Raw genomic sequence first — 57,671 nt, 5'->3', positions numbered from 1 at the left:
GGCGGGAACGCTGACCGCGGCGATGGCGCTGGCGCGTGACGGTGAAAGCGGGTTGGCGCTGGGCACCTGGGGTGCCGTGCAGGCGACCGCTGCCGGTGGCGGAATCGCGCTCGGCGGCGGCATCCGCGATGCCGTGACGTCGCTCGCGTCGAGCGGCGCGCTCGGCCGCGCGCTGACAGGTCCGTCGATTGGGTACAGCGTCGTCTACCACATCGAAATTGCCTTTCTGTTCGCCACACTGGTTGCGATCGGCCCGCTCGTGCGCTCCGCACGCGCGAACTTTCCGCAGCCATCCACGAAGTTCGGCCTGGCAGAATTTCCAGGCTAGTCAACGATAGGGAGGTCGCCCATGCAGCCCGACTCATACCTGGACCTGGCACAGGTCACCCTTTACGTCTTCTGGATCTTCTTCGCCGGCCTGATCTTCTATCTTCGCCGCGAAGACAAGCGCGAAGGTTATCCGCTCGAATCGACGGGGATCAACGGCGGAGTCGCGCACGGCTTCCCTCGCATGCCGGATTCCAAGACGTATCTCCTGCGGGACGGACACACCGCGACGCTTCCGAACCACAAAAACGATCGCCCCGACGTCGCGCTGGCGCCGATCGCGGTGTGGCCGGGCGCCCCGGCGGAGCCGACCGGCAACCCGATGCTCGATGGAGTCGGGCCGGGGTCCTACGCCAATCGCGAGGACGTTCCCGAACTTACGATGGAGAATATCCCCTGCATCGTTCCGTTGCGGCTTGCGGAAGGCACCTATCTCGAGTCCCGCGATCCCGATCCGCGCGGCATGCGGGTGAACGGCGCGGACAGTGAAATGGGCGGCATCGTCACCGATGTCTGGGTCGATCGGGCCGAGGCGCTGATCCGCTACCTTGAAGTCGAGGTCACGACGCCGGGTGGGGCGAGGCGCGTGCTGTTGCCGATGCCCTTCGCCAAGATCGACGGCTACCGCAGCCGGGTCTGGGTCGACTCCATCCTCGGCAGCCAGTTTGCCGACGTGCCGGCCACGAAGAGCCTCGATCAGGTGACCAAGCTCGAGGAAGATCGCATCGTTGGATATTTCGGCGCAGGCACTCTCTACGCCACGCCGGCACGACAGGAGCCGCTGCTGTGAAACAGGATCATCAGCAGTTCGAGAGTGCGAAGTCCGCCGAGCTGCCGGCACCGCTGCCGGTCGGCGAGCGCGTGATTTGGCAGGGCAAGCCCGGCTTCAAGGGGCTGGCGCTGCGGTCGTTCCACATCCGCGAGGTTGCGATCTATTTCGGCGTCCTGCTGGCCTGGCGACTGTGGTCGAACTGGTCGAACGGCATGCCAGCACGCGACGCCGCGATTTCTGCGCTGTGGCTGATCGCTCCTGCGATCAGCGCCATCACCGTGCTGGCGGGACTCGCATGGTTGTTCCGCCGGGCGGCCTGCTACACCATCACCAGCAAGCGCGTCCTGTTCCAGTTCGGTGTCGCGCTGCCGATGACCATGAACGTTCCGCTGAGCAAGATCACCAACGCCGCGCTGAAGATCCATCGCGACGGCTCGGGCGACATTCCGCTCGGTGTGTCCGACAGCACGCGCGTCTCGTACCTGCTGCTGTGGCCGCACATCCGCCCGTGGCGGCTGCGCGAGCCCGAGCCGATGCTGTGCGCGTTGCCGGACGCCGCGATCGTCGCGGCCAAGCTCTCCGAGGCATTGGGCGGCCAGCCCGCCCCGGCGGCCGTCGCGCTGTCGGCAACCGCCAATCGCAACCTGCTCTCGGGCGCAACGGCCAATTCGCCGTCGACCGCGGCCGCCTGAACGGAGAACGCTCATGAGCGAGGCCATCCAGGAGCCCGTCGTTCCCAAAGGCGGAATCATCGCGGCTGCGGCCCTCGTGCTGTTTTCGCTCGCGACGGTGACGACGGCGCGTCTGACGGGCATTGGCGGCGTCCACATGTCACTGCCGGCGGTTGTCGAGAGCCGCGACTTCCAGTTCGAGGACGGCAACAACGGCGCGGTGTTGGTGTACGATGCCGGTAGCCGGCAATTGGTGGATACGCTGGCGCCGGGCAGCAACGGCTTCATTCGCGTCGTGCTGCGCGGTCTCGCGCGGGAACGCAAGCTCGGCGACATCGGCAAGCAACCGCCATTTCGCGTAACCCGTTTCGTCAACGGCCAGATCACGCTGACGGACACCTCGACCAACAAGCAGATCGATCTTGATGCCTTCGGATCGGCCAATACGGCAGCATTTGCCCGGCTGATGAGCCTGAAGGGGAGCTCGTCATGACAATGTTCTGGAGCAATTCACGCAAGACATTCGACGTGCCCTGCACGGTCGAAATCGAGCAGACCTCGGAGACATTGCACGCGCATGTCGTGCTCGACGGCGACATCGCGATCCAGCCCGGCGACGAGGTCATGGTTCATGACGCGCCGACCGGGGTCGCTTTTGGCGAGCGCTTGGTCGTACGCCGGACGGCGACTGTGGTCCGCGCCGGCCCGCTCGACCGGCTGTGGGCGCGGATCGAGGGGTATCTGGAATTGACCGAGCTTTACGAAGTCAGCTTCTCGGATGGGAGGGCATCATGATCAACATGGAAGGCGGCACCCACGGCAATCTGCAAACCCGCCCCGGCATCAAGGGCAGCAGCGAAAGTCTCGACAAGGCGCGCGAGGACACCATCCTCAGCCCGCGCTTCTACACCACCGACTACGAGGCTATGGATCGCCTCGATGTCAGCCTGGTGCGGTCCGAATGGAACGCGGTCATCAAGGAACTGCGTGCCGATCACAACAAGGCGCATTTCGTGAAGACCGACGAATTCAAGAACGACCTTGAATCGCTGCCGCCGGAGCTCCGCAAGGAGTTCAAGGATTTCCTGGTTTCGTCGCTGACCGCGGAGTTTTCGGGTTGCGTGCTCTACGCGGAGATCAAGAAGCGGATCAAGAACAAGGACATCCAGGAACTGTTCAGCTTCATGAGCCGCGATGAAGCCCGCCACGCCGGCTTCATCAACGAAATCCTGAAGGATCACGGCATCGGGGTGGATCTGAGCTTCCTGACCAAGGTGAAGAAGTACACCTATTTCCGTCCCAAGTTCATCTTCTACGCGACCTATTTGTCCGAGAAGATCGGCTACGCCCGCTACATAACGATATACCGGCAGATGGAGCGTCATCCCGAACGGCAGTTCCATCCGATCTTCCGCTGGTTCGAACTGTGGTGCAATGACGAGTTTCGCCACGGCGAGGCCTTTGCGCTGTTGATGCGCGCCGATCCTTCGCTGCTGCGCGGCTTCAACAAGCTCTGGATCCGGTTCTTCCTGCTCGCTGTGTTCGCCACCATGTACGTGCGCGATCACATGCGACCGGCCTTCCACGAGGCGCTCGGCATGCACCCCTCTGAATACGATATGCGGGTGTTCCGCATCACTTCCGAGATTTCAAGGCAGGTGTTTCCGGTCACGATTGATATCGAAAACCCGCGCTTCCTCGCCGGTCTCGAGCGCCTACGGCTGATTTCGGAAGCGATTGCGGATACGCGCGAGCAGGGCGGCTTTCTGTCGAGGTTGAAGCGCTCAGGCCTTGCGGCCCAGGCTGCGCTGACCTTCGCAAGGCTGTTCCTGCTGCCGGTGAAACCGAATGCGCTGCCGCGTGAAATCTGCCTGCAACCGGCATGGTGAGGAGAAGACGTTGATGGCTGCATACACGGTCCCCCCGATCTACGCTGCCTTCGTATGGTGGTTCAGCACCGGGGCCGTGCTTTTGCTGGTGGCGCGCTCGGGACGGTTCGAGCTGTCGCGAGCCTTCCTGGCAGTTGGGCTGTTCGCCGGCTCGCTCGGCGGCCTTGCGATGACCGCCGACGATACCAGCGTTGGCGGCGCCTATACGGCCTTCACCTGCACGATCCTGCTATGGGGTGCTCAGGAGATCGCCTTTCTGGCGGGATGGCTGACCGGGCCGCGGCCGGAGCCCTGCCCAGTGAGCGCGGTTGGCCGGGCGCGCCTCGGTTTCGCGTTGCAGGCTATCCTCTATCACGAGTTCGCGCTGCTCTCGTGCGGCGTGGCCATCGTCGCCCTGACATGGAACGGCGCCAATCAGGTCGGTCTCTGGACGTTCGCCTCGCTCTGGTTGCTCAGGCAAACCGCCAAGATCAATCTCTTCCTCGGTGTTCCAGTCACCAACGACGAGTTGATGCCGGATGCGGTGAAATTCCTGAAGACGTTCTTCGCGAAGAAGCCGGTCAGCGTCTTCTTTCCGCTCTCCGTCACGGTCGCGACGGCGGTTCTGGTCATCATGATCCAGCGGATCGTCGAAGTCGCGGTTACGCCCTTCGACATCGTCGGCCTCACGCTGGTATCGACGCTCTTTGCGCTCGGCCTTGTCGAGCATTGGTTCATGCTGCTTCCGCTTCCCGCGATCACGTTGTGGGGGTGGGGCATGCGCTCGGGTTTCCCGCCGGAGGACACCACCATGGAACAGGAACGAGACGCCAAGACCGCCGCTGCGCCACCCAATCTCGTCGTGCTCGCCGATGTGCGTCCCGATGCGGCGCCTTCCAGGCTGTCGCAGGCAGCCTGCGCGCGACAGCGTCTCGAAGACCAGTTTCGCCAGAGTTTTCGCGAACAACAGGCAAGGGATGGCCTGATCACGGCTCTTAACATCCGTACCGAGCCGGCGGCAACGACCGAGGGGAGAACGTCATGAACTACGAAGCCTATTTTCGCCGGCAACTCGAAGGTCTTCATCGTGAAGGCCGCTATCGCGTTTTTGCCGATCTCGAACGCAAGGCAGGCGCCTTTCCCCGCGCAAAACATCATCACCCGGGCGGCGCTGGCGAAGTCACCGTCTGGTGCTCGAACGACTATCTCGGCATGGGCCAGCACCCTGCGGTGCTGAAAGCGATGCATGAGGCGCTCGACAGTTGTGGCGCCGGGGCCGGCGGCACCCGCAACATCGCAGGGACCAATCACTATCATGTGCTGCTGGAGAAGGAGCTGGCCGACCTGCACGGAAAGGAATCCGCGCTCCTGTTCACGTCGGGCTATGTCTCCAACATGGCGTCGCTGAGCACACTGGCGTCGCGGATGCCTGGCTGCACGATCCTGTCGGACGAGCTCAATCACGCCTCGATGATCGAGGGCATCCGGCACAGCCGCAGCGACACGCGTATCTTTGCCCACAATGACCCGCGCGATCTCGAGCGCAAGCTCGGTGATCTCGACCCGCACGCACCCAAGCTGGTGGCCTTCGAGTCGGTCTACTCGATGGATGGCGACATCGCGCCGATCGCCGAACTCTGCGACGTCGCGGACGCCCACAATGCAATGACCTATCTCGACGAGGTTCACGGCGTCGGCCTTTACGGACCAAAGGGGGGCGGCATCGCCGACCGCGAGGGCGTGAGCCACCGCCTGACGGTGATCGAAGGCACACTGGCAAAGGCGTTCGGCGTCATTGGCGGCTATGTCGCGGCATCGGCGACGATCTGCGATTTCATTCGCAGCTTCGCTTCCGGCTTCATCTTCACCACGTCGCTGCCGCCCGCGGTCGCCGCCGGCGCTCTCACCAGTATTCGCCATCTGAAATCGAGCGCGGCGGAACGCGAGCGGCATCAGGATCGCGTCGCGCGGCTGCGCCGGCGCCTCGACGAGGCAGGAGTCGCACATCTGGACAATCCCAGCCACATCGTGCCGGTCATGGTCTGCGACCCCGTCTTGTGCAAGCAGATCAGCGACGTGCTGATCGACCGCTATGGCATCTACGTGCAGCCGATCAACTACCCGACCGTGCCGCGCGGCACCGAGCGGCTGCGCATCACACCGTCGCCGCATCACACCGATGCCGATATCGAGCATTTGGTGCATGCTTTGGCAGAGATTTGGGCAGAGGTTGGGCTCGCCAAGGCAGCTTGATCCGCTGCTCCTGGGGACTGATCCGGGCGCTTGGGAATTGGTCGATGGCCCGATAGGCAAGGTTTTGGCGAGCGCCGGCCCATCATGCGCAAGTTGATGAAGTTTCTTCACACGCTGGGGGCGATCGGCCTTGTCGGCGCAGTCGCGTGCTTTCTTGTCATGGCCGGCTATGCGCCCGCACCAGACGCGATCGCGCAATACGCGCCGCTCAGCAACGCGACAGGCGCGGTGGCGACCTGGATCTTCATGCCGTCGCTCGGGCTCACTCTGGTGACCGGGCTGTTGGCCATCGCGGTGAACAGGGCGTTTCACAACGCCGGATGGGCATGGGTCAAACTTGCGACGGGCGTCCTCGTTTTCGAATGGGGATTTGTCTCCGTGGTCGGGCCGCTCCAGCAGGAGGCCGAGCAGAGCGCGCGAGCATTGGCCGGAGACATCGATCCCGCCACGCTCGCCGGTGAATTGGGGACGCATCGCGCTGCGCTTTGGGTGTTTTTGGCCATTGCGATGGCCAATATCATTCTCGGGGTGTGGCGGCCACGGCTCACGCGGTTGCCGCACTAGATTTGTTGCGTGAACCAAGGAGGATCCCTGCGATGGCAACTCATATCGTTGCTGGATCCATTCAGGTGACAGGCGTCAGCATTTCGACCCCGCCCTCGCCGAGGCGCGACCCCGCTTCGAGACCCGATCACGAGGTCGTCTAGTTCGCGAGGCGGAGCCGCGGTGGACGCGGACGCGTCGGTGCAATGCAACGGGGAAGGCGAGGTGATCCGCGCCACATGGCGCCTGATCGGCGCTTTCGAATGCCTCGGGCAAGCCCGCGCTGCGTTCATTCGTTTACCGCGCAGATGCCAGCTGCTGTCTCTCAACCGAAAGGTTGAGAGACAGCGGATCTGTGATCTCGTCGACCGAAGGGTGGGAATGTCGACAAGCGAGCGCTCGCCTAAGTCTCCCATGGGGCGGATAAGGTTCAACAAACCAGCGCAAAACCGCGCCTACCCGCCAAAAAATCTAACATCACACAATCAACGCGCGAGCACGCTCGATCTTCTCCGCGGCGTATGTTCGCCCGTTCCAATTTCACTCGTCGCGAAGTTCCTGATTGTTGCTGTTTATTTCTTAAGTTAAGCTTTCATTAACTTGCACAAGTGTGGTGATCGGCAAGGGGGAGAAATGCCGGCGAAAATTCGCCAGCATTTCGGGTTGAGCTTCTCACGAAGCGGGCCGCCGATTTTCTGGCCCACGCGGGGCGATTTTTTATTTCTGACCGCTCCCTCAATTGCACTCCCGAGCACAACCACGCGCCATGTATTTTGGCTCTCGGTTGGGGCACCATGTTTTTTGAGAAACGTTATCGGTCGAAATTTGCGCCCGGCAAATCGCATCAAAATCTGATCTCGCGAGTACGATGCGTACTCGTCGGAGCATCGGCGCCCAAGAAGCCCAGCAAGCAGCGCAAGAACGAGCTGATGGCGAGCGCATCGCGCCGCTTCTTGTTCGAGACGATCGAGCCGCGTGTAATGCTCTCGGCGGATCTCGCGCCGACGGCAGCAGTGCACACGCCTGAGACGCCTGACAGCAGCCTGCTGTCGTTGCCGCCGGTCGCGCCTCTTTATGCACCTGCAGCCGATGTGAGGGTGTTGCCGGATGTACCTGCCGCGCAGGTCTTCAATCCTCAGGCCACTCCGACGGGAAGCGACATCGTTGCAGCAAGCTTCACTCTGCGCGTCGAGGGGACCGGCGATGCCGTCGGAAGCTATCAATTCCGGCTTCCGAGCAGCGAGACCGCGACCAATTCGACGGATTATCCCGGCCAGGTCGCGCCTGCGGCCAGCCACGTCCCTGAAGGCCCCGGCTTCGGCATGGTGGCCAGTCCGACGTCCGGCGAAGTGCCTCCTCCTACATCCGGCTCCAGCCAGCCTGATGCTGTCGCTCAATTCGAGACGGGCCACGCCCCCGAAGGACCGGGCTTCGCGATCGCCGATTCGAAGCCGATCGTGTTCATCGATTCTGCGCTGCCTGACTACGACCAGATCATCGAGGCTGTCTCGAACGGTCCAGATGCGGCCAACACCGATATCGTGGTGCTCGACTCCACGAAGTCCGAGATCGCACAGATCACCGACACGCTTGCCGGACGTACCGGTGTTACGGCGATCCACATCTTTTCCCATGGATTCGAAGCCAGCGTCGGCCTGGGTGCAACACAGCTCGATCTCGCCGGTCTGAACGAGCACGCGGACGAACTCTCGAGTTGGCGTCTGGCGCTGCAGCCTGGTGCGGACCTTCTGCTGTACGGATGCGATATCGGCGCCGGTGACGACGGTTCGGCCTTTATCAGCCGCTTCTCCGAACTCACCGGCGCCAACGTTGCGGCCTCGACCGACGATACAGGGGGAACGCAGCAGGGCGGCAATTGGACCCTGGAGACCAGCACCGGACCCATCGAAGCGACGCTGCCCGCGTCGGACGCGGCACTCGCCTCCTATGATCATCTGCTGGCTACGGTGCAGTGGACAGGCAGCGGTGACGGCACGTCTTGGAGCGATGCGCGCAATTGGAGCGGCGGCGTCGTCCCCGGCACCGCGGATTCCGTGAGCATCGCAGCGGCGGCCGGAGATCCCGCGATCACCATCGGTTCGGCCCCAGGCGTCGTGAAGATTGCGAGCCTCAGCACGGCTCGCCCGATCACCATCTCGAGCGGTGCGACGCTGCAAGCCGGGACAATCGATATGTCCCGCAACGTCACATTGGCGGGCGGTACGATCCAGGGCGGGACGATGACTGCGACCAACGGCGCGGTGATCGCCGTGAGTGCCGACAACGCAGTCGGAAACCTGGTCGGCGTCACCGTGAACGGCGATGTCATGGTCACCGGCACAAATGCCGTGCTGCGTGTCAGCAACGGACTGACCCTCAATGGCACGATGCACGTCGCCGGCGCGAGCACGCAGGTCCGGTCGCTCGGAGACCAGACCTTTGCCGGCAACGGCACGGTTTCGTTCGAGGGAACCACCGGCTCGATCCGCCGTCTCACCATCGAAGGTACGTCGACGCTGACCTTGGGGTCAGCCTTCAAGGTGGTCGGCGGCTACAGCTCGATCGGCGACTACTGGGAAAACGGTGGTACCAAGAATCTTGTCAACAACGGCCTGATATCGTCGTCCACTGCCGGCCAGACGTTGACGCTGCTGTCCTACATCAACTTCTCGAACGCCGGCACGGTCGAGGCAGTTTCCGGCGGTGTCCTGACGATCACGCCCGCCTCGTGGACCAATACCGGGACCGTTCATCTCGACGCTAGCGCGGCGAGCACCGTCAATCTGGGCGGTACGTTCAATGCGACCGGCGGAATCGGCACGTTCAACCGGAGCGGCGGCGTCGTCAATCTCGTCGGGACTCTCAACAACGCCGGCGCCGCGCTTACGCTGAACGCCGCTACGGGGGCCTGGAATTTCCTGGGTGTGATCAGCGGCGGCAGCGTCAGCTTTGCCGACGGTGCTGCGCTGCTGCTGGCTTCCGACAGTGCGACGGGCACATTCACCAGTGGCGTGTCCCTCAACGGAGACATGACCATTTCCGGAAACAGCGCCCGGCTTCGCGTATCGGGCGGTCTGACATTGAACGGGACGATCCACGTCATCGGCTCGTTTGCGATGGTGCGCGCACTCAATACCCAGACCTTCGGCGGCAACGGAACGATCTCGTTCGAGGGCACGTCGGGTTCCGCCCGCCGGCTGACGGTCGAAGGCGCTTCGACCCTTACCCTGGCCAACACGTTCAAGATAATCGGGGGCTATGCCACCCTTGGCGAGCAATGGGAGACCGGAGGCGCCAACGCGCTCGTCAACAACGGTCTGATCTCCGCGAGTATCGCCGGTCAGACCCTCACTGTTGCCCTGACCACCACCTTCACCAATACCGGCACAATGGAGGCTGTTGGGGGCGGTGTCCTGTCGCTCGCCAATGCCTGGACCAATAGCGGGACGCTGCACCTTGACGGTAATTCCGCCAGCACCGTCAACCTGGGCGGTACGTTCAGCACCGCCAGCCTCGGAACCTTTAGCCGCGCCGGCGGCGTGATCAATCTGATGGGGACGCTGAACAACGCCGGCGCGACGCTGACATTGAACGCGACGACCGGATCGTGGAATTTCCTCGGTACGGTCAATGGCGGAACCGTCGTTTTCGCGGACGGCGCGGCCTTGCTGCTCTCGCTCGACAATGTGGCCGGCACCTTCACCGGCGGCGTCACCCTCAACGGAGACATGACCGTTTCCGGAAACAGCGCCCGGCTTCGCGTGTCAGGTGGTCTGACATTGAACGGGACGGTCCACGTCACCGGCTCGTTTGCGATGGTGCGCGCACTCAATACCCAGACCTTCGGCGGCAACGGTACGATCTCGTTCGAAGGCACGTCGGGGTCCACACGCCGGCTGACGGTCGAGGGCGCCTCGACCCTCACTCTGGCCAACACGTTCAAGGTGGTCGGCGGCTACGCCACGTTCGGCGAGCAATGGGAGACCAGCGGCGCCAACGCGCTCGTCAACAACGGTCTCATCTCCGCAAACATTGCCGGTCAAACCCTCACTGTCGCCCTGAACACCGCCTTCACCAATGCCGGCACGATGGAAGCTGTCGGAGGCGGTGTCCTGTCGCTCGCCAATACCTGGACCAATAGCGGTACACTGCATCTCGACAGCAATTCCGCCAGCACCGTCAACCTGGGCGGTACGTTCAGCACCGCCAGCCTCGGAACCTTTAGCCGCGCCGGCGGCGTGATCAATCTGACGGGAACGCTCAACAATACCGGGTCGACGCTAACGCTCAATGCGACGACGGGCTCGTGGAATTTCTTCGGCGCGGTCAACGGCGGCACCGTCGCTTTCGCGGATGGCGCCGCTCTGCTGCTGTCGCTCGACAATATCGGCGGCACCTTCACTGGCGGCGTCATCCTCAATAGCGACATGACGGTCTCCGGAAGCAGTGCCCGACTCCGCGTGTCCGGCGGCCTGACGCTGAACAGCACCATCCACGTCACTGGGTCGTTCGCGATGGTTCGGGCGCTCGACACCCAGACCTTCGGCGGCAACGGCACCATTTCGTTCGAAGGCACCACCGGCTCGACCCGTCGCCTGACCATCGAGGGCACGACGACGTTGACCCTTGCCAGCACGTTCAAGGTAGTCGGCGGCTATGCCACTGTCGGCGAGCAGTGGGAGAGCGGCGGCACCAACAACCTCGTCAACAGAGGCCTGATCGATGCCAACGCGGCCTCGCAGAGCCTGACCGTCGGGCCTAACGGCATTTTCACCAATGCAGGCATATTCCGGTCCACGAACGGCGGCACTGCCGTTGCCAACAACATCGCGATCACAAGCGCGGGCATCGCATCTGCGACCGATTCGACCCTGACCCTGGGCGGCAACTGGAGCAACAGCGGCGCCATCAACGTCGCCAATTCGACCCTCAACCTCGGTGGCGCTTTTACGACGGCCGGCCTCGGAACCGTCAATCGGACCGGCGGCGTGGTCAACCTCACCGGCACGCTGAACAATACCGGCGCGACCCTGACGCTGAACGCGACAACGGGCTCGTGGAATTTCTTTGGTACCGTGAACGGGGGCACGGTCGCTTTCGCTGATGGCGCCGCGCTCCTGCTGTCGCTGGACAATATCGGCGGCACCTTCGCCGGTGGCGTCACCCTGAACGGCGACATCACCGTCTCGGGAAACAGCGCGCGGCTTCGCGTGTCCGGCGGCCTCACCCTGAACGGGACGATCCACGTCAACGGGTCGTTTGCGATGGTCCGGGCAATGGACACCCAGACCTTCGGCGGCAACGGCACCATCTCGTTCGAAGGCACCACCGGTTCGACCCGGCGCCTCACCATCGAGGGCACGACGACGCTGACCCTGGCCAGCACCTTCAAGGTGGTCGGCGGCTATGCCACGATCGGCGAGCAGTGGGAGAGCGGCGGCACCAATAACCTCGTCAACAGAGGTCTGATCAATGCCAATGTCGCCTCGCAGGGCCTGACCGTCGGCGTCAACAACGTCTTCACCAATGCCGGCATGTTCCAAGCAACCAATGGCGGCACCGCCACCGGCAACAACATCGTCATCGCGGCGAACGGCACGGCCTCCGCGACGGACTCGACCCTGACCTTCGGCGGCACCTGGAGCAACAGCGGGGCCGTCAACCTCGTCAATTCGACGCTGAACCTCGGCGGCACGTTCGCAACAGCGGCGATCGGAATCATCAACCGTACCGGCGGGACGGTCAACCTGACCGGCACGCTGAATAACACTGGCGCGACCCTGGCGCTGACCGCCACGACCGGCTCCTGGAATTTCCTGGGGACGATCAATGCCGGCACGGTCGCTTTCTCCGATGGCGCCGCTTTGTTGCTGTCGCTCGACAATGTCGGGGGCACCTTCACCGGTGGCGTCACACTCAATGGTGACATTACGGTTTCGGGCAACAGCTCGCGCCTTCGTGTCTCCGGCGGTCTGACGCTGAACGGTACGATTCATCTCATCGGGTCGTTTACGATGGTTCGGGCGCTCGACACCCAGACCTTCGGCGGCAACGGCACGATCTCGTTCGAAGGCACCACCGGCTCTACGCGCCGCCTGACCATCGAAGGAAACACCACGCTGACGCTGGCGAACACCTTCAAGGTCGTTGGCGGCTATGCCACGATCGGCGAGCAGTGGGAGAGCGGCGGCACCAGCAGGCTCACCAATAGCGGAACCATCACGTCCAACGTAGCGGGGCAGGGGATCAGCATCCTCCCTGCCGTGGTCACCAATTTCGCCAATGGCACGCTGACGGGCGGCACGTGGCAGGTGTTGAACGGCGCAACCTTGCGGCTGATGCTGCCGCAGTCCATCGCCATCAATGCTGCGACGATCCTCATCGACGGCGCCAGTTCGAATTTCTACCGCGATAACGGCTCATCCGGCGCGCTGGCCGGCCTGACCACGAATGCGGCCGGCGCCAGCCTGAAGATCGCCAGGGGCTACAGCTTCACCACGATCGGGGATTTCGCCAACGCCGGCTCGCTGACGATCGGCAGCGGAAGCGTGTTCGGCCTGAGCGGCCAGTTCACCCAATCGGGCGGCAGCGTCGATCTGCAGGGGGGTGTGCTCGGGGATACGCGGCCGTTGGGCTACGCGCTGCATTTCGACGGCAACGATTTCGTCGAGATGGGCGACAGTCCGACCTTGCACTCATCCGGCGACCTGACCGTCAGCGGCTGGTTCAAGGCGGACGGCTTCCCGCGAACCTGGCAGAACATCTTCTTCAAAGGCGATGGTCCGGACACGACCGGCGACCATTCCAATCGTGAATTCGCGCTCTGGCTTAATTCCTCTGGCTATCTCGATTTCGCATCGACGCCGCAAAGCCGCGTCGGAGTCGGGCAACTCGAAGTCACGACGGTGGCCGGCCTCATCAAGGCCGGGCAATGGTACCATTTCGACGCCGTGATCAGCACGTCCGGCAATTTCATGCGGCTCTACGTCAATGGTGTGCTCGCCGGCGAGAGGACCTACGATCCCAGCGGGATACGCGACACCACCGGCCCCTTCCGGATCGGGCAGGCGCCCGGATGGGACAATTCGTTTCAAGGCAGCATCGACGATGTCAGCGTCTGGAACGTCGCGCGCCCGGCCGAGGCACTTCGGACCGACATGTATCGCCGCCTCACCGGCAGCGAAAGTGGCCTCAATGCGCTCTGGAATTTCGAGAGCGTGGGACCGACCGTCAGCGATGTCACGGGACACGGCAACACCGGATATCTCGGAAGCGTCATCACGAGCCAGCCGGCCTGGACGTCCGATCAGGCGCTGTCCTTCGACGGCGTCAGCGACAACGTGCAGATCGCAGATGCGTCTGCGCTGCGTCCGACCAATGCCTTGACCATGGAGGTCTGGGCGACGTTGGGATCTAATTTCGGCTCCGGCTCCCGCGTGCTCATGGGCAAGGCGGTCGGTTCCGGAGTCAATGATTCCTACGCCATCTGGTATTCGGGCGGTCAGCTTCATGCCGGTGCCGGCAACGCATCCAGCGGATCGCAGGTCGATTATAACTGGAGCCCGGCGGCCAACAGCTGGCACCACATCGCCTTCAGCTATGATGCCACCGGATTGAAGCTCTACGTGGATGGCACGCAGGTCGCTTCCAACGCCTCGGTCGCAGCGCTCGACTATGACAGCCATCCGCTGGTCATCGGCGGCGATTATGATTTCAATCAGCTGACCGGCCTGTGGGCAGGCAAGGTCCGCGATGCCCGGCTCTGGAACGTCGCGCGCAGTGTCGCCGAGATCCAGGCCGACATGAATACCACGCTCGTGGGCAACGAGACCGGCCTGGCGGGCAATTGGCGACTGGACGACGGAACGGGTATCGTGGCCCGCGACGCGACGTCCAACCACAACGACGCGCTGTTGGGAGGATCGGCAGGCTTCCAGCCGATTCAGGTCTCGACCCACGCGGCGCCGCCGATGACGACGTCGCCGATCTTCAACGGCGTGGATAACAACATCCAGATCGCCGACAATGCGACGCTGCATCCGACCAGCGCATTGACGATTGAAGCCTGGATCAATGCGGGCGACAATTTTACGTCCAACGTCCGCCACGTTCTGGGCAAGACAGTCGGAAGCGGCGTCCAGGATTCCTACGTCGTCTGGTACGAGAGCGGAGCTTTGCGGGCCGCTGTCGGGAACGCGTCAACTGGCGTTTCGATCGCCTACAATTGGACGCCGGCGCAGAACACCTGGTATCGCGTCGCCTTCACCTACGATCAGGCCGGCCTCAAGCTCTATCTTGACGGATCGCTGGTGGTCTCCAGCACGGCGACCGCCACGATCGGCTATGACAACCACGCCCTGACCATCGGCGACGACTTCAATTTCGAGCGTCTCGGCAATCCCTGGTCGGGCCGGCTCGCGGAAGTGAGTCTCTGGAATGTCGCGCTGACGCAGGCGCAGATCCTGGCGACGGCGCAGCCGCTGAGCGGCGCCGAGGCAGGATTGATCGGCTATTGGAAACTCAACGAAGGCAGCGGGACCGTGGCGCGGGATTCGTCCAGCGCCGGCAACAATGGCACGATCGCCGGTGCTGCGCCGGCCTGGGTCACCGCGCGCAAGCCTTCGGTGAGCATTCAGGGCGGCACGTTCACCGGAAGCGGCGTCGTCGCCGCGGATCTCATCAATGCCGCTCAAATCAACGTTGCCGGAACTGCTGCGGCTGGATCCCTGGTCGTCACGGGCAACTATTCGCAGACCGCCACGGGCGCCCTCAACATCGAAGTCGGCGGCATTTCGGCGGGATCGCAATTCGATCAGCTCGTCGTCGACGGCACCGCGACGCTCGCCGGCACCTTGAATGTCAGCCTCATCAACAGCTTCCAGCCGACTTCGGGCCAAAGCTTCGAAATCGAGACGTTCGGTTCACATCTCAACACGTTCGGAACGATCAACGGCCTGCCGGCGGGACTGACCGCCAATTACAGTGCGACCGATCTTACCCTGATCAGCCAGGTCATCGGCATCACGGTGGTTCCGACATCCGGACTGGAGACCACGGAAGCCGGAGGTACGACCAGCTTCTCGGTCGTTCTCGACGGCCGGCCGAGCGCCGACGTCTTCATCGACCTCGATACCGACAACGCAGCGGAGGGCACGCCTTCGATCAGGACGCTGCACTTCACGCCGCAGAATTGGAACACGCCGCAAATCGTGACGGTGACCGGCGTCAACGACAACGTTCAGGACGGAGACATCGTCTACCACATCGTCCTCAAGAAGGCCGTGTCGACCGACGCCAGTTACAACGGCTTCGATCCCAGCGACGTAACGGTCGTCAATCGCGACAACGATCACGCCGGCTTCACGGTGACCCCCACCACCGGCATCGAGACGACCGAGACTGGCGGACAGGCGTCTTATGCGGTCGTGCTGAACAGCCAGCCGACCGCCAATGTCATCGTCAGCCTGTCGTCGAGCGCGCCGTCGGAAGGCTCGGTCACGCCGCTCACGCTGACCTTCACGGCGCAAAACTGGAACGTGGCGCAGACCGTCACCATTAAGGGCGTGGACGATCAACTCATCGACGGCGATGTCACCTACAAGATCCAGGGTACCGCGAGCAGCACGGATTCGAATTACAACCAGCTCAAGCTGCCTGACGTCACCGTCGTCAATCGCGACAACGATACGCGCGATCTCCAGATCGGCAATCTGACCCTGACGCCGGCGACGAGCCTGCAATCCGGCGGAACGGTTCTCGCGCAATGGACCGTCACCAATGTCGGCAATCTCGCGACGTCAGGCGCTTTCAACGATCTGATCGTGGTGAAGAACATCACGACGGGGCAGACGCTTTACAGCACGACGGTGCCTTACGACCCGAGCGCCGCCGGCAACGGTGCAATCGCGGGTGGCGCCTCGCGCCAGCGCCAGTTCAGCTTCAAGCTGCCGGATGGCGCGGCGGGCGTCGGCCAGATCCAGATCACCGCCACCGTGAATTACCAGCGCTCCGTCGTCGAATCCGATTCCGCCGGCACCAACAATACGGCAAGCGTGACGCTGGCCTCGACGATCGCGCCCTATCCGGATCTGCAAGTGAACGGGTTGACGCTGAGCGGCGTGTCGCTGCAGCCACCCGCCGGCGTCTCGAACCTGTTCAATCACAATCTGATCGTGAACGGGAATGCGGAAACCGGAACTGCGGGCAGTCCATTCACTGGATGGACAATTACTGGCTCGCCGGATCTGCTGCCCTATGGTGCAAATGCGCCTGCCGTCACCGATCCTGGGCCCGCCGACCGAGGCTCGAATCTGTTCGCCGGTGGGCAGAACAATGCGCTGTCGAAGCTGTCCCAGACCGTCGACCTGTCCTCGGCCGGCACGACCATCGATGCCGGAGCCGCTCACTTCGCCTTGGGCGGATATCTCGGCGGCTGGAGCAGCCAGGCAGACGCCGCGTCCCTGACGGCGCAATTCGTGGGTGCCGACGGCACGGTGCTGGGCAGCGCGACGATCGGGCCCGTCACGGCGGCCGAACGCGCCAACGCGACCGGCCTGCTGGCGCGCACGACCACGGATCTCGTTCCGGTCGGCTCCCGCAAGGTGATCATCACCCTGACGATGACGCGGGACGGCGGCAGCTACAACGATGGCTATGCCGACGATCTGGCATTCTCGCTTTACACCGGCAACGCCGGCGCCAGCGTTCAGTCGGGCGATTTGGTCATCGTCAAATGGAACGACGTCAACGTCGGCAACGGTGCTACGTCCGGCACCTGGCAAGACCGCGTGGTTGTCCGCAACACCTCGAACGGCCAGATCCTGATCAGCCAGATCGTTCCCTACGATCCGAGCGCCCCGGGCAACGGCAACATCGAAGCAGGCGGACAGCGCGCGCGCCAGATGGCGTTCCTGTTGCCGGACGGCGCGGCCGGTGTCGGCAACATCGAGGTGACCGTTACCGCCGACGGCGGCAGCAACAGCGTCTTCGAGTACAATAGCGGCGGTACGGCTGAGACCAACAACAGCGCCGTTGCCACGGTCGCGTCGTCGATCGCCACCTATCCGGATCTCACCGTGGGCAATCTCGGCATCGACCCCACCAGCGGCGTCACGTCGGGCAGCTCGGTAACGATCAAGTGGAATGACCTCAACACCAGCACGCGCGCAACACCCGTCGGGTGGACGGACAAGGTCGTCATCGAAAACGCGACGACCGGAGAAATTTTGGCAACCCTGCTGGTGCCGTACGACCCTGCCGTAGCGGGCAATGGCAATATCGAGGCAGGCGGGTCGCGGGCCCGGCAGGTCGGCTACCAATTGCCGGACGGATTGCGGGGCGTCGGCCAGATCAAGGTCACGGTGACGGCCGACAGCGGCAACGTGGTCGTCGAGAATAGTACGGACGGCTCTGCCGAGAGCAACAATTCGGGCACGCTGACCTTTGCCGCGGCCAGCGCGCCTTATGCCGACCTCCAGGTCGCCAATATCAGCGTGGATCCGGCCGGCTTGACGTCGGGTGCGACGTTCACGGTTCGGTGGGACGACAGCAATACCGGCACGAAGGCGACCGGGTCCGGCTGGACCGACGTGATCGTCATCAGGAATCTGACGACCGGCGAGACGTTGGCCACCGTCAACATTCCTTACGATCCGGCCCAGGCCGGTAATGGCGCCATCGCCGGCGGGTCGTCGCGCACGCGGCAGTATACCGGCAAGCTGCCGGATGGCGTCCGCGGCGTCGGGCAAATCCAGTTTACGGTCACTGCCGACAGCAACAACGCCGTGCCCGAGTTCAACGCAACCGGCACAGCGGAAACGAACAACACGGCCAGCAAGACCGTGACGTCGACGGTCGCCCCCTATGCCGACCTCACGGCGGCCAATCTTTCGATCGAAGCTCCGGCCGGCTTGCAGTCCGGCGCAAGTGTCGTGCTGCACTGGGACGATCGCAACATCGGCAGTGCTGCCACCAGCGGTTCCTGGTACGACTATGTCACGATCAAGAACCTGTCCACCGGCGAAACGCTGGACACCATCCCGGTCGTCTATACGGAATCGGCCAGTGGGAACGGCGCGATCGCGGCAGGCGGCGTCCGCGCACGCCAGCTCAGCTACGCGCTTCCCACCGGTGCTCGCGGGACCGGCCAGATCCAGTTCACGGTCACGACCGACAATTTCAACCAGGTGTTCGAATTCAACAATTCGGGCAGCGGCGGCAGCAACACGGCCGAGAGCAACAACACCGCGAGCGTGACCGTCACGTCGCTGGCCGCTCCCGCACCGGATCTCGGAATCGCCAATCTTGCCTTGACGCCGCCCATTGGTCTGCGGTCGGGCGACGGTGCGACTCTGAACTGGTTCGTACAGAACACCGGCAACGCCGCCGTCACCGGCTCGTTCTATTCCCACGTGACGGTCCGCAACGTCACGACGAACCAGGTGGTCGTGTTGGGCGATGTCCTCTATGACCCGGCGGCGGCGGGCAACGGGTCGATCGCGGCGGGCGGCTCGCGGGCTCAGCAGTTCGCCTTTGCCTTGCCTCAGGGCTCTCCTGGCGCCGGGCAGCTCGAAATCACGGTCACGACCGACTTCTACAGCCAGGTGGGCGAGTCCAACACGTCCGGTACGAACGGCGCCAGTACCGCCGAAAGCAACAACTCCGCGAAGATCACCGCCATTGCGGCGCTCGCGCCCTACGCCGATCTCGTAACGTCCGCTGTCACCGCGCCCAGCCTGACCATCGGCGATCCCGCCACGGTCACGATCGGCTGGACCGTTACCAATGCAGGCCAAGCCGCAACCACGGTCGGCAACTGGAGTGACAATATCATCGTTTCTTCCGACACCGACCCCTCACATGGGACGGTGATCGGCCGGCTCGACCATATCGGCGCGCTGGCTGCAGGCGCGACCTATCAGTCGAGCCTGACCATCACGCTGCCGCCGCGATACCAAACCCATTCGCATCTGTTCGTGCGCACCGATGCGAACGATGCCGTTTTTGAGAACGGCGTCGAGGCCAATAACGCGGCGGAAGCATCGAATATGTTCGATGTGGTCACCGCGCCTTTTGCCGACCTTGCCGTCTCCAATCTTGTCGTCGCCCCGACGGCGGACAGCAGCCGTCCGTTGACGGTGTCCTGGACGGTCTTCAACCAGTCGCCGCACGCGATCGGCACCACCGACCGCACCGCATGGTCCGACAGCGTCGCGCTGGCGACGGATTCTCTGGGCAAGAACATCGTCGCAAATATCGGCAGCTTCGATCACGTTGGCGCGCTCGAGGTCGGCGGCAGCTACACCCGAACCGGCACCGCGATGATCCCGGACGGCCTGCACGGCACGTTCTACGTCGTGGTGAAGACCGGTGGCCCCTCGGAATTCATCTACACCGATAACAATGCGGTCGTGTCGGGTCCTGTCACCATCAACCTGACGCCGGCGCCTGACCTCGTGCCGGGCACCGTGGTCGCAACGACGCCGGGCTCGACGGCCCAGGTTAGCCAAGCCACGGCCGGCGACAAGATCGACATCACCTGGACCGTGCAGAATGCCGGCAGAGGCCGCGCCGACGGGACCTGGTACGACAGCATCTATCTCCAAGAGGTCGGAGGCCAGCACCGCACCCTGGGCCTCGGCGCATTCGACTTCACCGGCCCGCTCGGCGCGGGGCTCTCCTACACGCGTTCCGAGGTCGTCCAGCTGCCGGGCAACGTGGCCGGCGTCTTTCAGCTGATGATCAAAACCAATGCCGGCCTGTTCCCGATCTACGAGCCGGCGGCGGGCAACAATACGCTGGCGGATCCCAACCCGCTCACGCTGGTCGTCGCGCCCAATCCGGACCTTCAGGTTTTCTCGATCGACAATCTGCCGTCGACGGCGAACGCAGGCGGCACCGTCGCGATCGACTTCACGGTCATCAATCAGGGCATCGTCGAAGCCAAGGGACATTGGAAGGACAACGTCTACATCTCGCTGGTCGATCATCTCGACGGCAGCGCCATCCTGATCGGCTCGTTCGACAATCTCTCCGCGCTGGCGCCGGGCGAGAAGTACAAGATCTCGACCGGCAACATGCTGGTGCCGAAGCGGCTCGGCGGTCCTGCCTACATCATCGTGGATACCAACGCGAATGACGGCGTTGGCGAATTCCCGGCCGGCAACAACAACACCTTCGTCAAGCCGATCTCGATCAACGCGGAGCCGCCGGCGGACCTCGTCACCAGCAACGTGAAGGCGCCGAACCAGTCGTTCGACGGCCAGACGATCACGGTGTCGTATCACGTCGACAATCTTGGACTCGAAGCCACCGATCAGGATCACTGGACGGACGAGATCTGGCTGACGCGCGACAAGACAAGGCCGAACACGACCAAAGGCGACGTACTGCTTGCGACCATCGCGCACAACGGCGTGATCGGAAACGACCCCACGGTGATCACATTGCCGACCGGTTACGACGTGACCGCGACGGTGACGCTGCCCAAGCATATTTCCGGCGAATTCTACATCACGGCCTGGTCGGACGCGTTCGACGTGGTGCACAAGAGCACCCAGGACATCAACGTCAATCCGGACGATCCGAACCGCTCCAACAACGACAATTACAAGGCGCGCCCGATCACGGTGCTGCTGACGCCGCCGCCTGACCTCGTCGTGACGGCGGTCGCGCCGCAGGCGACGGGTGTGGGCGGTGAAGACTACACGGTGAGCTGGACGGTCCAGAACCAGGGCACCAATGCGACCGAAAGCGGCGTTTTGTTCGATCAGGTCTATCTGTCTGACGTGCCCGACTTCGTGCCGCCGAACACCGGCAAGGACGTTGGAAATCAGTGGTTCCTCGGCGCCGTCGAGCATGACGGCACGGTCAATTCGAACGGAAGCTATACCAACCAGGCGACCTTCAAGCTCGCACCCGAGATTTCGGGCAAATACGTCATCGTTGTCGCCAACACCGGCGGTTACACCGCGAGCGGCAATTACGTCGGACCGACCTGGGAAGGCCAATACGGCGGCAACAACATCAACGTGGGCAACACCAGGGTCGCGCCGCGGCCGGTTGCGGACCTCCGCGTCACTTCGGTCACAGCACCGCCCACCAATTACTCCGGTGAATCCACGACGGTCACCTGGACAGTGCAAAATTTCGGCGCGGACGCTTGGTCCGGCACCCGCTACTGGACCGACGACGTCTACTTCTCTCGCTATGCGACGTTCGATCCCGGCCAGGTCGTCTTCATCGGACACTATCAGCACAGCAATGCGCAGCCATTGGCAAACGGCGCGAGCTACACGCAGACGGCGACATTCCTCCTGCCCAAGGGCATCGGCGGCACGGCGGCGGATCCGCAGCCTTACTACGTTTATGTGATCGCGAACGCCGATGGTAACACGACGGCGCGCACGCGCGACAACACCGGCGCGCGCGACACGTTTGCGACGCGCGGCTACGAGGACATCAGCAACAATCGCACCCCCGGCGTCGTACCTGTCATTTACCGCGAACCGGATCTTCAGGTCACCAACCTCGTCGTGCCCAGCACGACACCTCACTCGAGCGAGATCATCCCGATCACCTTCACGGTGACCAATCTGGGCAACCGCGACACCAGGGAAGGACGCTGGACCGACCGCGTCTTCCTGTCGCTCGATCCATCGCTCGATGCTCATGACATCGAGATTGGCTCGTTCTCGCGCGGCACAATTCTGGCAACCGGTGCGAGCTACACCACGACGGTCAACGCACAGCTGCCGGACGGCATCGGCGGCAATTATTATGTTTTGGTCTACACCGACAGCACCGCGTCCGGCGTGCTGGACGTGCCGGGCCTCATGTACAACGACGGGATGGGCAGCGTCCCCGAATTCCAGGGTGAAGGCAACAACATCACCGCAGCCTTCATGCCGGTGTCGATGGTGCCGCCGCCCGATCTGCAGGTCACGTCGCTTCTTATGCAGGGTCCCGATCCGCTTCAGATCGACCATGTTCTGACGGGACAGTCGTTCACCGTGACCTACCAGGTGACGAACACCGGTGCCGGACCGACGCCGGATCGCCAGGGCAAATGGGACGATTACGTCTACCTCTCGCGTGACCAGTTCCTCAGCGATGCCGATATCTATCTCGGCGCCGCGACCCACGCCGGCGGACTGGCCGCGGGCGCGAGCTATCAGAACACCTTGACATACAAGGCGCCGAAAAACCTCACCGGCCCCTGGTACGTCTTCGTCCTGACCGATCCGCCGACGGCGAATTCGCCGGTCACTGGCGTCGTGTTCGAGGCCGACAAGGAAAGCAACAACGCGAAACCGACTGCGACGCCGCTGCTGATCGATCAGCCGCCGCCGTCCGACCTGGTGGTCGATGCCGTCACGATCCCAAACGGCGCGATGTCCGGCGATCCCGTTCACCTCACCTGGACCGTGAAGAATGTCGGCGTCAATGCCGCAAGCGGCGCGTGGCGCGACGTCGCTTATCTCTCGAGCGACAACACCTGGGACATCAACGACAAACCGATAGGCTTCTTCGATTTCACCGGCTCCGTGCTGCCTGGCGCATCATACACCGGGACGCTGGATGCGCGATTGCCGCCGGCGACGCCTGGAACCTACCGCATCATCGTGCGGACCGACATCTTCGACGATATCGTCGAGGCGCCGACGCAGAACAATACGACGCCCTCGGCAAGCACCTTGCAGGTGACGGTGCCCGAGCTGCATCTCGGCGTCGCGCTCGACACCACGCTCAGCACCGGCCAGGACAGGCTGTTCCAGGTTACGGTGGCCCAGGGACAGAGCTTGCAGGTCGACCTCACCTCCGCAAACTCGACCGCTGCCAACACGCTGTTCCTGCGTTACGGCGCGCTGCCGACCGGGGCGACCTACGACGCAGCCTATCAGGGCGCGGTCCAAGCCAACCAGATCGCCGTCATTCCGTCGACCACGGCCGGCACCTATTACGTGCTCGTGCACGGCCAGTCGGAGCCGGGCCCGAATTCGCGCGTGACTTTGCTCGCCCATGTGCTGCCGTTCGGCATCACCGACGTCGTGCAGGACCAGGGTGGCGACAGTCGCTATGTCACCACGGTGATTACCGGCGCCCAGTTCGATACGCAGGCGGTGGTCAAGCTGGTGCGGCCGGGCTTCGCCGAGTACGAGCCGGTCAGCTACAAGGTCATGGATCCCACGCGGATCATCGCGGTGTTCGATCTGCGCAATGCGCCGCACGGTCTCTACGACGTCGAGGTGATCAATCCGAACGGTCTGGTCGCCATCGCGCCCTACCGCTATCTCGTCGAGGAGGCGCTACCGGCCGACGTGAGCATCGCGCTCGGCGGACCGCGCGTCATCTGGGCCGGCCAGAGCGGCCTCTACGGCTTCACACTGACCAGCCAGACCAATGTCGATATTCCCTATGTCCAATTCCAGTACGGCGTCCCCGGTACGCCGCTGAATGAGGGGGTACCGTATCTCGGTGTCACCACCAACGTCACGGGAACGCCGAATGTTGCCGATGTGCCGTGGGCGAGCATCGTGCCCATGTCGGACACGAACGGCCAGTCGCTGACCACCGGCTACGCGTACGACCTTGCCACGCGTGCCAACACGACTTTCAGCTTCCTGGTGCAGACTTATCCAAACGGCCTGCCGCCGGGCAATCAGAGCGAGCAGCCCGGTGTCACCGCGTTCGCGTTCAACATCATGGGCTCCGCGACGGCGCTGACGCCCGGTGAATATGTGGCGCAGCAACGGCAGTTGGCCGAAACTCTGCGCACGAACATCCTGAAGGACCCGACGGCATCGTCGGCCCTGCAAAACCTCGCCGCGGATGCGACCTCCTGGACCGACCTCTATCTCACCGCTCTGACCCAGGCCGGCCTGCTGCGGCCGGTCGACCAGCCGCCCGAGATCCACGACAACCCCGTTCTCGTCAGCCTGCAGGCGACCTTGGCGGCTGGTATCCTCGCCGGCCCGGCCGGCAAGCAGATCGTTACCAACGGCAACCTGTTGCAGTTCTTCAGCCAGGTCCAGCAATGGTACGGCAACGATCCGACCAAGACGACGCCGTATCAGACCATCAAGACCGACACGGTCAGCCCGCACGAGCCGACCACCTATTTTAGCTTCGATCCGCCGCCGGCCAGCGATTTCGACCTGCACGCGGCTTCGCCAACTCACTACGAAGCGAACTACATCTACGTACCCTGGGCCAACAGCTGGGATTTCCCGGAGACCCAGCATACCAACGACCAGACGCATCCCGAGAACCAGAATTTCCTCAACGTCCAGCCGCCGAATTTTGCGTCGTTCTTCAACGGCAGCGGCCGGACCGGTCAGGCGTTCCTGAACGGACCGCTGGGCTATGGGACCGACCAGTTCGTTCCCGCTGGGGTTGCCGAGCCTTATACGATCCAGTTCCAGAATGCACCGCACGCTTCCTCCACGGTCGGCGAAATTCGGATCGTGACGCAGCTTGACCAGGACTACGAGCCGCGCTCGTTCCGGCTGGGCGACCTGCAGATCGGTGACATCAAGGTCCACGTTCCCGGAAGCGTGGGCTCGTTCCAGAACGATTTCGACTTCACCAAGAGCAAGGGCTACATCCTGCGCGTCAGCGCAGGCATCGAGCTGTCGTCCAACACGTTGACCTGGTTGTTGCAGGCGATCGATCCGCTCACCGGTGAGGTGATCCAGGATCCGACCAAGGGATTGCTGCCGCCCGACGATGCGCAGGGCGATGGCCGCGGCTTCGTCAGCTATACGGCGACCCCCAAGACGGGGCTCGCTACGGGGACACAGCTGATAGCGCAGGCGCGCGTCATCTTCAACACGGCTGCGCCGATGGACACGCAGCAGCTGACCTTCACGCTCGACAGCCAGGCGCCCGTTACCACGCTGACGTCGGCGCCGCTGGCACAGGGCGGCTCGGACTACCAGGTGCAATGGAGCGCCAAGGACGATGCGACCGGCAGCGGCGTCAAGAACGTCACGGTCTACGTCTCCGTCGACGGCGGCAATTACACCACATGGTTGAAGCAGACCACGCAGACCTCAGGCGTCTACAATGGTCAGGCTGGCCACACCTACAAGTTCCTCGCGCTGGCGACCGACAATGCCGGTAATCGCGAGCAGGCCCCGCTCGGCGCCTCCGTTCCGAACAGCGACAGCTCCGCCAATCTCGGTGCGACGCCGACGGTATCCGGGACGAGCACAGATCTCGGCACGCCGCCGGCGCCGTCCACGCAGCCCTCGGCCAACGCCCTATTCGTGCAGGCTCAGCAGGGCATCCCGTCTGCCGTCCTGCAAACACGTCCTTCCGAATTCTCCACCGTGCTCGCGCCCTTCACGGCGCAGGCTTTCGCAACCGGGGTCGGAACGAGCGGCGCAGGCATCGGGCCCATGGCCATCCTGGTCATGCCCGACGGCACGGTGCTAGTCAGCGGCGGCGCCTCGCGCAACCAGATCTTCAGGCTGAACGCTGAAGGCGGTCAGGTCGGCGCGCCGCTGGTGACGTTGTCCCAGCCGATCTACGACATGGTGCTCGACACCGGGCGCAACGTGATCTGGGCTGCCACAGGTGGCGGGCCGCTCTACGAACTCGATGCCACGACCGGCGTCGTGATCGACCAGTTCGGCGACTCGCTGACGCAAAGCCTCGCCATCCAGCCGGGCACCGGTCTGGTCTACGTCTCGTCGGGCAATGGCATCGAGGTGTTTGACCCGACGGCCAAGACCTTCAGCCATTTCAGCGACATCAGAGTCGGCAGCCTTGCCTTCGCGCCCGACGGTACGCTGTGGGCGGTCACCTGGCCGCACAACCAGGGGCAGGTGATCCAGTTCACCGGCAACAAGCCGAAACTGATGCTGTCGTTCAACGACGATGTCGGCTCGATCGCGTTCGGCGCGACCGGCTCCAAGTTCGATGGCCTGCTGTTTGTGTCCCATACCGAAGCATCGGCGTCCGGCGGCTCCGTGCTGTCGATGGTCGATCTCGCGACAATGAAGGTTGTGGACGTCGCCAAGGGCGGGACGCGCGGAGATATCGTCAGGACCAGCGTCGACGGGCGGGTGTTCCTGAGCCAGTCGCACCAGGTGGATGTTCTGGGCCCGGTGCGTGCGCCGCACGTGACAAGTTCGAATCCGCCGCCCGACGCGTTCGTCTCGCTGCCGTTCGCGAGTGTCTCGGTGACGTTCGACGAGGACATGCTGGCCAGTGCGGCAAGCGACCCGCGCTCGGTGCTCAACCCCGACAATTACCAGCTCCGCGGCGACGGCGCCGGACTGATCCCGATTCAGGCAATCGCTTACGATCAGACGACGCGGACAGCCGTGCTCAGCTTCGCGCCGTTGTATGCGGATCATTACCAGCTCAAGGTTCTGACCAGCGTGCAAAGCGCTGCGGGCCTGGCGCTCGCCGAGGGCTATGCAACGGGCTTTACGGCCGTCAGTGATGTGACCTCGGTGCTCGACGTGGCCTTCTCGCTGGCCCGAAGCGACCGCGACACAGGTACGATTTCGTTCGACGTCACCGTTACGAACAAGAGCTCGCACAATCTCGTGCTGCCCCTCGTGCTCCGGCTCACGCCGACGCAGCATTTCGATGGCGAACCGCTCGGGAGCGCAGGGCGCGCGGCGGACGGATCCTGGCTGATCGATCTCAGCTCCAACCTGCCGGCCAATGGGATTCTGCTCGCCGGCCATTCGACGAGCGGCAGGACCGTCACGATCGCCGATCCCAACCGCAGGCCCGTCACTTTCGACCCAAGCGTCAGCGGCGGCCTCATCGGCAACGCCCCGCCGGTCTTCATAACCTATCCCGTGATGTCGGCGACGGCGGGACAGGCCTATACCTACAAGCCCACCGCCTACGATCCCAGCGGTGACCCCATCTCGTTCGTGCTGGTGAAGGGACCGGCCGGCATGACGATCGACGCGGCGACCGGGCTGGTATCATGGATGCCGACGACCAATAGCCTCGGCCAGACCACGGTGGCGCTCCAGGTCTATGACGCCGGCGGCGCCTACGATACCCAGACATTCACGCTGAGCGTGAGCGGCGTGAACCGCGCCCCCGTCCTCACCACGATTCCTGCCGAGGTCGACGGCAAGGAAGGCGACTTGCTCAAGATCGTGGTGCAGGCAACCGACCCCGACAATGACAAGCTGATCTATTGGGCCAACAATCTGCCACCGGGAGCGACGTTCGACGCACAGCAGCATGCGCTGATCTGGACGACGGATTTCCATTCGGCGGGTACTTATACAAACGTGACGTTTGTCGTCAGCGACGGCATTCGCGAGGTCGGCCAGGTCACCACCATCGTGATCGCGCCGACGCCGCAACCGCCGAAATTGATCAAACCCGCCAATTTCATTGCCAACGAAGGCGAGCAGGTCCGTATCGCACTCCAGGCAACCGATATCGACGGATTGCCGTTGACCTATTCGAGCAACCTGCTGCCGCCCGGCGGCTTCCTGGACTCAAAGACCGGCGTCTTCACCTGGACGCCCGATTACACCCAGCACGGCGTCTACTTCATCCCGTTCACGGTCAGCAACGGGAATGCGAGCACCACCCAGACCGCAACGGTCGCGGTGCAGAACGTCAACGCGGCGCCGGTGTTCCAGAATCTCGACACCTTCCAGGGTCCGGAAGGGCAGAAGATCCAGTTCCGTGTTCAGGCGTCGGATCCCGATAATCCGAGCTTCACGCCGCCGGATCGTGCGGCAGACGGGACACTCGCCTACGGCGACCTCAGCATTCCGACCGTCAGCTATTCGCTCGCCGGCATGCCGCAAGGCGCGACCTTCGATCCCGATACGCTGATCTTCAGCTGGACCCCCGGCTTCGGCGATGCCGGGCAGCATGTCGTGACGGTGACGGCGACCGACAATGGCGACGGAACCGGGCAGGCCAAGGTCACGACGCAGCAGGTCAAGCTCAACATCCTCAACGTCAACCGCGTTCCGCAGGTCGCTCTTGTGGCGAACCAGAGCGTCGATCACGATGGGACGCTGAATGTCCCGGTTTCGGCGGTCGATGCCGACGGTGATCCGCTCAAGCTGACGATGCTCGGCCTGCCTGCGTTTGGAAAGTTCGTCGACAACGGCGACGGTACGGGCACGTTCACCTTCACACCCACCGCCGATGATCGCGGCAATTACACGATCTTCCTCACGGCCACCGACGATGGCGACGGGAACGGCGCCAACGCTGCGCTGTCCAACACCCAGTCCTTCGTCGTCACCGTGAATGCGCCAGATCGCCCGCCGCATATCGTGCCCATCGGAGACAAGGTCGCCGTTGTCGGCCAGCCGTTCCAACTCGTCATCAAAGCGACCGATGCAGACCAGGATCCCTTGACCTTCGGCGCGACCGGCCTGCCGCCGGGCGCCGTACTTTCGTCGAATGGTGTCTACGGACAGAAGGTCCTGACCTGGACCCCGACCAGCGCGGACGTCGGCAAATACAACATCCTCGTCTCGGTCAAAGACAGCGGCAACGGCGATCCCGCCAATGTGCTCGGCGACCATCAGCTGTTCACACTTACGGTGCGTGCCAGCAACCAGGCGCCGGTGTGGGTGTCTGCCGGCGATCAGACGATTGCGAGCGGCCAGACACTGAGCGTGCCACTGCGGGCTGTCGATCCCGACGGCGATGCCGTCACTTACTCGGCCTCCAACCTTCCGGTCGGCGCGAAGATCGACACCGTTTCGGGCGTGCTGACCTGGACCCCCGGCCTGGTCCAGGTCGGCCAGTACAACGGTATCGTGTTGTCCGCCACCGACGGCAGCTTGACGACGACGCGGACCATCGCCATGACCGTCACGGCCTCCAACGAGGCGCCGCACTTCATCCCGCTGCAGCAGCAATCCGGCCGCGAAGGCACCAAGCTGCAGTTCGCCATCTCGGCGGCAGATCCCAACGACGACCCGTTGACCTACAGTGTGCTCTCGGGCCTGCCGACAGGCGCCAGGTTCGACGCGGCGACTGCGCAGTTGATCTGGACGCCCGGTTTCGAACAGGCGGGAGACTACGCCGTCAAGTTCGGGGTCATGGACCCCAGCGGGCTCAGCGACATGCTGACGGCCAATATCCACATCGACAATGTTGATCGTGCTCCTTCTTTGGAGGTCGACGACCATGGCGTGGTCGTCGGGCAACGCTTCAGCCTGCAGCTCATCGCCAGTGATCCCGATCTCAACGCGCAGCTTGCATTCTCTGCGCTCGGCCTGCCCGAAGGAGCAACGCTGAATGCGCAGACCGGGGTTCTGACCTGGACGCCGGGACCGACGCAGACCGGCGACTACGCGATCAAGTACACGGTGACAGACGGCGAATTGAGCACATCGCGGGTCGCGACGCTGCATGCCACGCTGAATGCGGCGCTGCCACAGGTGATCGTGGAGATCACGCCCAGCTTCCCCGGCGTGCCCGGCTCGCCCGTCCTGCTGCACGTCGCCGCGACGGGCGCAGCTCCGATCAGTGGCCTAGCCTTGTCCGTGAACGGCCAAGCCCTGATGCTCGACAGTCACGGTCGTGCGAGCTACACGCCGCAGACGCCCGGCGTGTTCGCCGTTGAGGCCGCTGCGACCGACGTCGATGGTCGGACTGGCCACGCCCAGACCATGTTGAAGGTACGAGATCCGAACGACCACGCGCCGCCTGTGGTGTCGTTCGACAATATCGCCAATCATGCGCTGCTCGCGGCGGCGGTCGATCTCCAGGCCACGATCAGCGACACCAAACTGGACAATTGGGTGCTGGAGCGGGCCCTTGTCGGGTCGAGCGACTTCACGACCATCGCCAGCGGCAACACGACGGTCGCTGGCACCATCGCCCGGTTCGATCCGGCCCTGCTGCGCAATGGCGCCTACCAGCTTCGATTGACGGCGACCGATGTAAGCGGTCGCAGCAGCGTGGCGCAGATCATTGTCGAAGCCGATACGCCATCCAAGCCGTCGGCTTATGTCCAGAATTTCACGGATCTGTCGGTGGTTCTGGGCGGCACGACTGTCGATCTGGTGCGCTCCTATGCCTCTACGGACCAGGCTATCCAGGGATCACTGGGCTATGGCTGGCGCCTCGCCAATCTCGACCCGCAAATCCAGACCAGCATCCCCCCGACGGGACGCGAGAGCCTCGGCATCTACAATCCCTTCGTCGACGGCACACGCGTCTATCTGACCTTGCCGGACGGACAACGCGCCGGCTTCACTTTTACGCCGGAGAAACACGTCCAGCTCGGCGTCACCTATTACACGGCGAAATTCACGGCCGATTCCGGCGTGACATATCAGCTAGAATCCTCGTCAGTTCCGCTCAGCAAGGGGCCCAACGGCTATTACGAGCTGCAGACCGCGCGGCCCTACAATCCCACCAACGGGGCATTCGGTGCGGCCGACTACACGTTGAAAGCCCAGGACGGGACCGTCTACCACCTCAGCACCGTCCATGGCGTGCTCGACGAAATCCTGCCTGGCGGCAACGTTCTGCATTTCAGCGACAGCGGCATTACCAGCTCGAACGGCGATGCCGTCCAGTTCACCAGAGACGCCGCGGGCCGGATTTCCGCGATCATCGGCCCTGACGGCACACGCGTCGTTTACAGCTACGATACGGACGGAAACCTCGTTTCCGCGCATGACACCAATACGGGCTTGAGCAGCCGCTACGGCTATGACCTGGAACATCAGCATCTACTGGTCGTGACGACATCGCCGACGGGATCCGCCGGTAGCGTCATCAATTACGGTACAGCGGCGCAGGTTGTGCCGCTTGCCGCCGATCTTCACGGTCCCAGCGGCTTCGGCACGAGCGTCTATCAGGGGTCGCTGGCGGCGGGTACAACCGACTACCTCAGCTTCAATCTCCGACCTTCCGAGCTGCGCTCGACGCCGACGGACCAGGTCTTGATCGGCGTTGAGATTACGGCGGCGAATGGCAGCGGCTTCCAGCCCGGCGTCGCTGCGATCCATGGCCTCACGCCGCTGGTTTCGCGCAGTGGCGATAGGACATCGCTGGCCGTCTTCGCGATCGGCCGTGATGGGCTCGATCTGCTCAGGGTCAGGGGCTCGAGCGCCGCGACCTCGGGAGACTACAATGTCCGGCTTTTTGTTGTCGGAGACGCCAACGAGGATGGGTCGGTCGACGGTGTCGACAGCGCTCTGCTCAATCAGGCATTCGGCAGATCGGCGGGGCAGGGTGGCTATCTCATCGGTGCCGACGCCAATCGCGACGGCGTTGTCGATGCCGCGGATGCGCAGCTTCTCGGCAACAATTACGGATTCCTCGCCGCGCCGCCGCCCTCGGTGCAGGACAAACAGGTCCTCACCCATGTCGATCTCCCGCTCACGATCGATCTGAATGCGATATCGAACGACCCGGAAGGCGATCCGCTCTATTTCAAGTTGGTCACGTCGCACAGCGGAACGGCAACACTGAACCCGGATGGTCACACCGTGACCTTCATCCCGGGGCTGGGCTTCCTGGGCCATGCCGATTTCGAATTCCAGGCGGACGACGGGTTCAACAGATCGTCGGTCGGAACCGTGGCGGTGGACGTGAGCTCCGCGGCCCTGGTCAAGATCGATTTTCAGAACCGTGCGCCACGTCTTGGCCAGGGTGGCAGCCAGACCATGGTGCTGTTCGGCGACTTCGAGGACCAGCAGGGCGTGCTGCTGCCGGCATCCTATGTGTCGCTGCAGACGCTGGACCCGTCGGTGGCGTCGGTCTCTGCAGCCTCGGGCCAAGTGACCGCGCTCCACAATGGCACGACCGTTTTGCTGGCGACGAGCCATGGCGTCACCGGCGCCACGGCCGTCACCGTCGGGGTGCCCGCCACCGTGCTCGGACAACGTCTCTATAATGAAGGCATCGACCTTTATCCGCTTGCAGTGACGCTCAACGCCAATGGCGGTACGCGCCAATTCGACGTTCATCCAGGCAGTGACCAACTGCTAGCCACGGATTTGTCTGCGGGTTCGACCGGCACACGCTATTTTGTCAGCAAGCCCGGCGTTGTCTCGATCAGCGCCGACGGTTTGATGACGGCCATTGCGCCGGGGACGGTGACGGTCACCATCATCAACGGCGCAGCCGAAGTCGTGGTGCCCGTCAAGGTCCAGGTGCCGCAGGCAGGCAACGTAACGGTCGGGGCCGACGGTGCCGTCGTGCAGGGCAGCGACGGCTCGACCGTTGCGGTGCCACCCGGCGTGCTCGCCACCGGCACAACAATCAGTATCTCGCCCGCAAGTCAGGCGAGCCTGCCGCAGGCGGTGCCTGACGGCTTCCACTACGCCGCTGCGTTCAATCTCGATCTCGGCCCCAAGCCGCTGAATGTCCCGGTTCAACTCGCCATCAAGGTCGATCCCTCCGTGGCGGCAGGAACCAAGGTCTATTTCTTCCAGGCCGGCGACTATCTCAATGACGATGGCACAACACGCCCGATCTGGTGGCAGGTTGAGAACGGCGTCGTCGGCGCCGACGGCTATGCTCACACGAATTCCCCACCGTACAACGGCGTCAATGGTAAGTCGCTGTACATGGTCGGCTACGGCGATTCCAACCTTGGCACAGTGCAGCTCCAGCAAGCGCTTGCCAGCCGAACGGCGTTCACCGTCGCGGTCAATGGTGGCGGCAATGGCGGTTACATGGGCGCGTTCTCATCGGGGACCGGCGATGTACTTGCCACGCTGGCCGTCCCGTCGTCGCCACAGCCGCAGCCGTTTGCGATCCAGCTTCTCACGCCCGATACGCTTCCGGTCACAACCAGCGCCAACTTTCAGGTCGATCCCGGCAAGGTCAGCACCTTCCAGACACGATTCCTGCCGCCGCCGACACTTGATCCGGACGCCCCGAAGATCACCGGTGCCAAAGTCGCGTTCGTGACCAATCCCGGCGATTCGACTGGCGCGTCGACACATGCCGAGATCGTGTTGGCAGGCCAGTTCGTTTCGCAGAACCAGGCCTCGCCGGATTTCCTCGTCACGTTCACGATGCCAGACGGACGCCCGACGTCAGTCGTCGTCCCGGCCAGCAACGAGCTCCACATCGCGGTTCCCAATACGATTGCGCTCGGTCTGGCTCAGATCACAGTGACACGCACGGACAAGGCGCCCGTCTTCAGGAACGGTCACGTCGAGCAGGACAAACGCGATCTCGTCAGCAACGTGGCGAAGATCAACCCGAATGGCACGTATGTGTTCGTAGCCGCTCCGGAAGCGAAATACTCGACCGTCACGGTGAAGGTGGGGGGCTACGACGTCCAGAAGACCGCGCTGGAAGGCGATTTGGTGGTCCTCAATGGCGATCCGACGCATCCCTCGACGATCGGCGATATCGTCGCTCGGATTTCACTGGAAACGCCGGCCGATATTCCATATCCCCGCGACGTCGCAGTCACGCCTGACAATACGCGCGCCTATGTCACGCTGCTCGGATCGGGCCGCGTCGCCGTGGTCGACACAGTCTCACTTCAGGAGATCGACGTCACCGGCGACCGCAATCCCCTGAAAATCACCCAGCACGTCATCGCGGCGCCGAACGGCGTCGCGGTGGACCCTCAGCTGGACAACGCCGTCCTGACCAATCCCACCGAGATTCGCGGAACGGTCAACATCAACAATCTCGCGACCTGGAAGCTTCAGCTCATCTCGCTCGACAACGGCGACATCCTCGACGTGCCGCCGTCGGCCGACACCGCAAAGCAGGTTTCAAGCGGGGTGCTGGCCACGCTCAACCCGACCGCGTTCAAGTCGGGTTTCTACAAGGTGATGCTGACGGCCGAGGACAAGAACGGGAATACCTTTGTCGACGCCTCGCTCTACGTGGATCTCGAAGCCAACCCGACCTATAAGGAAATCCGAATGCCGTTCGGGGCGCAGCCCTATGGCATCGCCATTTCCCCCGACGGCAAGTTTGCCTATGTCGCGGCCCACAACCCGTATCTGATCCAGGGCGTCGCTTCGTCCTATATCTTCCAGATCGATATCGATCCGACCTCGCCAACGTACAATCGCGTCATTCGCAACATCGCGGTTGGCAGCGTTGCGCTATCGGGCATCGACCAGGCGAACCAGGACATTTACGCGCAAAATTCCATCGCGCCGTCGGGCTTCCGCAATCTCTCAGTGTCGAAGGACGGACTGCATGTCTATGCTACGGCGCCGAATGAGAATCCGGATCCGAACGGTCCGCATGCGTGGAGTGATCTGCCGGGCAGCCTGATCGACATCGATCTTACCCAGACCTTCGCCAAGGGCTTCGCGCCGACCGCAAAGGTCATTCCAGGTGCCCGCGGCACCAATGGCGTCACGGTCGCGCCGAGCGGGCAGGTCGCCTTCACCAATTCCGGCACCGACGTCGGAGGTGTCATGGTCACCAACCCATCGACCGGCACCAAACAAACCATCCCGCTGGATCTCGACAAGCTCGCCACCCAGGGCAACCCGCAGCTATCGGTGCACAACGCCGGCGGCCTCGTCTTCACGCCGGACGGCAGCTATGCGTTCGTTACCGGGCGTGCGGACGAGGTCAATACCGTTTTCGGGGGCGGCTATAATGGCATCGGTCTCAACGCGACAGGCGTGAGCGGCTATCTCGATCAGACGGCCAGCCCGCTCTACATGGATGGCAATGTCGGCATCATCAAGGATCCGCTTGGGCCCAATCCGCAGCTGATCGCCGCGACCAGGCCGATCCCATTCGGCTATCCGACCGACTTGGCGCTCTCCGACGACGGGCAATATCTCTACGTGACGTATCAAGGCCTGCCGGCACAGGGCGGAACCGGCGGTGTGCTCGTGTTCGATGCTAAGGCGATGCTGCAGCAGGTCCAAAGCAGCCTGGCGGCGAATCCATCGGGCTCGCTGCTACGCAAGGTCGCAATCGACGATCTGCCGTTGAGCAGTGCAAACACGCGTCAGGAAAATCCGCTGATCGACATCAGGGCTGACTATTTGCTGCATGTCGAGAACGGCCTGCAGATTTTCGGGACGCCCGCCGGCAGCACGCGCGCGCCGGTCGTGACAGGTGGGCGGCCGGCCGGGATCGCCGTGATGCATAGCCCGACGCCGCAGTTGACCGTTTACCAGCGTGTCGCGGATGCCGCCGCCGGCAACAAGAGCTTACTGCCCGGCCTCAATCTCACCCCAGCCATCGACCTTTCGATCCCCGCCACGCGCGTTGACCAGCTCAACGGCAACGTCGTCGCCGAAAATGCCGATTTCATCTTTTCTTTGGACATCATTTCGAAGGTGACGCTGACCATCGATGGCAAAGTGGCGACCAATGTCGGCAACGCACTCGATCCGTCGCATCCGGTCGCGACGTTCAAGGACGTCACGCTTTTGCCGGGCGTCTATCACTACCTGATCAATCCGGTCGACAGTCTCGCTCCCAACCTCAAGACCCACAATTACGTGTTGACCGCGACGGCGGTTCCCGCATCGACGGCCCTGAATCCGACCGCAGATTTCGTGGGCAGCACGCCCAAGGTCGGGGTCGCTGCCGGCAAGCTGAAAAACGAGCTGGACATCAATCAGGCGATGCCGGTGGGACACACGATCGTCGAAGGCGTCGATCTGTGGGACGGCCATCTTGTGGTGTCGAGCCCGGACGTGAACCTGCCGGGCCGTGGTCTGCCGCTTCAGTTCAATCGCATCTATACCAGCCAAGGTGATTCAAGCGATGGTCCGCTTGGCGCCGGATGGACCGAAACCTATAACGTGAGGCTCGTCGAGGACGACAAGGGCTATCTGACGGTCGTGGGCGGCGACGCAACCGGTAACACCTTCGATCCGAACGGTCACACCGATGCGACCCGCGCCGCGGCGTTCGGCGTTCCGGACGAACTGGCGGCGACCGCCCTGTTCTTCGATCCGCAGCCCGGCTTCCACTCCACGCTGGTGCAACTGGACACTGCGAAGGCAGCGTTCGATTTCTACACTACGGCGCACGTCCGCTACCACTTCGAGCTGGAGCCGAATCTCCAGCCCTACAACAAGGTCTACACGCTTCGGTCGATCACCGATCCGAACGGCAACCGGATCGATCTGTACTATTCGAAAAGCCAGCCGGTGGACCCGCATTTCGGCCTGAGTGACGAGCTCAAGAGCAAGCTCGATGACGATTCAACAACCCTCGACGTCGTCAAGGACGGGGCCGGGCGAGCCTTGCTATTCACCTATGCCACCATCTTCGGCGACAAGCGTATCGTCGAACTGAAGGGCTATGACACGATCAGCCCCCATCATGATCTGCTGGGTCTTGACATCCAGTACCATTACGACGACGGCTTCGGTAATCTGACCAGCGTCACGCAATATGGCACGCAGCCGGACGGCAGCGACACGCGGACCGAGACCTATACATATACGCCCGGCGATGATCGCCTGAGCCACAACATGCTCACGCACACGGCTCCCGGCAACGGCACGGACGGGGGCACGCAGACAACGACCTACGTCTACTACCCGCAGGTCTCCGACGATGCCGGCGCATTGCCCACGACAGGCACCGATCCGCGCATCAATGCCTACTTCAAGCGCATGAACCTCGAGGGCGAGCGCATTATGGAGGTGCATGCGCCGGGCGGCGAGACCGGCCGTTCAGAAGAATCGGTGACCGCCTTCAAGTATGACTTTTCTGGCCAGACCCGGACCGTGTCTGATCCGCGCCCCGGAGTGGCCGACACCATCTACACGCTCAACGCCTATGGCGCGACCGTCAAGATCGACGCCCCGGGAGGGCGCACCACCACGATGGTTTGGGCGACGCCGCAGACACCTCACCCGGAAGCCTTCCAAGGCTCCGGGAAGAACGGCAAGGACGTCGAGCTTGTGTCGGTGACCGATGCTGACGGCCAGACGATTTCCTACGTCTACGACGAACTGGGCAATGCTATAAAAATCACGACGTCGTTCGACGGTGGCATGGAAGATGTGACGGACGGCGCCGGCAATGCGGTGTCGGAAATCGTCGTTCTCAAAACCTTCGATCCGAAATTCAACAAGTTGCAGAGCGTCACCGACGCCGAGAAAAATACCACGAGCTACAAGTTTGACGACTACGGCAATACGATTCTGGGCTCGGATGCCGTGGGCGCGCTAATCACGAACGAATATTCACCGGCCAACACGTTCAGTGCGAATTTCGGCCCGGGCGACCTGCTCAAGACGACCGACGCGCAGCAACATACGACAACGTTTCTCGCTTATAACGCATTCGGATTTGCAACGCAGATCCAGGACGCCGGGGGGGTCGTGACGACCCGCGTGTACGATGTCCGCGGTCGGCTCACCGACGAAAGCGACACCAGCGGTCATCGTGTGCACAACGAGTACGATGCGCTGAATCGCCTGCTCAGCCAGACCACCTATGATGACCGTCTGCACACCACCGCTAATCCGGGGGTTCAGTGGGCGGAACGGGTCGTCTACACCTATTATGCAGGCGGTTTGATTGCAACGAGCACTGACGGCCTTGGCCAGACCACGACTTACGAATACGATAAGGGCAACCGGCTCGTCCGAAAGACGATGAAAGATGTTGCGCAGGCCGACGGCGGCAGCACGACGTTGCAATGGCAGTATGCGTATGACGAAGACGGCAATGTCAGCCGCGATATCGACGCTGCCAACATTGTCCACGAATATACCTATGACGGCCTCAATCGCCTGAAGACCGTCACAGTTGTGAGCGGTCCTTCTGGAAACCAGACGTCGACCGTCATCCTGAAAAACTTCTACGACGCCATTAACAAGATCTCGGATGTCGATTTGAACGGCAACCGGACCACCTATGCTTACGACGGCCTTTATCGACAGGTCTCCGCGACCTTCAACGTCTCGGCCGATCAGTACGGCACCGGGCACGCGTCCGTCAAAACAGCGTACGACCGCGTCGGCAACAAGATATTCCAGTCCGACGCCAACGGGCACGGAACGAAATACGTCTACAACGTGGATTATACGCTGAAGTCCGCGGTCGATGCGGTCGGTAACAAGATCGATTACACCTACACCAACCGCTTGCTCGCGACAGAAATTCACCTGCAGAGCGGACTCAAGGTCACTTACGGCAATTACGACGGCCGCAACCAGGCTCACAAGATCGAGCAAACCGTGATCAGCGGTACGGGCGCCGTCAACGCGTACGTGACGGTCTACGACGCCGACTACGCCAACCGCACGACGGTCGTCACGGATCCGAACGGCTCCAAAACCGAGACGCACATGGACGGCCTCGGTCGCGTTGCCAGCCGGATCGTCGATTCGACAGGCCTCGCGCTGACGACCAGCTTCACTTACGATGGCAACGGAAATCTGGCGACCACCCGCGATCCCTGGAACAATGACGTCGACGTCACAAACACGTATGACGGGCTCAACCGGAAGATCAAGGTGGAGTACGTCCACACGTCTGACGACCTACGTCCGCCCGTCGAGCAATATTTCTACGACGGCGACAACAACGTAGTTCGTTACGTCGACAAGCGCGGCAACGCGTTCGAGTCGAAATACGACAGTCTGAATCGGATCATTAGGCAAACGTCGCCCGGACTGCCGCTGACCGTGACCAACACGAGTTACGACGACGCGAACAACATCGAGACCGTGACGGATCCGAACGGGAAGGACACCAAGTATCAATATGACGCGCTCGGGCGCGTCGTCCTGATCACCGATGCAGACAACAACACGGTCAAGTATACTTATGACGGCGTCAATCTTCGGTCCGTGGTCGACAAAAAGGGCTTTGAGACCCGATTTACCTATGACGACGCCAACCGGCTTGCCCTGACGGAAGACGCTCAGTTCGCGGGCGGCCCCGCGCTCACCACGACAAGGCAGATCTATGATGACGTTCTGAACCGCATGATCATCCAGGATCGGCGATTCGACGAAGTCGGATCCGAGACCATCGATCAATTCGACTCGTTTGGACGCCTGACCCGAGAAACCCGTAGCGCGCCCGGCCTCGGCTTACGCTACGGCAGTCAAGACATCGTTTTGACCGAGAAGACGTATGACGGCGTCGGCAATGTTAGATTCTCGACCGATGCCAATGGCAATACGACCGAGTACCGCTATGACGGGGCCAATCGCCTCAGGATGATGATCGAGGCCCAAGGCACCCACGACGAAGGGACCACGACCTATGATTATGACGGCCTGACCGATGATCTGACGATTAGCGATACCGGGCCGAACGGCGTCACGGCCGAGGCGATCTACGCCTACGACGCGCGCTATCGGTTGGTCAGCCTCACCAACGGTAATAACGAGACCACACGATATACCTATGACGAGAACGGCAACATCGCCAGCAAAACGGATCCGCTCGTCGCTGGTCATGTGACCCGTTACAAATACGACGCGCTCAATAAGCTGATCGAGGTCGACGAGACCAGCCGCGGCGGCGGTCTGACGGAATACGTCTACGACGCCGATCGCAATCTCCGCTTCGCGACCGATGCGGCGGGCCACAAGGTCGAGAATCGCTACGATGACCTCAATCGTCTGACCGACACGTTCCTGGCCGACGGGCAACATTGGCACTACGGCTATGACGCCAATGGAAACCAAAATCTTGTGGTCGATCCGGAAAGCCAGCGCACCGACATGGTGTATGACTTCCTCGACCGGCTTCAGACAGTGACCTACTCGAACGCCGTCAATCCGTCACTGGATTACCAGCCGCTCTCGATCGTCTACGCTTACGATGGCAACGGTAACATGACGTCTTCGACCGAGGTCAAGCACGTCGGCAGTGGAAGCGTCACCGAAGTCAGCCTTTTCAGCTATGACGAACTCAATCGTCTGGTCGGCTCGAACTACGTCAATGACGGGAAGAGCATCGCTTACACTTATGACAGAATGGGCAACCGCGCGTCGGTGACCGATGCCGATCATTTGACGACGACCTACCTGTTCGATCACCGCAATCGCTTGAGCGTCGCGACGACCGAGGACGGGGAGACCCGTTACAAATATTACGCCAATGGTGTGCTGAAGCTGGTCGTTTATCCGAACGGCACCGTGGCGGATTACGGCTTTGCCGACTCGTACGACAACAACAACCGTGTACTGCATGTCGTCAATCGCAGGATCGGTTTTGGTCAATCTGGTAGCGGCGTGATCGCGGGCACGACACCGTCGGCAGACGATCTGATTTCCAGCTTCACCTACACCTACGACAAGGACGGAAACCGCAAGTCGCAGGTCGAGGTCCATCACGACATCGACGGCGGCGCGGCAAGGACCACGACTTATTCCTACGACGGCCTGGACCGGCTGACGCAGGTCGTCTACGGCAACGGCGGCAATCTGACCTATACGTATGACAATGTCGGCAATCGCTTGACCGAGAGAGGAAAGGATCCGACGGATCCAACCAAGTCGGTCGATCGGACGTATTCTTACTATGCGAACTCTAACCAAGTGCGCAGCGTGACCGACAGCGTCGATCCGCGCAAGAGCGCGAGCTTTCTGTACGACGCCAACGGCAATCGCGTTGCCATGACCGTCAACGGAGTGACCACGCCCTATTATTACAACATCCTCGACCAGCTGGTATTGACGGCGGCCATCAATGGCGGACCCGTCAAGTTCGACTACGACACCCGCGGGCTGCGGGTCAAAAAGCTGACCGCGGCCGGTGAGACCCGCTATCTCTACGCAGACGGAGCGACGCTGCAGGAATATGATGGTTCCAGTGGGAAGACCGAGCGCAAGTACAATTACGGCGTCAACCTGATCTCGATGACGGATGTCGACGCGAGCACAAGCGTGCGCTCGAGCCAGTTCTATATGGTCGACGCGCTCGGAAGTCCCTCGGAACTCACCAATGAGTCTGGAGCAACGCAGGTCAGCCAGGAATTTGACGCGTGGGGGCAGATCGTCTTCGCGACCGGCACCTCGGACAACACCAAGCAGTTCACCGGCCAGGAACTCGATTTCGAGACCGGACTGCAATATTTCCGCGCCCGCTACTACGATTCTTTGACGGGCATGTTCATCAGCCAGGACAGCTATCTCGGCCAGGTAGATCAGCCGATGAGCATGAACCGGTACATCTACGCTTTCGACAATCCGCTGCGTTATCTCGACCCGACGGGTCACCGGAACATCGAGGATGAAATTCCGGCTCCCGAGCCGGTCGGAGGAACGCCGCAGCCGGACGATGCTCAGTTCTGGGAAAACCTGCGCAATTCCGGGCCGCTGCAGGAGCACCGAAAAACTGCTGAAGAAATGCACGAGGACTATCTGAACGGTCCGATGCAGGGCGGCGCGTCGATCGGTTTCGCTGCAGATAGCCATTTGGGCAGGCAGATGGGTTACGGGCTCGCGAAGGGTGCGCCCATCACTATCCGCGAGAACGAAAAGATCCTGGGAGTTGTCCGGGCCGAAGACGAAAGTAAGGCCGCCACGAGACCGTTCGAGTACGGGCTCGCGCTGATGATTACAGCGCCGCTCGCCCTGCCGGAGATCGGTGTTGCCGCGCTCGGCGAAGCGGGCGAACTTGCCTGGAGCGGCTCGCAACTTCTTGGTATCGCGCAGGCCTCGACTGAGTTCACGACCGGCCTTGTCAGCATGGTCAGCCACACCGAAGTTCCGCTGCCGCTTGCAGCCCTCTCGCAATTTCTGTCGTCGAAGATTACGGAAAGTCCGTCCTGGCAGGGTCCGACGGCCGCATTCCTCGAACTCGGCCTCAACGTGCTCCTCCACGCGGGAGCCTCCGGCGCTCTTACCGAGGGGGCTGGCTCCGTTGCCAGGTCGGTCAACAAGACGGTGAAGACAGTAGGCCTGGAGCGTGCGCCAATGACTGGCGCCACGGCTGTGCAACGAGCTGCCATCCTGGAGGTGGCCGCGGAATTCAATGTCGAAATCGGCATTCGCGCGGCGGATCCTCTGACTGCCCTCGGAACCAGGATTGGCAGCTATCTGGGCCTGCCCGCCAAGCCGCTGGCGATCAAGACCAAATCGATCTTCGGCTTCCTAGTAGGCCAAGGAGGTGCGTTGACCACGTCGGATCTCGACGTCGCTTTCGTCCGTACGGTCGGCGGCGAGTTCCTCGATAGCAAGACAGAGGCCAAGATCCTTGCTGCCATCAATGCCAAACTGAACAAGGCCAGCGCCGATATCGTCATCAAGGATGTCCAGGCGACGCTGCAATCGCCGATCCAGCATGGCTCCCACTTCAACGCTCTGGCCGAATTCGCAGGTACGCTCAGCCCCGAGAAATACGCCAAGATCAATACGCCGGGTCCGGTGATCGGATTCTCCTCGCGCGGCATCGCGACCTATTCGGAAACCAGTGTCTTCTATATTGCGGCGGACAAGGGAGCGGCGAGAGGCGTTTCAGCATTTAGGATGTGGCCGTGGCAGGACGAAGGTTTCGGCTGGGCGAAGCACCTGTTGGACGCGACTGTTGCGGACATTGCTGCAGGAAGCGGCGGCACTGGCGCAGTCAGCGAAAGCGATCTCGCGGCGATGGAAAATATCGCTCAAACCATTTGGCAGGATGCCCTCGGGGTCCACACCTATCCCGCCATTACAGTTGTGTTCGCGGATCTCCCCGCTGGCGAATTGGGCGAGGCGCGTATCAACGCTATTGGCGCTGATGGCCTGCCGACGGCCGGCACCATTGTGCTCAGCCGAACGGCGGCCGGCGTGGGTTGGTTCATCGACACGACCCCGCTGGACAATTCCGAGTTCGGCGCCACCCTGGACGCGCGAGCGCACCTTGCAACCGGGACTTCGGCTGCGGCCGGCAAATACGATCTGCTCAGCGTTCTGCTGCACGAAGAAGGGCACTTGCTCGGCTTCAATCCCGACATTCCTGGCTTCGCCTCGCACGTCGGGCTAGTCGGCGGCTCACAGATCTTCGCCGGACCAGGATTCACCGCCCGTTTGACGCGTGCGCCGGAGGACGACCATCTCGACAGCGATCAATATCCAAACGATCTGATGTCCGATGCGTTGGCGCCATCGGAGCGCCGGCTGCCATCGGCGATCGACGCACAGATCATCGCGTCTGTCCGTAATGCCAGCTCCGGCTTGCCGCCGTTAACCGAACAGCAGGTCGCGCAGATTCTCTTTTCCCCGTACCATTCGGATCTCGTCGCCGCCCAGCTTCCCTCCAACTGGACCAGCCACGGCACAACCAGCGTCAACGGCGGCACGTTGGTCCTGTCCGAGAATTCGCAGACCCTGTCCGGCCTCTCCGAAAGCTTCGTCGTCCCGGCCGGCGTCGACACGCTCGAGTTCACGCTCCTGGCCGATCATCTCTTCGCAAACGCCGCCGGCAATCCTCCCGACGCGTTCGAGGTGGCGTTGCTCGACCAGAACGGCAACCCCGTGGGCGGTTCGGCGACGGGTCTCGCCAACACCGACGCGTTCCTCAACATCCAGTCGTCCGGGCAGATATTCTTCGGCTCCGGCGTCACGGTCTCTGGCCGCGCGGCCTCGGGTGACGGCGGTTCGCTGTCGCAGCTCATCACGGTGAAGAAGGATCTGAGTGGGATCGCGGCCGGCACCACGCTGACGCTGTATTTCGATCTTCTCGGCTTCGGCGCATCCGACAGTTCAGTCACGGTCAACGTCGCGCCCGGGGCCAACCATGCGCCCGCCGCGCAGGACATCGCGGCGGACGTGCAGGAGACCGGCCCGTCGAAGACCGTGACGGCGGCTTTCACCGATGCCGATGCCAATGACGGCCATACGTTCGCAATCGACACCACGGCCGACGCCACCAAGGGCAAGGTCACCGACAATGGTGATGGCACGTTCAGCTACGATCCGAACGGCGCCTTCGCCAGCCTGAAGGCCGGCGCGATTGCCACCGACCAGTTCCGCTACACCGTCACCGACGCGGCGGGGGCGTCGTCCACCGCTCTGGTGGTCGTCACCATTCACGGCGAAAACCAGGCACCGGCCGCGAAAGCGGTGACGGCCAATGCGGCAGAGCATGGTCCTGCGGTCGCGATCGCGGCCTCGTTTATCGACATCGATGCCGGCGATACGCACAGCTTCGCGACCGATACCGCGACAGACGCCACCAAGGGCAAGGTCACCAACAATGGTGACGGCACCTTCAGCTATGATCCAAACGGCGCGTTCGACGGGCTGAAGAAGGGCGCTACGGCCACCGATCAGTTCCGCTACACCGTCAAGGATGCTTCGGGCGCGTCGTCGACCGCCGTGGTCACGGTCACCATCACGGGTCAGAACGAAGCTCCGGCGGCGGCCGACGTCAACGCCGGCGTATCGCAAGCCGGGCCGTTGATTTCGGTGTCGGCCTCTTACGCCGATGCGGACATCGGTGATACCCACAGCTTCACCGTCGACACCACGACCGACGGCACGAAGGGCAAGGTCACCAACAACGGCGACGGCACCTTCAGCTATGATCCCAACGGTGCCTTCAATCTGGCGCTAGGCGCCACCGCGATCGACAAGTTCCGCTACACGGTCGTCGATGGCTCCGGCGCCTCAGCAACTGCCATCGTCACCGTCGTCGTCACGGCCGGCGAGAACCATGCCCCGGTCGCGCAGGGCGTCGCCGCCAACGTGCTGGAACACGGCCCGGCCACCTCCGTCGCTGCGCTGTACGGTGATGCCGATCTCGGCGACACCCATGGCTTCACGATCGACACGGCGACGGACGCGACCAAAGGCAAGGTCACGAACAACGGCGACGGCACCTTCAGCTATGATCCGAACGGCGCGTTCGTCGGCCTCAAGGCGGGAGCCACCGCGCAGGATACATTCCGCTACACAGTGGTCGACGCGGTGGGCGCGTCCTCGACGGCGACGGTGACGATCACCATCACCGGTGAGAACGACGCACCCGTGGCGAAGGACATCTTCGCCAACGTGGACGAGCACGGTCCGGCGGCGACAGTAACGTCCTCGTGGACGGACCCGGACCTCGGAGATGTCGGAAACTTCACCATCGACACCAAGGCGACGAAGGGCACGGTCACTGACCATGGTGACGGGACCTTCGGTTACGATCCGAACGGCGCGTTTGAGGGGCTCAAGGCCGGGCAGACGGCGCAGGACACCTTCCGGTACACCGTGATCGACGGCTTCGGCGCTTCATCGACCGCCACGGTGACGATCACCATCAAGGGCGAGAACGACGCGCCGGTTGCGGAGGACATTGCCGCCGACGTGCAGGAGCACGGGCCTTCGAAGACGGTGTCGGCGTCCTTCACGGATCTTGATCTCGGCGACACCCATGGCTTCACGATCGACACGGTGACGGACGCGACCAAGGGCAAGGTCACGAACAACGGCGACGGCACCTTCAGTTATGATCCCAGTGGTGCGTTCGCAGGTCTCAAGGCTGGAGAGATCGCACAGGACAAATTCAGGTACGCCGTAATCGACGCTGCCGGCGCGTCATCGGTCGCGATCGTGACCATCACCATCAAGGGTGAGAACGACGCACCGGTCGCGAAGGATGTTGTCGCCGACGTGCAGGAACACGGGCCGGCCAAGACTGTGTTGGCCTCGTTCATCGATCTGGACTCCGGCGACGCCCACGGCTTCAGCATCGATGTGTCGAGCGATGCGACCCGGGGCAAGGTCTCCAATAACGGCGACGGCACGTTCAGCTACGACCCGAACGGCGCGTTTGTCGGATTGAAAGCAGGAGAAACCGCGCAGGATACTTTCCGCTATACGGTGACCGACGCCGCCGGCGCGCGCTCGACGGCCACGGTGACGATCACCGTCAAGGGCGAGAATGACGCGCCGGTCGCGAAGGACATCGTCGCCGACGTGAAGGAGCACGGGCCGGCCAAAACGGTGACCGCATCCTTCGTCGATCCTGACCTCGGCGATACCCATGGCTATGCCATCGACACCGCCGCCCATGCCACGAAGGGCAAAGTCATCGACAACGGCGATGGCACCTTCACCTACGATCCTAATGGTGCCTTCGTCAGTCTGAAGGTCGGCGACACCACGACCGATAGGTTCGACTATGTGGTTAGGGACGCCGCGGGCGCGTGGTCTACCGCCACGGTCACGATCACGATCATCGGCCAGAACGAAGCGCCGGTCATCGTCTCGCGACCCCAGAGCCTGCCGCTGGTCGAAGATGCGCATCCCAATGGAATCGAGAGCGGCTCGGGAGCGATCCTGTTCACCGACGCCGATATCGGCGACCTCCATTCCGCATCGTTCGGCGCACAGGGAACCGGCTATGTCGGCCTGTTTACCCTCGATACCCTCAAGCATGACAAGAGCAGCGGCGAGATCGGCTGGCACTTCGCGGTCGCCGACGGTGAAATCGATCATCTGTCCACCGGACAGGTTCTGATCCAGAAGTACAGCGTGACCGTCGCTGACGGCCATGGCGGGCAGGCGGTCGAGACCGTGACGGTTACGATCTCAGGGACGAATGACAAGCCCACCATCCAGGTTGGTTCGCCCAAGGTCGAGATCGGGATCGAACCTGACGATCACGGCAAGGGCATCGTGGCGGGGCTGCTGACCTTCGGCGATCACGATCTCCGCGACAAGCACGTCGTCAGCGTGCAGTCGCACGATCATGCCAACGCCTATGTCGGCACGCTCGAAGCCAGCATGGTCACCGATGCGACCGGCACCGGCACCGGCGCAGGCGCGGTCCAGTGGACCTATCGCATCACCGGCCAGTGGCCCAACCTTCGCGCCGGAGAGCGGTTGACCCAGCTCTACGACGTCGTGATCGATGACGGCCATGGCGGCAAGGCGATGGAGACCGTGACGGTGACGCTGGTCGGCGTCGCGCGCGAGGTTCGCCGTGACGGCCAGCCGGTGATGACGATCCCGTGGGAGTTCAAGGTTGACGTTCCGCAGTTCTCCGAAATCAAGGGCCGGACGGGCGAAACACAGGGGCAGCCGCCCGTGAACCTGCTGCCCTATTACACATTCGTCGCCTACAGCGGCTGGCTTCCGCATCAGGGCGGCGGAAACGTCAACACCAAGAGCTTGGATCCGCTGCCCGAGCCGGGGGACGACCACCTCAACTATTGCCCGATCGAGCCTTCGCGCGTGCCTTGGCTGAACGGCGCGTCGCCATTTACGCTGAAAGATCTGCAGCAGTTGGAACAGACAGGTCCTGAGGGCTATGGAGCGCTGCCGGCCGGCTCGCCGAACGATCAGCGGCAACAGAACGAAAGCGTGCCTGGTGCGCCGGGCCAGCAAGGTGAAAGCCAGCCGCCGGCTGGCTCGGCCGACGGGCGGAATGCCAAGCGCAGCGAGGCCTTGCCGCAACCCTCGCCGTCATCCGCCGCGTCGGCCGCTGAGGCCGAGGCGCGGGTGATCGACGGCGTCGCCGCACTCGTGGCACCCGCCATGCTGGTGCGGAATGGTGCGGCGCTGGCAGCCGGCAAGCGGCGCAAGCCTCGCCTTGAGAGGAACCTTGGGGTGTCCTTCACGAGCGCGGGCGGTGTCCGGTCGGTCGTGTTCAAGCTCAGCTACGACGCCGCGTGCCTGAGTGTGCTCGGTGTCGAGCCCGGGACCGATCTGCCCGAAACTGCAACGGTGACCTTGTCATGTACGCCGAGCGACGGCAGCGCCCTGGTCCGAATCTCGGTGATCTCGGACGAGGCGCTGCCCGGCGGTACCGTCGATCTGGCCTCGTTGTCCGTCCGCTATCTGGACGAGACGATGGACGCTGCTCTCAGCTTGCTTGCGGTGGATGTCAATGGCGAGGCTGCGGTCGACAGCGCGCCGGTTCGCATCCGCCTGGCAGAATGCATGTTGGAGGACGTCACAGTTGCGGGGGCACCGATGCCGTCTGATCTGCCCGATGCCGTTGACCGATCGGCAAGCCAGCATGGCCGCGTCAGGATTTCGATGGACGCATTGGCCCGGGAGGCCGCGATCTCCCCGGAACCGGCTGTGAGCCGTGGCGGTGCACCGGTTCGAATCGCCATCCCGGAAGATGCCGGGACCTATGCGATGCCGGGCTTGTCAGCCGCAACGAAAGACTTCTGCCTGCAAGAGCCGGCTCCGCGCACGGTGGCGCGGCCGGCCGACGCAATTCGGATCGCGGCATCCGCGTTGTCGTCCAACACAAGTGATACGAATTCCCGCGTTCGGTTGCCGTAACGCGGATCGTCGAGGAAGCAGAAGAAAGTCCAGAACCCATGTCCAACGAAAAAGACACGCCGAATTCGGCCGCACAACCGAGCAGCGCGGCCGCTGCGGCTCCGGCCCAACCCGGAATCAAGGTCGACACCTCCGCGCTGAAGAGCTCGTATTGCAACGTGGTCAGCGGCAACAGCACGCGGGAGGAGGTCGTGCTGTCCTTCGGCGTGAACCAGGACTGGGACATGGGACCGCAGCCGCGTGAGATCCAGTTGCATCATCGCATCATTCTGAGTCCCGGCGCGGCCAAGCGCCTGCTGGAGCTCATGACGAAGCTCGTGCATGATCACGAGGCGCGGCACGGCGAGATCAGATAGTTCGGACGGGCCTTGCGCTGCGACGGCTCAATCGGGCCTCGCAAAGGCCAGCATGCTGTCTCGCTGGTCCTGAAGCCGGAGCGTCTGCTGCCTGATCCGGTATTGCAGGCGTTGCGCACGGCTCTGCGCGGAGCGTTGGAGGATATGGGCTAGCGCCTTGGGCAGCGGCGCCTCCTTGCCAGCCAGCATGCGCTCGAGCAGACCGGTAAGGGCGGGGGCAAAGATGCTCGGCAGCTCGTCGTCGAGCGCCGCGATGACTTCGTAAGTGCCAGGCTGGCCTTGCCGCCCGCCGCGGCCGATCAGCTGGCGATCGATGCGTGCAGATTCGTGAAATTCGGTCAGCATGACATGGAGACCGCCGGCGACCTCGACACCGGGTCCGAGCTTGATGTCCGTGCCGCGGCCGGCCATGTTGGTCGCCACTGTGACGCGGCCCGCGCGTCCGGCTTCGGCGATGATCGCGGCTTCGTCCCGGTCATGATGCGCGTTCAGGACGACGTGCGCGATGCCCGCCTTGTCGAGCAGCTTTGACAACAGCTCCGATGTCTCGATCGCCCGCGTTCCGATCAGCGTCGGCCGTCCCTCGCGATGTCCGGCGCGAACGCTCTCGACCACGGCCGCCCATTTCTGCTCGCTCGTGCGAAACACCCGTGTGCCGCGCGAGCTGCGTCGGCTCGGCCGGTGCGTCGGGATCCGGACCACCGACACGCCGTAGACGGCGCGCAGCTCGCCGGCGACTTCCGAGATCGTCCCGGACATCCCGCAGAGATGCAGGTATCGCCGGAAGAAGCGCTGATAGGTGATGCTGGTCTGGGTCTGATGGCGCGCGGTGATCTCGCATTTTTCCTTGGTCTCGATCAGCTGATGCAGGCCGTGCTGCCAAGACCGTCCCTCGGCGATGCGCCCCGTGAATTCGTCGATGATCTCGACCTTTCCGTCCACCACGACATAGTGCTGGTCGATCTTGTAATGGTGCAGGGCCGCGAGCCCGTAATTGACCAGCTCTTCGCGAGCCCTGCGCGCCTCCCAGGGCCCGCTCAGTCCCTGGCAGAGCGTCTTGAGCGACGCTGATCCGGCGGCCGTCAGCTCGGCATGTCCCGCGTTGCCCGAGATCAGGAAGTCGATCTTCGGCTTCAGCTTTTCAGCAAAGCCGAGCGCCTGCGCGAATACGGCGTTGGGCAGTGGATTGTCGTCAGCACCCGCGATGATCAGCGGCGTCCGGGCCTCGTCGATCAGGATGCTGTCGGCTTCGTCGACGATGGCGAAGTTCAGCCCGCGCAGCAGCAGCGGCGGCATGTCGATACCGCCAAGCTTTCCGGCCATCCGGCTGGCATGACTGCGGCGATTACCGAGCTTGAGCCCGTCGCGCAGATAGTCGAAGGCGATCTCCTTGTTGACGCCGTACGTCACGTCGCAGGCGTAGGCGGCGCGCCGCTGCTCCGGCTCGTCGTCATGCTGGATCACCCCGACGGTGAGGCCGAGGGCGCGATAGATCGGCCCGAGCTCTTCGGCATCGCGCGCCGCGAGATAGTCGTTCACCGTGATGACGTGAACAGGGCGGCCAGACAGCGCGGCGGTGATCGCGGCCGGCAGCGCCGTCAGCGTCTTGCCTTCGCCGGTCTGCATCTCGGCGAAACGGCCGTCGATCATCGTCCAGGCGCCCATCAGCTGCACCGCATGATGACGAAGGCCGAGCTGCCGGAAGGTCACCTCGCGGACCAGAGCGAAGCTCTGCGCGACCAGGTCCTGGCGAAAACCGTGGCGCAGGAGGGGGCCGCGCAATTGCCGCGCCGCAGCGGCGAGCTCGTCGTCGCTGAGGCCGGTGAAGGAAGCGGCACATGCGTCTGCGAGCTTGACGCGGCGGGCGAGCTTGCCGGCGTAGTTCTCCAGGCGTGACAGCACGCCGCCGAAAGTTCGCGTGAGCGCAAAATCCAGCGGCGCGATCTTGACGTCGCCGCGCTCGGCGTAAGGACTGCGCGAGCGCCAGGCCTCGTCCCTGTCCGCTGTTCTTGCCATCAGGCCTCGAACCGCGACAGGAACAGCTGCCTCATCCGCCGATACCATTGGGCGGCGAGCGGCTCGAAACCATGGTCGAACCGGACCAGCACGTGGCTGCCGAAGTTCGCGCGGGCGGCCCCGGCCGGCAGTTCGAGATCGAATTGGAACGTGCGGGCCAGTGTCTTGAGCTGATTGCTGTCCCGAGGGTCGGCCGCGAAATGTCCGCCGCCCGCTTCGGTCAGCGCCCGGCTCGGCAGGCGGTCGGACGCAGCGGGGACCTCGCGCACGATCTTGCTCTGATAGCTGATCGACGGCTGGTTGGTCAGGCGGACGTCCATCTTCGCGAGCCTGTTGCGCACGAGATCGATGTCGTCCTGCGGGACGACGATCCGGGCGATGCGCGATTGCGGGAAGACCACATAGCCGAGCACGTCGCCGCGCCTGACGTAGCGACCGGGAAGGTCTTGCGAAGCCGGAGACAGGAACGTGCCGGTGACACTGCTGCGGACCGTCAGGGCATCGCGACGTTCCGCCGCCCGGCCCAGATTGGTCTGCTTGAGCGCGATTTCCTGCCGCGTAATCTCCGCCTGATTGCGATCGGTGAATTGCTCGGACGCCAGCCTTCGTCGCAAGCCGCCGATCTCTGATTGCAGGACCTTGATCCTGGCGTCAAGTTCGGGCTCGTCGGCCTCGACCAGCACGTCGCCCGGATGCACGTCGGCGCCGGAGCTTGCCAGCACCTTGCTGACGAAACCGTTGTCGGCAGCACGGACATAGCTTTCCTCGGGAAGCCAGACCACGCCTTCCGAGACGCTATAGAGCGGCACCGGGACCAGGAAGATCGCGCCGACGAACACGCCCACACCCGCAAGGCTGATGGCAATGGCACGAAACCGCCGCTTCTCCAGCCGTGGCGCCGTGAGCAGATATTTGACGCTCTTGTAGACGGGAAGCCCGAGGCCAATCAAAAGCCCCCAGCCGGCAATCAGCGCGCCGATGACGAAGTAATGCGCGGCCACGAAAAGCGAGATGCTGAACAACATCAGGATGCGATAGGCCAGTGCCAGCGGGGCATAGGTCACGAACCAGGACCGTTCGCGAGCCGTGGCCGAGGGAGGGGAGTCGTGGAGGCCAAATCCATAGCGATTGACCAGCCATGTCCAATATTGCGTCGAGCGCGCGCCGAGATTGGGAATCTCGATGATGTCGGACAGGATGTAGTAGCCGTCGAAGCGCAGCAGCGGATTGATGTTGAACAGGACGGTGGAGACGCCGGCGATGAGCACGGTCTGGTACAACAGCGATCGCACCAGGCCCGGTTCGACCAACGTCCACAGCACCATGGCGATTGCGGCCACGAATAACTCGGTCAGCATGCCGGCCGCGCCGACGAGGACACGGCGCCATTTTCTGCGGAACGCGATCGAGGCGGATGCATCGACATAAGGCACCGGCGCGAATACCAGCACCATCAGCCCGAGTTCGTGAACTTCGCCGCCGCCGATCTTGGTGGCGTAGGCGTGGCCGAGCTCGTGGAAGAACTTCAGCACCGGAAACACCATGGCGGTGAGCAGCAGGCTTTCCGCCGCGAGGATGCGATCCGACATGCCTTCGGAGAGTTCGCTCCAGTGGATCCCGATCAGGATCAGCGCAACCAGCACGGTCGCCAGCCAGAGAGCAGCGCCCACCCCGGTGAATGCATGACGAACGACGGGCAGCGTCGCTTCCAGGAAGCGATCGGGGTCCCACACCGGCAGGCGCATGGCGAGCGGATTGCCGAAACTGCCGCGGCGTTTGGCCTTGGCGTATCTATCGTATCGCGCCAGCATTTCCTGGGCGTTGGGCGCTATGTCGGTTTGCAGGAGGTCGGCGCTGTTCAATTGGGCCAGCAGGCTGACGACCTCGCCTTGCGTCGGCGCGTCATCCTTGAGCTGCGACACCGCCTGTTGCCAGATCTCGTCGACCGTGCGCTGTCCGTTCATCAGGCCGACGAACAAATATACCGCGGGCGTGAAGCGGTGTGTACGGCCGGAAGCGGTGTCCTCGACGACGTACCAGGCACTATCGTGATAGCGATGACGGTGCACGCGGACGTGGCTCCGCAGCTTCGGCTTCAAGGGGCCGATGCGATGCCAGGATGCGTCGAGGAAATTCTCCCTCATGGCGTCAGGGCAGCCATTTCCAGGCGGTGATCCGGATCCAGTCGATCAGCGAACGCGTCCAGATCGACAGCAGCGGACGGCGGTCGATTGAAATCTTGCCGATGCCCTCCATGCCGGGCCGCAGCAAGGGAGCCTCGCCTGGAACGGCGGCTTCGACGCGAAACTGGTTGCGGCCCTCCGACGCCGTTGCCACGGGCGTGATGAGCTTGACGGTGAACGGTACGGCGTCGCTGGAGAGGCCGGTGAGAACCAGGGTTCCCTGCTGGCCTTCGGACAGGAATGCGATATCGCGCTCGTCGACCTGCAGGATGACCCGGAACGATTCCAGCGGTGCGACCTCGAACAGCACCTTGCCCTTCTCGATCGGCGAGCCTACGAGCTGGCGCAGGTCTCCCGACACCACGACGCCGCGGAAAGGTGCCGCGATCGCCGCACGGGCGAGCTTGTCCTCGATCAACGAGAGCTGCGCGGCGGTCTGCTCCAGCGAGGCGGACACGACCAGCGCAACCGACCTGTCGTGCTTGGACATGGCATCACTGTATTTCAGCGACTGCTGGTCGCGCTCGCTCTTCCAGCGCGCGGCCTCGAGCTTGAGTTCGCGGTCGTCGAGGGTCGCGAGAACCTGGTCGGCTTCGACGAGATCCCCGGCCTTGACGGGCGCGCTCGCAACATAACCGTCGAACGGCGCCACGATGGAGCGCTGCACGGCGCCCTCGACGACGGCCTTGGCGGTGACGCGGAATTCACCCTTGGCAAACGCCATGGTGCCGAGCACGACCACCACGACGAGCGCGGCGAGCTTGACGGCCGGTCGTCCGGGACCGAACACCGCCCGCGCGCCGGAGCCGATCGCGGTCACCGCGCGGCCGGCGATCAGTTTGTTCGTTTCCGCCTTGGTCTCCAGGCCCGGGCCGACCAGCGCAGCGACGGCCTCCAGGGTTTCGATCGCTGCGTCGTCGAAGGCCTTGTCGCGGTCCCGCTCGAGCAAAATCACTCCGACGGGGCGGACGCCGTTGGTCATGAGCACCGATGCCACCGCGGAGCCGCCCAGCCGCTTGGCCAGATCTTCATGGGCAAGCGCAATGCGGCGCTCGGTCCCCGCGGTGGGCGGATACGCCACCGAAGCGTTCTGGTCCGCGGCCTCCTCCATCGCGTTCTCGATCGTCGAAACGATCTGGCTATGCTCGCCGAACACCGCGGCATGCGACATGGCGGTGAGCTTGATGCTCTTGCCGTGGGCGAAGCCCACGCTGACATTATTGCACTCGAGCCGGCTTGCGAGTTCGTTCGCGATCGAAAGGGCCGAGGCCCGGAAGGCCGAATGTTGCTGCGCCTCGGACAGGATCGAAATCGCGAACCCGGTGCGCGCCAGCTTGGCCGCGTCGTTGCCGCTTCGTTGCCGGACCAGCAGCACTTCGAGCCAGCCGACACCCCAGCGCAATTGCCGGATCACGGCAGGGATGTCCGTCACCCGCTTCAGTTCGAAGACCACCACGCCTGCGAGCCGGCCCTGGCTCTCGATTGGCTGGCCGATTTGCGCCGTGCCCGCGCCTGGTGCCTGGTCGACGAAGCTGGACTTGCGGGTCAACGCCTGTTGTGCCGTGCCCGCGAGAAACGAAAGATCCTGACGCGGATTGGGCCACCCGGCGACGCTCGAGAAATGACCCTCGCCGTCGTCGAGCAGCAGCAGCGCGGCGGTCGCGCCGGCGATCTGCTCGCATTGCAGACGCAACCAAGCCTGGCCAAATTCGGGCACATCGCGCGCTGAGGCCAGAACCGCCCAAGGGCTGGTGTCCGGCTTGGCCCCGTGCTCGAGGGCATCCCGCAATGTTATGACCTGGTCCGGTGTTGGCACTTGGGGCCTGCTGAGAATAGACTGCAAGAAATGTATTTCTGTATGTGTCCAGTATCGGGTCTTGCCGCGGGGAACGCAATGTTCCCATCGGGTTAGGGAAGCCGTGGTCGAGGCTTATTGAAGGTAAAGCGCTTGCAAAAAATCCTTTCTAAGCGCCGTTTGGTGCGATGGCTCGTTCTCCCCATCTTCGGGCTTTCGGTTGCAATGCAGGATTGTGCTTTTGCACAAAATAGAACCTTCGATTGTATCCTCGAACCCCGCCTCAAGATCAAGCTTGCGACCCCGGTTTCCGGCGTGCTGAGGGAGGTCCTGGTCGATCGCGGCGATATCGTCCGCAAAGACCAGATCGTCGCCCAACTCGAATCCGCGGTCGATCAGGCACTGCTGGATCTTGCCAAGGCCAAGGCGGAGAGCGATGCGACCGTGAAGGCGCGGGAGGCGCGCCTGGTCTTCCTCACCAAGAAGCGCGAACGAACGACGAGCCTGATGGCCAAGGGCGCGGCCTCCGCCGCGGCCCTCGACGAGATCGAATCCGATTTCGGCGTGGCAAGTCAGGATCTGCGCGAGGCGCAGGCCAACCTCCGCATCGCGCAGCTCGAAGTCCAGCGGGCGGAAGAGGTCCTGAAGTTACGCTCGGTCAGAAGCCCGATCGACGGTGTGGTGGCCGAGCGCAATCTCCTCGGCGGAGAATACGCCTACGACCAGGCGCCGATCATGACCATCGCCCAGATCAATCCGCTCAATGTCGAGGTCTTCGTCCCGATTGCGCTGTACGGGACTATCAAGGCCGGCATGGAAGCAACGGTGACGGGCGAGGAGCCAGTAGGGGGGCGCTACGTCGCGAAGGTCGAGGTGATCGATCCTCTCATCGATGCCAGAAGCGGCACCTTCGGAATCCGGCTTCTACTTCCCAATCCCGACAACAAGCTCCCGGCCGGACTTCGCTGTAAGGTGCAGTTTCCCAATGGATCTTGATCCACGCCTGGGCTTAGCCGTCAATTGTCAACGGTCGCATCCACGAGTTGATATCTAGTCAACTTCCCTAAAAATCGTTTCACGCCAAAGATACAGGCGGGTGAGTTGGGCCGCTCAAGCTGCCCTATGCACTCTTGACGCGGACTCGTGCGAAAACGAAGGCGACCGGCCGCGCTCATGGCAATCGATGTCGCAAAAAGTCTGGCGACTTATCTGATCCCCCGGTGCGGCAATTGACGTGCGGCTGCCCGCCGGCAGCGAACGTCCATCTCCCGATCCCGTGTTTGTACGGTCGCGCTACATTACCCAATGTCAATCGTTTCCCCTTCAGCTCGTCCGGACCGATCTCGAAGCAAAGACGCGCGCAGCGATGGCTGAAAAGCTCGAACCAAGGGGGAAGACATGGTTTTCCGCGACAAGGCGGACCACCGCTTTGATCGTGGTGGCATGCCTTGCGTTCCTGGCCGTTGAAGCCGTTCACGTCGTGCAGCAGCGCGCTTTTGTCCTGGATAACGGCAAGAAGGAGAATGCCAACCTCGCCAACTCGCTTTTGCAGCAGGCGGAGCTGACCTTCAGGACGGCAGATGCACTTCTCCTCGCCACGGTGTTCAGGCTCGAGCATAGCCCCTTTACCAGCGACGAACGCGCGCTCGTCAAGGCAATGTTCGCGCAGCAGATCCAGCACTCTCCCCAATTTCTCAGCTTCGCCGTAATCGATGCGAGTGGGGAAGTCATGGCCAGTTCGGTCGAGACGCCGTCAGGGGCAAACTTCGCGGATCGCGACTATTTCATTCATCATCGCGCCGATCTTGATGCGGGACTTTATATTGCCCCGCCCATCCGTGGGCGTGCCAACAAGGTGTGGTTCATCCCGGTTTCGCGGCGTTTCAACGGTCCGGATGGCACCTTCGGCGGAGTAGTCCTTGCGGCGATCAAGACAGAGTACTTCCAGGAATTGTACGACCGGCTTCACATCGGTGATAACGGAGCGATCCTGCTGGCATCACTGAGCGGAAAATTGCTGGTCCGGCGGCCGTTCTCGGATGCCAATGTCGGCCGGGACATGTCCAAAAGCGGCATATTCCAGCAGCTTAAAATCGCGCCTTCGGGCAACGTCGAAATCGTCTCGTCGACCGATGGCGTGCGTCGTCTGAACAGTTATACGACGGGGACTGCCATTCCAATCGTCGTGGCGGTTGCCCAGGATACGAACGAACTGCTGCAGCCGTGGGTCGAAAACACGTATCGCAGGCTCGGTGAGGCAAGCTTGCTGATCGCGCTGTTTGCCGGTCTCGGCACGGTCATATGGCGAATCACGCACCGCCTGGCGAGCGAGGCGGCCAAGCTGCGCGAGTCCAATGAGCGGCTAAGTGCGGCAACAGAGGCGGCCGAGGCGGCCAACCGCGCGAAATCCGATTTCCTTGCAATGATGAGCCACGAAATCCGCACGCCGATGGCGGGGATGATGGGCATGATCAATTTGCTCACGAGCACCAGGCTCAACGAGGAGCAGCAGGGGCTGGCGAAGGTGGCCCAGGAATCGGGCACCAACCTCCTGACGGTGGTCAACAATATCCTGGATTTCTCCAAGCTGGAGGCCGGCCAGCTCGTGCCGGAGATGGTCGCATTCAATATGCGAAACACCGTCGAATCGGTTGTTTCACTGATGGCTGCGAAGGCGGGCGATGACCTTACCATCACATCGTGCTTTGCCGACGATTTTCCGACCGTTCTGCTAGGCGATCCGAGCAGGATCGGCCAAGTCCTTCTCAATC

Annotated in this window: 16 protein-coding genes (2 of these 16 only partly in view); 13 read left to right on the top strand and 3 right to left on the bottom strand. The window is 62.9% G+C overall.

Going from position 1 to position 57,671, the window contains the following annotated elements:
• The 11 genes from JQ580_RS20580 to JQ580_RS20530 all read left to right on the top strand — a co-directional run.
• Positions 1 to 328, top strand: the final stretch of a protein-coding gene (locus tag JQ580_RS20580; RefSeq protein ID WP_212282041.1) for an MFS transporter. The gene continues 1,106 nt to the left of window position 1, outside the view; the window shows 328 of its 1,434 coding nt (coding positions 1,107-1,434); the start codon falls outside the window, past its left edge; the stop codon is at positions 326 to 328.
• 21 nt (positions 329 to 349) lie between these two features.
• Positions 350 to 1,117, top strand: coding sequence for a photosynthetic reaction center subunit H (puhA, locus tag JQ580_RS20575; protein ID WP_212282040.1), 768 nt, complete (start codon positions 350 to 352; stop codon positions 1,115 to 1,117).
• Complete coding sequence (puhB, locus tag JQ580_RS20570; protein ID WP_212282039.1) at positions 1,114 to 1,791, top strand: photosynthetic complex putative assembly protein PuhB; 678 nt, start codon at positions 1,114 to 1,116, stop codon at positions 1,789 to 1,791. Before puhA ends, puhB begins: the two co-directional genes overlap by 4 nt.
• Before the next feature lie 13 nt (positions 1,792 to 1,804).
• Entirely contained in the window at positions 1,805 to 2,263 is a 459-nt protein-coding gene (puhC, locus tag JQ580_RS20565) for a photosynthetic complex assembly protein PuhC (RefSeq protein WP_212282038.1), read from the top strand.
• Complete coding sequence (locus JQ580_RS20560) at positions 2,260 to 2,565, top strand: hypothetical protein (protein WP_212282037.1); 306 nt, start codon at positions 2,260 to 2,262, stop codon at positions 2,563 to 2,565. The genes puhC and JQ580_RS20560 overlap by 4 nt, the downstream gene beginning before the upstream one ends.
• Positions 2,562 to 3,659, top strand: coding sequence for a magnesium-protoporphyrin IX monomethyl ester (oxidative) cyclase (acsF, locus tag JQ580_RS20555; protein WP_212282036.1), 1,098 nt, complete (start codon positions 2,562 to 2,564; stop codon positions 3,657 to 3,659). The genes JQ580_RS20560 and acsF overlap by 4 nt, the downstream gene beginning before the upstream one ends.
• Before the next feature lie 13 nt (positions 3,660 to 3,672).
• The gene (gene puhE, locus JQ580_RS20550) at positions 3,673 to 4,683 is read left to right on the top strand and encodes a putative photosynthetic complex assembly protein PuhE (RefSeq protein ID WP_212282035.1); all 1,011 of its coding nucleotides are present in this window, start codon (positions 3,673 to 3,675) and stop codon (positions 4,681 to 4,683) included.
• On the top strand, positions 4,680 to 5,891 hold the full coding sequence (gene hemA / locus JQ580_RS20545) for a 5-aminolevulinate synthase (protein WP_212282034.1): 1,212 nt from the start codon (positions 4,680 to 4,682) through the stop codon (positions 5,889 to 5,891). The genes puhE and hemA overlap by 4 nt, the downstream gene beginning before the upstream one ends.
• Before the next feature lie 84 nt (positions 5,892 to 5,975).
• Positions 5,976 to 6,455: a hypothetical protein gene (locus JQ580_RS20540; protein ID WP_212282033.1), complete on the top strand. Its 480-nt coding sequence runs from the start codon at positions 5,976 to 5,978 to the stop codon at positions 6,453 to 6,455.
• Between the two features lie 908 nt (positions 6,456 to 7,363).
• Positions 7,364 to 48,550 carry a tandem-95 repeat protein gene (locus JQ580_RS20535; RefSeq protein WP_212282032.1) on the top strand — a complete coding sequence of 13,729 codons (41,187 nt, stop codon included), beginning with the start codon at positions 7,364 to 7,366 and terminating at the stop codon, positions 48,548 to 48,550.
• 38 nt (positions 48,551 to 48,588) lie between these two features.
• A complete protein-coding gene (locus tag JQ580_RS20530) occupies positions 48,589 to 48,906 on the top strand; it encodes a DUF3467 domain-containing protein (protein ID WP_212282031.1) in 318 nt (105 codons plus the stop codon).
• 27 nt (positions 48,907 to 48,933) lie between these two features.
• Here JQ580_RS20530 and JQ580_RS20525 read toward each other — a convergent pair whose 3' ends face one another.
• Genes JQ580_RS20525 through JQ580_RS20515 form a run of 3 tightly spaced genes read right to left on the bottom strand, consistent with a single transcriptional unit; the run spans position 48,934 to position 54,894 of the window.
• Entirely contained in the window at positions 48,934 to 50,922 is a 1,989-nt protein-coding gene (locus JQ580_RS20525; protein WP_212282030.1) for a preprotein translocase subunit SecA, read from the bottom strand.
• Positions 50,922 to 53,066: an HlyD family efflux transporter periplasmic adaptor subunit gene (locus JQ580_RS20520; RefSeq protein ID WP_212282029.1), complete on the bottom strand. Its 2,145-nt coding sequence runs from the start codon at positions 53,064 to 53,066 to the stop codon at positions 50,922 to 50,924. Before JQ580_RS20520 ends, JQ580_RS20525 begins: the two co-directional genes overlap by 1 nt.
• Positions 53,067 to 53,070: 4 nt before the next feature.
• Positions 53,071 to 54,894, bottom strand: coding sequence for an efflux RND transporter periplasmic adaptor subunit (locus JQ580_RS20515; RefSeq protein WP_212282028.1), 1,824 nt, complete (start codon positions 54,892 to 54,894; stop codon positions 53,071 to 53,073).
• Between the two features lie 231 nt (positions 54,895 to 55,125).
• Here JQ580_RS20515 and JQ580_RS20510 point away from each other — a divergent pair, with 231 nt between their 5' ends.
• Both JQ580_RS20510 and JQ580_RS20505 read left to right on the top strand, forming a co-directional pair.
• Positions 55,126 to 55,896, top strand: a complete 771-nt coding sequence (locus JQ580_RS20510) for an efflux RND transporter periplasmic adaptor subunit (RefSeq protein WP_212282027.1) — start codon at positions 55,126 to 55,128, stop codon at positions 55,894 to 55,896.
• 370 nt (positions 55,897 to 56,266) lie between these two features.
• A protein-coding gene (locus JQ580_RS20505; protein ID WP_212282026.1) for a hybrid sensor histidine kinase/response regulator crosses the window boundary here: on the top strand, positions 56,267 to 57,671 show its 5' portion. 788 nt of this gene lie beyond the right edge of the window; only the first 1,405 of its 2,193 coding nucleotides appear in the window; it begins with the start codon at positions 56,267 to 56,269; the stop codon falls past the right edge of the window.

Source organism: Bradyrhizobium sp. SZCCT0148 (assembly GCF_018129985.1).
Lineage (GTDB): Bacteria > Pseudomonadota > Alphaproteobacteria > Rhizobiales > Xanthobacteraceae > Bradyrhizobium > Bradyrhizobium japonicum_H.
The sequence above is the reverse complement of the archived record's forward strand: the minus strand, read 5'-3'. Positions and strand labels throughout refer to the sequence as shown.

What these genes read in the sequence shown, in the direction of transcription:
- JQ580_RS20530 (WP_212282031.1), top strand. Translation starts at nt 48,589, where the DNA reads ATGTCCAACGAAAAAGACACGCCGAATTCGGCCGCACAACCGAGCAGC.
- acsF (WP_212282036.1), top strand. Translation starts at nt 2,562, where the DNA reads ATGATCAACATGGAAGGCGGCACCCACGGCAATCTGCAAACCCGCCCC.
- JQ580_RS20525 (WP_212282030.1), bottom strand. Translation starts at nt 50,922, where the DNA reads ATGGCAAGAACAGCGGACAGGGACGAGGCCTGGCGCTCGCGCAGTCCT.
- JQ580_RS20510 (WP_212282027.1), top strand. Translation starts at nt 55,126, where the DNA reads ATGCAGGATTGTGCTTTTGCACAAAATAGAACCTTCGATTGTATCCTC.
- puhC (WP_212282038.1), top strand. Translation starts at nt 1,805, where the DNA reads ATGAGCGAGGCCATCCAGGAGCCCGTCGTTCCCAAAGGCGGAATCATC.
- puhE (WP_212282035.1), top strand. Translation starts at nt 3,673, where the DNA reads ATGGCTGCATACACGGTCCCCCCGATCTACGCTGCCTTCGTATGGTGG.
- puhA (WP_212282040.1), top strand. Translation starts at nt 350, where the DNA reads ATGCAGCCCGACTCATACCTGGACCTGGCACAGGTCACCCTTTACGTC.
- JQ580_RS20540 (WP_212282033.1), top strand. Translation starts at nt 5,976, where the DNA reads ATGCGCAAGTTGATGAAGTTTCTTCACACGCTGGGGGCGATCGGCCTT.
- hemA (WP_212282034.1), top strand. Translation starts at nt 4,680, where the DNA reads ATGAACTACGAAGCCTATTTTCGCCGGCAACTCGAAGGTCTTCATCGT.
- JQ580_RS20520 (WP_212282029.1), bottom strand. Translation starts at nt 53,066, where the DNA reads ATGAGGGAGAATTTCCTCGACGCATCCTGGCATCGCATCGGCCCCTTG.
- JQ580_RS20535 (WP_212282032.1), top strand. Translation starts at nt 7,364, where the DNA reads ATGGCGAGCGCATCGCGCCGCTTCTTGTTCGAGACGATCGAGCCGCGT.
- JQ580_RS20560 (WP_212282037.1), top strand. Translation starts at nt 2,260, where the DNA reads ATGACAATGTTCTGGAGCAATTCACGCAAGACATTCGACGTGCCCTGC.